The organism is Oxalobacteraceae bacterium OTU3CINTB1 (assembly GCA_024123955.1).
Taxonomy (GTDB): Bacteria; Pseudomonadota; Gammaproteobacteria; order Burkholderiales; family Burkholderiaceae_D; genus Rugamonas.
In genome coordinates, this window is record CP099652.1 from 4,376,349 (window position 1) to 4,434,019 (window position 57,671).

Sequence of the window (57,671 nt, forward strand, 5' to 3'; positions counted from 1 at the left end):
GAGCAGCCGGCGATCCCGCTGGTCCAGCCGCATATCTTGCTGGGCGCGGCGCACGTGCTGGAAGTGGCGTTCGTGTTCCGCGATCTGGATGGCGAGTTCGATCCGTTCCGCTCCTTCACGGCGGCCAACCTGCCCGGACGCAAAGAGGTATCCGATGCGATGGCCGGCTACTGGACCCATTTCGCCCGCCATGGGGAGCCTGGCGGCGCCGCTCTGCCGGAGTGGCGCCGCTGGAGCGCCGACGCGGCGCAACCGCGCCTGATGGTGTTCGACACCAGCAAGGATGGCGGCACGCGCATGGTGGCGCATGACCGCAGCGTGGCCGCGCTGAAAACCTCGCTGGCCCAGGATCCGTCGATGCAAAACGATCCGCGCGAGCGCAGCGAACTCTATGGCCGCATGTTCCTGTGGTCGATTTTCGGCGGGCGGGAGGCGCAGCCGGTGTTGACGGCCTTCGCCCGCAAGCACGGTTATACGGGACAGGCGGAAACGTTGAAGCCGACCTACTGGCCTTAGCATCACCATAAAACGCGTAGGGCGGATTAGGCGGAACGCCGTAATCCGCCATTTTTGAGCCGCCGACGGCGCATGCATGGCGGATTACGCTTCGCTAATCCGCCCTACGTGGATCCGTTGTACGCATGTGAGATCGATCCCAGCAGATTACGCCCAATGCTGCGGTGCAATATTATTTTTGTAGTTATGTCATGTCCCGATTGAATAAGGACGGTTCCTTATGCTACTCTTTCAGCACAAATACCGGCCCAGGCCCGGAAAATGGGGCCTGTCGAGGCGGCATGGAGCAACGCAACGGGGTTTTGTGCAGCGCGACAAGCAGGCATACCAGTGTTTCTTTGAAGCGAGGTTCCACATGGCTGAGTCAAGTTCATTCGCACGCGATGGTCACTACATAGTCTGTACGCCGGTGAAGTCCGAGGATGGGAAGTACAGGCCGCGTTTCCGCATTTATCGCGGCACCACGTCGGCCTGCGAAATGGTCCACGAGCAGACATTCCCGTCGGAGGAATTCGGTTCGCCCCCGGACGCCAACCGCTACGCGGCCCAACTGGCCACCTACTGGCTCGATCAATGGCCGATCAAGGGCTCGTACATTCGCGCCACCGATGGACGGACGTTTTCGTATCTGGGGACGTACAGCGTCGGTCACGGCGCCGACTGGAACGCGCGCGTCTATTGCGACGGCGATTTGAAGGGTACGCCGAGCGGCGTCTTCGTCTACAACTTTTTCCGCCACGAGAACATCACGCACGCGGCAGAAAACATGATCGTCGAATCGATCAACCACGGCATCGGCATCAGGGATTGACGCCGACGCCGCCCAGGCAAGCGCTTAGAACTTTGCGCGCACGCCGAACACGACGTTACGGCCCGGCAGCGGCGAGATATCCTTCAACACCGACGTCGAGACGCGGATCTCGTCATTGGTCAGATTTTTCGCCAGCAGGAACCACGTCAAATCGTACGCGCCGACTTTCTGCGTGTACGACACATTGGCGTTGACTTGGTTGTAACCAGGCGTATCGGTGCTCTCGAAGCTCGCCAGGCGGTCCTGCGACTGCGCGTGCACCAGCGACAGGCCCGCGCGCCATTGTCCCATCTTGTAGCCGGTGCTCGCGCCGATCCGGTTGGCCGGTTGCAGCGGCAGGCTGCCGCCCCGATCCAGCTTGCCACGCGTGGTATCGGCAAACACGCGGCCAGACCAGCCGGCGCCGTGCGGGTTGTATTCCAGTTCCGCCTCGGCGCCCTGGATGGTGGCATCTTCCTGCAGGAAGATGCGCTGGCGCAGTTCGTCGCCCGGATTGCCCTCTTCGTCCACCAGCTGGCCGGTGATCTGGCCGTAAATGAAATCGCTCACCTTGTTGCGGTACACGTTGGCCTTCCAGCGCACCAGGCCAGTGGTCTTCTGCAGCGACAGCTCGATGTTGCGCGAGGTCTCCTTCTTGAAATCGGCGTTACCGATATCGAAGGTGACGGTGGCGTCGTGCGGACCGGCCGAGTACAGTTCTTCGGTCGCCGGTGCGCGCTGCGCGTACGACAATGTCGCGCCCAGGCCATAGCCCGGCACGAACGGCCACATGCCGCCGACCGACGCCGACTTCAGATCGAACGAGCGATCGACGCCGGTGACCGGCTTGCGCTTGACGCGCTCCACGCGGGCGCCGGCGTTCACGCGCACCACGCCCACTTCGGTCTCCTCGACGAGGAAGGCGGCGGTCGACGTCGAATGCGTGACCGGCACGGTATCGGCGCCGCCTTCGGCGCTCAGCGCCGAGAAGTGCGTGTTTTCGGTCTGCACGCCGAAGGTTCCATGCCAGCCGGCGACCGGTTTGTGCGCCAATTCGGCGCGCGTTTCCAGCGAACGGTTTTTGAAGATCACCTCCGGCTGGTTCTCGTCGTTGAGCTCCGCGTGTTCGTAGTCGGTGTAGCCGGCCTTGAACTTGAACGATTCGAATCCCGGCAGCGGTGCCTTCACCAGGCTGTCGAAGTCGTAGCGGGTCTGCTTCTGATCGATCTTCGACCCCTCGTCGCTTGGGATGCCATACAGGTTGGTCAGGTGCGACACCGACGCGCCGACGAAGCCCCAGCTGTCGACATACGACGAGCCGACACCGGCGTTGCGCTGGCGGGTGTCGGAATGCGGCAAGCGGCCGGACGCGGAATCGGGATCGTTCAGCACGCGGTTGCCGGGGATTTTATAGTCGCCGGTGTTGCGCGCGTTGCCGTCCACGTGCCACGCCATCTTGCCCACCGAGCCGTCCAACGTGCCGGATGCATTGCGGCCGTCGTCGACCGTGCTGCCGCGCGCCTCCAGTTGACCGGTGAGCTTCGGTTCCAGCACGGTCGGAATGCGTTCGTTGACGACGTTTACCAAGCCGCCGATGGCGCCCGATCCATACAGCAGCGCAGCCGGGCCGCGCAGGATCTCGATCTGCTGCGCCACCGCACCCTCGCCGGCCACCGCGTGGTCGTTCGACAGGCCTGACACGTCGGAGACGGCCATGCCGTTCTCCAGCATCTTGACGCGCGCGCCTTCCAGGCCGCGAATGATCGGACGCGAGGCGCCGGCGCCGAAGGCCGATGCCGACACGCCCAGTTCCTGCGACAGCGTCTCGCCGAGCGAGCTGCCTACCTTGTCGCGCAATTCGTCGCCCGACAGCACTTTGGCCGGGGTCAGGATCTGGTCGCTGTCGGAATCGCCGAAGGGCGTGGCGGTGACGATCACGCGCGGGACGGCGGCGTCGGTGGATTTGGTGGCGGTGGATTGCGCGTGCGCCAGGGTGGACAAGGCGGACAGGATCGCGCTGGCCAGCAGCGTGCGTGGGATATTCATGGGTAAACCTCTAGCTAAAAAACATGACAGGTCGCACCGTGGATAGCCGAAGCCGGACCACGGTGACGCAAAATTCAGGACGGATTTCGGGTGTCAGGCCAGAGGGGGAGCGCGCGACTGGAAGACGCAAACGGTGCGTTCGCAGGCGGTAAGGGTGGCCGGCGTGGCGATCACGCCGCTGCCGATGGCGACGACGGCGACCGTCACCGGCGCCGATGTCAGCGCGGCCGACACATGGGCGACGGTGACGCATTCGGCGCACACCTTGTGCACCGCGATGCGTTTGCGGGTTTCGGCCTGCTCTTCGCTGGTGAACGCGGTGTCCGACTGCGTTACGTCGATCCAGTGCGAATAGACGTGCGCCGCCCCGATCTGCTGCGTGAAGAGCAGCAGAAACGCGAGAAACACATGAATGATCGAACGGCGATGCATCGGTCGGAGTTGGCCGGTGAGGTAACGAAGGCATTATTCTAACCGCAACGCACAAAAAAAGGGGCTTGGCTCAAAGCAAGGGGTGTCAGTCCTACATGCAAGCCGCTTGCACGCCGACAGCTTCCGAGCTCATCAGTAGATAAGATGAGTCGTACTCATCTATAAGGAAAAACCCATGAAAAAGCTCCCCGCGCCGGCCAAATTCGCCTTGGCAATGATCCTCACCGCAGCCGCCGTCAGCGGCTGCAAGAAGCAGGACGCCGATCCGGTGACGCCCGAAACGAAGATCGGCGCCACGCCGGACGCCGGCAACATCACCCCACCGGTACCGGGCAACCAAATGCCGCCGCCGGCCGCGCCAGCCCCCGCTCCCATCCCGATGCCGGAAGCGAACACCCCGGCATCACACTGATCCTGGAGAGGCCGCAACCAAGGTAGCAACGAACTACGCGGCCTCCGCCTGCTTCAAGCCCGCCACGATACCGGCCGCAACAACCACATCATCCTGCTTCCTGCGCGACAAATTGCTGCGCTGGTTCTCCGGCGCCGCACTCAGCACCTTATAAACGATATGCCGCGGCACGCCATGGCTCATGGCGTACTCTGCTGCGGGCTGCAAACCTTCCTGCGGAAGGAGCTCCAGCGCCTCGTCCATGATGGCTGCGGTGGCGGTGGGTTTTCGGCGGTCTGATAAGGGCATTTTTCAATTCCACTAAAATATTTAACAGAATTCAGTTTACTCTTGTCAACGTCATCCGTATGTTCGCCAGTTCACCCCGCCACCTGCGCAAGGCTGAGTCGTATGGCGATCGACTTGGCCGCCGGCACCATGCTCTCCAGCGCATGATGCTCCAGCGCCATCAAAGGGTTGCATTCGGGAAAATATCCGGCCACGCATCCCGCCGGAACGTTATACGCCACCAGCCGCAGCCCTGACACGCTGCGGGCGATACCGTCGCCGGTCACCGCGCTGGCATCGACCAGATCGCCCTCCGTCAACCCCAGCCGCGCGATATCCGCCTCGTTGATCAGCAGTACCCGCCTGCCGCCCTGGATACCGCGAAAACTGTCGTTCTCGTTATAGATCGTCGTATTGAACTGGCTGTCGCTGCGCACCGTGAACAACCGCAGCACGTCGCCCCGCGGCAGCAGCTGGTCGGGATCGGCGTCCAGCACCGTCGGCGCGATGAAGTTGGCGCGCCCGTTCGGCGTCTTCCACTTGCGCTCGGCGGCCGGCACCGGCCGGCGGAACCCGCCCGGCGTCCACATGCGCGCATTGAAGTCGTGGAAAATCTCCGGATACGTCACGGCGATGGCGTCGCGGATGGTGGCGTAGTCGGCCACCCAGCCATCCCAATCGACCGCCGGATTCGCCGGCAAGGCCGCCTTCGCCAGCCCGGCGATGATCGCCGGTTCCGAGCGCAACAGATCACCGGCCGGGTCCGCCCTGCCCTTCGAGCCGTGCATGCAACCGGTGCTGTCCTCCACCGACACCGCCTGCTCGCCGCCGGCTTGCCGGTCCACCTCCAGCCGGCCAAGGCAGGGCAAAATGTACGACACGGCCCCATGCACCAGATGGCTGCGATTCAGCTTGGTTGCCACCTGCACGGTCAGCCGCAGCCGCGACCAGGCCGCCTCCACGCGCGCGGTATCTGGCACGGCCCGCACGAAGTTGCCTCCCAGCCCGATAAACGCCCGCACCGAGCCATCGAGCACGCCCTCGCAGGCCTCGACCGTATTCAGGCCCTTGCCGCGCGGCGGCTCAAAGCCGTATTGCTTCGCCAATTGATCAAGCGGCGCCAGGTCAGGCTTCTCCGTGATGCCCACCGTACGTTGCCCCTGAACATTGGAATGGCCGCGCACCGGACAAATGCCGGCACCCGGCTTGCCGATATTGCCGCGCAAAAGCAGTAAATTCGACAGCATTTCCACATTCTGCACGCCCAGCCGGTGCTGCGTCAGGCCCATGCCGAACACGCCGATCACCTTGCTCGCGCTGGCATACACGGCCGCCACCTCCTCCAGGTCGCGACGGGCCAGGCCCGAGTGGCGCTCGATCTCGCTCCAGCTTTCCTCACGCGCGCGTTCGACCAGCGACTCCAGCCCGGCCGTATGCTCGGCGATAAATTCGGTATCGAGCACACGCGGCGTGCCCACCGCAAGCGCCGCATCGTCGGCCGCGATCAGCGCCTTGCACAAGCCCAGCATGGCCGCGCTGTCGCCGCCGGCCCGCACCTGCAAATAGCGCGTGCTGATGGTGGTCTCGGCGCCGGTCAGCATTTCGGCCGGCGACTGCGGATTGGCGAAGTGCAGCAGTCCTGTCTCGCGCAGCGGATTGAACGTGATGACGGGAACGCCCCGGCGGCGCGCCTCCTGCAATTGGTGCAGCATCCTCGGGCTGTTGGTGCCGACGTTCTGCCCGAAGAACAGGATGCAGTCGGTCTGCTCGAAATCCTCCAGCGACACGGTGCCGATCGGCACGCCGATGGTCTTGGGCAGCGCCACCGAGGTGCTCTCGTGGCACATATTGGAGCTGTCGGGCAGATTATTGCAGCCGTAGAGACGCGCCAGAAGCTGGTACATATACGACGCCTCCAGCGAGGCGCGGCCGGAACAATAGAACACCGTGCTTTTCGGCTCCAGCGCCTTCAGTTCGCGCCCGATCTCGGCGAACGCGCTGTCCCAGTCGACCGGCACATACCGGTCGCTGGCGGCGTCCCAACGCAAAGGTGTCGTCAGCCGCCCCACCGCCTCCAGCTGATGGTCGCTCCAGCCCAGCAGCTCGCCGACCGTGTGCTCCTCGAAGAAGCCGGCGTCACAGCGCTTGCCCGTCACTTCCCACGCGGTGGCCTTGGCGCCGCTTTCGCAAAACTCGAAGGGATGGGGATTGGCCGGCTTGGCCCAGGCGCAGCTGACGCAGGCCACGCCGTCGGTCTTATTCAGGTGGATCAGCAGCTTGCTGCCCTCGAACGGCACATGCTCGGTGAGCAACGCCGTGGCGACCTTCTTCACCGACCCCCACCCGCCAGCGGGATGGGGATAGGGTTCGGGCGTGGTGGATTTCATGGACGATCCTTGATAAAAGTATCGGTCCATTCTAGGTGCCGGGGCGGCCGGCCTCTGTATGTCAGCGCACGAAGCTGCGACATCGAGGCCGGCGTTCCGGGTCAACTTAGAACATGTAGGTAAGGCTGAACCGCAAAGTCCGACCAAACAACGGCCTGGCCACGCCACGGTTGCGCGAGCCGTCCGGCGACAACAGGTCGCTGAAGAGCGGATCGCCTTCCGTGAACGACAGTTGGTTGGTCAGGTTGGCCACATGCAGGTGCGCGCTCAAACGCTCGGTGATCTGGTACTGCGCGCCCGCGTTGATGATGTGATACGACGGGAACAAGGTCACGTTGCTGTCGGACGCCTCGGAGAAGCGCGATCCGTAGTGCTGGTACTGCGCGTACACGCTGACCGGAATGTCGGTCAGCGGCTTGAGGTCGAACGACGGCATGAAGTTGAACATCACCTTGGGCAGGCGGCGCGGCCGGCGTCCGTCCTCGCTGACCTGCACGTAATGGTAGCCGGTGATGACACCCTGCGCGTCCTTGTCCTCTTGCGTGGTCGTGTAGTTGGCGCCTTTGACCTTCGGATTTTGCATCACCATATTGCCCTTCAACTCCAGCCCCTGGATGGCAGCCGGGCGCCAGGACAATTCGACTTCCGCGCCGACGTTCTGGATACCACGCTGATAAAGCTGCGCCACGTCCGGGCAGGAGTTGATCTGCGTGACGCCGCCGGCGCTGGTGCACTGCGACGACTGGATGTCCTTGTAGATGTTGACCGCGCTGCGCGGCGAGAACTTGTTGTAGAACGCCGCCACCGACGCGCCGAATCCACGCGTCAGGTATCTGAAGCCCATTTCGTACTGGCGGATATGTTCCACCGCGCTGACCTCCACCGTCCTGCCATTGACGACGGTGGCCGTCGCCGTGGTCAGGTTGTTGATGTCCTCGAGACTGGGCAGGCGGAAGGAGTCGGACGCCAGCCCATACACGGCAAAGGCTTTGCTGAAGCTGTAGTTACCGCCCAATGACCAGCCGAAGCCGTGATACGTCTTGTTCAAGGTCTGCGGCGCGCCCGGCATGCTCACTTCATTGTCCGCCGTCGTATCCTGGGTCGAACCGACAACCACATTGGCCGGCGTCAGATCGGTGATGACGTTGCGGTCGCGCCGCGCGCCGTCCGCCTTCAGGTTTTGCCAGCGCACGCCGGCATCGATCTTCAGCTTGTTGCCCATGGTTTCCCAGTGGTCGAGCAGATAGGCGGCGTTGCCGTCACCCCGGATGTCGCTGACAAAACCGCCCCATCCCGGCAGGATCGCCCCGCCCTGCGTCAGGCTCGGGCCGACTTGGTTGCCCTGCGCGTCCACCGCGATCAGATCGACCGGACGGGATTGATTAGAGACGTCGCTGACCAATAGCGCCTGCTGGAAGTTGGGCTTGTAGCTGTAACGGCTTTTGTACACGCCGACGGTCAGGTCATGCGCGCCTTTGAGTTCGAAGGACTTCTGTGTTTTCAGGTCGAGCGAGGTGCTGGAGGCGTCGACGTCGGCGACGAATGGGATCATGAAATTCAGGTTCGCCGATGCCGGCACCGCGGTACCGTCGTTCAGATAGCGCCCGGCCACGCCGGTGGCCTTGGCGTAGCGCCTGATGAAATCCTCGCGACTGATATTGGCGAAGGCGCCGCAAGCCTGGCTGCTCGGCACGTTGAAGAATCCAATCAGCTTGGCATTATTCAAATTGCAGCCCAGCGCCGCGCCGTGGGCCGGCGAGATCACGTCGTTCTGATAACGGGCGTTGAGGAAGTTGGTCGACGTCGCCGTATCGTTACCCGTGAAAACAGCATTGAAGCCATTGCTGCCGGTGGTGTGCCGCAGTCCGGCCGACAGCTTCCAGCCATCCTTCAACTCGTGCGAACCGCTCAGCGTAAAGATCTTGAAATCCGGATGGATGCCGTCGGCCTGGTCGATTGTGCGCGTGCCGTACTCGCCGATCATGTTGAACCTGCGGTTGTACTGGGAGGCCGTGGTACCGTGCGCGAAGTCGATGCCCAGCGGCTCGATGGTGTCCTGGTTGATCTTGGTCGGATTGGCCGGCGTGCCGGGGTTGGCAAAGCGAGGCACCGAAATCGGCAGGTTCTGATAGAACGCGGTGCGGTCGTTGATCACCAGCGCGTCGCCGCGCAAGGTGGTCTTGCGGTCGTCGCTGGTGTAAACCAGATTGCCGCGTACCTGGCCGCCACGGTCGGCGGTGTAGCCGGTGTCGCGCACGCCGTCGCTGCGGCGATAGAAACCGCCGACGGCGCCGGTCAGGTTGGGGCTCAGCGGGCCGGAGACAAAGGCGTCCTGGCGGATGAAGCCATAGTCGGCGTACTCGATCTTGTAGCCGCCCGCGAGTCTGTCGCCGCCGGTGCGGGTGACGTGGTTGACGGTCGCGCCCAGGCCATTCGAATACAGGATGCCGCCAGGGCCGCCCTTGACCAGTTCCACGCTTTCGGTCATCAAGTCGTCGCGTATGAAGATGTCGTTGTTCATGAACGGCGCCTCTGGCTCTTCAAACGCCGGCAAACCGTCGATCAGTTGCGGCGCGAAGCGGTAGCCGCCGGTGACCGGCAGGCCGCGCACTGTGATGTTGTTACTGGCTTCGCCGGCGCTGCCGCCTTCCGAGTAGATGCCGGGGAAGTTCGCCAGCATGTCGGCGGTGCTCATCGGCGCCAGGCGCTGGATCTCCTCCGCCGTCAGCGTGTTGATCGAGAACGTCGCGTTTTTCTTGGTGGTCGATTTGGTCACGCCGGTGACGATGACGACCGCCGACGGGTCGGCGCCATTGGCGTCCGCGTTCTGCTGCCCGCTGACGGCGGCGGTGGGAGTGGCTGCGGCCGTGCTGTTTTGCTGCGCGAACACCAGCGCCGGCGCCAGGCAGATCGCCAGTGCCGCCGAACGAGCGATGTAACGGTTATAACGATTGATTGGGTAAGTCATTTCGCATCTCCTTTTATGATTATCAGCCGCGCTGCGACGGCCTGTCCAAGTTTTAGCTGTCCAACGTTGTCATTGCAGTGAAAGGGACTTTATCGGTGGTCGCGCACCTCCTCCAGCCGTGGCATGTCGGCGCCGCGCCGGGAACAGGTGATGGCGGCGGCGCTGCCCGCGAAGGCCATCGCCGCTTGCAGCGCCGGCAGGTCCAGTTGCTTCAATGCGGTGCGCGTCAGCAGGCTCTGTTCACCCAGATGGGACAGCAGCGCCGCCTGGAAGGTGTCGCCGGCGCCGACGGTATCGACCACGTCGATCTTCACGGCCGGCAGTTCCAGCGCCAGCGCCGGCGTCGCGGCCAGCACGCCGTCGCCGCCGCGCGTGACCACCACCAGCGCCACGCCGGCATACAGCGCCATGTCGATGAAGGCGCGCGGCGACAGGCCGGGATACAGGTGGCCGATATCCTCGTCGCTGATCTTCAACAGGTCCGTCAGCGGCAGCATCCACGCGATGGCGTCGGTCCAGACCTGGCGGTCCGGCTGGATCGTCAGCCGCACGTTGGGATCGAAGGCGATCAGGCTGCGGCCGTGCTGGCGCGTGACCAGGGCGCGCAACGTCGATGCGACCGGTTCGACGGCCATGCAGTAGGAGCCAACGTGAATCACCGACGCTTCTAGCGGCACGCGCTCCAGGTCCGCCACGGTCACGGACCGGTCGGCGGTCTGGCTGCCGTACAAGGTGTAGGCCGGCACGCCATTGGCGTCGACATCGATGGTGACCAGCGCAGTCGCCGCCTCCGGCCTTGGCGCACAAGAGGTGTCGACGCCTTCGCGCGCCAGCGTATCGGCCAGCTTGCGGCCGAACAGGTCAGCCGACAGCCCGCCGAAGAACATCGGCCGCTGGCCCAGCCGCGCCAAACCGATCGCCAGGTTGAAGGGCGAACCGCCCACCCGCGCCGACAGCGCGAAACCGGTTTCGGTGTCGCCATCGGAAAACACATCGAACAAAGCCTCGCCACACACGATGATCATGCCGCCTCCACTGTGCCGGCCACGCCGGCCGTTATGTTGTTTGAAATGCGCGGCTCGATGCGCAAGCCACCCTGGTCGAAAACGTGCACCCTGCCCGCAACGGGACTGACGCGCCACGCCGCGTTGGCGGCCGGCGGCTCGCCCTTGACCACCACCATCAACGGCTTGGCCAGGCCGGACACGGCCAGATGGACATACGACTCGGCGCCCAGTCTCTCGACCAGGATTACCTCGCCCTGAATCGCGCCACGAGGGTCTGCCACCAGATGCTCCGGCCGAATGCCGACGGTCACGGCGCCCGCCGGCGCATCGGCCGGCGCCGGCCAGTCCAGGCCCGCGCCGCCGATCCGCAAACGTCCATCCGCATCGAGGGAACCGGCCACCAGATTCATCTTCGGGCTGCCGATAAAGCCGGCGACGAACACGTTGGCCGGATGGTCGTACAGATACATCGGCGCGCCGATCTGCTGCACGCCAGCCGGCCCCAGGACGACGATGCGGTCGGCCAGGGTCATCGCTTCGACCTGGTCGTGCGTCACATACACCATGGTGGCGGCCAACTGCTTGTGCAGGCGGGCGATCTCCACCCGCATGTCGGCGCGCAGCGCGGCGTCCAGATTGGACAGCGGCTCGTCGAACAGAAACGCGCGCGGCTTGCGCACGATGGCGCGGCCGATGGCGACGCGCTGCCGCTGGCCGCCAGACAGCTGCGGCGGACGCCGTTCGAGCAGGTGCTCCATTTGCAGCATCTTTGCCACCGCGTGCACTGCGACCTTGATCTCCGCCTTGGGCACGCGCGCCAGGCGCAGGCCGAAGGCGATGTTCTCGAACACGCTCATGTGGGCGTATAGCGCATAGCTCTGGAACACCATCGACAACCCGCGTTTGGCGGGCGGCGTGTCGTTGACCATCACGCCGTCGATGCGGATCTCGCCGGCGCTGATTTCCTCCAGCCCCGCGATCATGCGCAGCAACGTCGATTTGCCGCAGCCCGAAGGACCGACCAGCACGACGAATTCACCGTCTTCTATCGTGAAGTCGACGCCGCGCAGAATGTACTGCGACTCTTTACCGGGGTAAGTCTTGCCCACCCCTTGCAATGCGATTGTTGCCATCTCAGTTTCCTTTCAACGCGGCGCCCATCGCCCACACCTTGAGCGAGACGACGCGGTCGCCGGGCGCAGCCAGCAACGCCAGTCCGTCCGCGTCCTCGCGGCTTGGATAAGCGCGGCTGGTCAGGCTCTTGCGTTCATTAACGTAGGCCTCGACCATCGAGCGGTCCAGGAAAACGCGCATGCGCAGGTTCTCCGAGCCCAGGTCGAAGGCGCCGCCTTGCACCCCGTACGACTTGCCGATGGTGGACAGGGTGCGGTCGATTTCCAGACGGCGCGCGGCGCCGTCGACGTACAAATCGGTCGCCTCGGCCCGGCCGGGCGCCACCCGCACGCTCAGACCGCGCTTCGCGGCCTGCGACGATGGCGCGAGCTCGAGTTCGATCTCAATTCCATCGCCGCGCAGCGCCGTCAGCGCCTTGGCCGCGTCGTCCACGCCGACATCGCGCAAATCCAGCAATTGCCGGCCGCGCAGGCTGCCCAACTCACCGATGGGAGCCAGCCGCAGATCGCCATCGACACCCAGCGACAGCGCGATTGGCAAGCCTCCGTTGTGCGCCCAGCCGGCGTCCCATTCGTCCTTCAGCGTGCGTTCGCCCTGCGCGATTGAAAAGACAATCGAGCGGCCGGTCTTGGGGTCGACAAACCCGCTTGGCCCGGAGAAGTGTCCCTGGCCGACATCGAACACGCGCGGCGCGTCGCTATCGGGCTTGAAACGCGCGGCGGCGGCGTCGAATACGCCGATCCAGTAGTAGGCCTGGCCTCGCACATCGTTCAGGAACACGTGCCGCTCGCGGCCATCGGCGCCTTTACCGATCGGCAGCAGCACCGGCAGTTCCCAGGTTTTTTCCAGGTCGGGGAAAGGCTTGGCATCTATCGAGAACAGCGGACCGCGCGGCTTCCAGTTGACCAAGTCCGCCGATTCGTACACCAGCGCCGTGCCACTACGGCCCGGCAGCGCCGAGCCGACCAGCTGGAACCAGTGCTGGCGGTCGCCGTCGCGGAACACGAACGGATCGCGGAACTCGCCGAATTTCCCCATGCCCTGCTGTTGCAAGGTGACGGCTGTTGGATATTTCTTCCAGCAGGCCAGGTCCGGGTCGCGCACATCGCAAGGCGTTGCCATGCCGGTGCGCTGGCTGGGACGCGCCTTGTCGTTACCGGCGGTGAAGAACAATACCGGCGTGCCGTCGGCAGCGTGGGTGGCGCTGCCGGACCAGATGCCATCGGTCGCCAGGCCGTCGTCTTCCGGCGCCAGCGCGATGGGCAGCTCGCGCCAATGCACCATGTCCGCGCTGACCCAGTGCCCCCAATGAATCTGATGCCAGAACGGGCCGAACGGATTCTTTTGGAAGAACAGGTGGTACTGGCCCTGATAGTAAAACGGCGCGTGCGGCTCGTTCATCCAGCCGGCAGCGGGCATCACGTGATACTGCGGGCGGTGACGGTCGCCGTCGAAGGTATTCGCCGGGACATTCATATCGGCCTGCGACAGCGCCGGCGCCTTGCCCGCGCGCGGCGCCAGATCGGCGGTGACGATGCGCGCCACCGCCACTGCATCGGAAGGACCGGCGTCGATACGCACCTCGTCCATCAAACCAAGGAAGGTATTGAGCTTGAAAACGCCGCCGACCTGCTCCGGCTGCGAGTAGCGGCCGATTGTCAGCGGCAGTTCCGGCATGGCGAACCGTCCCGACGGAGGCATCGCCTTCTCGGCCACCGGTTCACCGTTCAAAAAGAGGACCACCCGCCGCGTGGCCGGATTGTAGCTGGCCGCCACGTGCGACCAGGTGTCGCGCGGCAGCTTGCGATCGGCGACGCGCACATCGGCGATGGTTCCGCCCAGGCCCATCTTGATGCCCCAGGTGCCGAAGCGGTAGACGCCAAACGAAAAACCCTGTCTGGCCTCCGCATCGAACTGACTGACGAACGCCGAATAGTGGCCGCCATCGCCCCATTCAAAGGCGTGGGGCGCCACCCAGGCGCTCAGTGTGAAGCCACCTTGCAACGCGGCGCTGGTCAGCGGCGGCGCGGTGACGTCGGTCGAATAGCCGTCGAACAGCAGGCAGCCTTGATGGATGCAGCTGGCGGCAGGGCGCCACAACGGCGACGAGTCGGGCTTGAAGCGCGCGCGGTTGAACACATAGTTGACCTGGTCGCGGCGTCCGGACACCTGCTCGACGGTCTGGCTGCCGCCCTGCTCGTCCAGCCCCCACCGGGCCAGCGGCGGCGCGGCGTCGGCCGCCACGGCCTGCGTGGCCGCCAGTACGAGACTGGCGACGGCGTAGCGATAATTCATATTGTCTCCTCCAGCTTTCTCATTTTTACAACCGGCTGTCTATCGTTGTCATTTCTGTGCCAAAGAACCGTCGATCACATACAGGCCGTTCTCCAACCGCAGCGGAATCGGATCGCAAATCTGGCCGACGAACTGACCGTCCGCGCCGCTGTCTTCGAACGCCATCAGGCAGTCGTCGCCTGTCACCGGATCGTGCAGGATTTTGCCGGCGTAGCGGCGGCACGGAATATCGCCATCGAGGAAGCCCGGTGCGGGTTGCCATGGTCCCAGCGGATTGTCCGCCACCAGATAATGGGTGCCGGAGACGCCGCCCTTGTACTGCGCGCGCATATCTTCGGTCCAATGCGCGGCGATGTTACAGAACACGCAGTACCAGCGGCCATCGCGCTCGAACACCTGCGGCACCTCCAGCTGGCCATAATGGCCGCCGGCGTAGACCGGCTCCGTCGCCGTCCAGTTCACGAGATCCGGCGACACGGCGTGGCCAATCGCGCCGCGCGCATACAGCGGACCGTCGTTGCGGCGCGCCGTGTAGAACATGTGATACTGGCCGTCGATTTTATCGGCCAGCACCCAAGGGTCACGCAAGGCGCGGTCGTGCCAGCGCCCTTCCTCGTATTCCTCGTAAAAGCGCTCGTCCAGATCCAGCGCCAGGCCGGTGCCGACGCGCTCCCAAGGACCGTCGAGGCTATCCGAGGTGGCGTGGCCGATACGCTGGCGCATACCGCTTTCGGCGCGGCAGGTGCCGGTGTAGAACAAGTGGTAGCACCCTTCGGCCTTGATCACGGAACCGGTCCAGGTGGTGAAATCGTCCCACGCCGGCGAGGCCGATGGGCCAAACGCCGTACCCAGCGAAGTCCAGTTGCGCAGATCCTGCGACACCGCGTGGCCGATCGAGACGTTCCAGTGGCGCAGGTCCGGGTTGCCGATCGATCGATTGGCCTGCAGGAAGAACAGGTGCTGCTCGCCCGCTTCCTCGAAGTGCCAGAAGTCCCAGATGAATTTATCGTTCAGTTTAAGTGTCATGTGTAGTCCAAAGTTAGCCCGCGTTAGCCCAAGTTATCCTTTAATGCCGGTCCCGGCGACCGAGGCGACGAACTGCCGCTGGAATGCCAGGAACACCGCGAGCACGGGTAAAGTAATCACCGATGCGTAGGCCATGATCTGCCCCCACGAATTGGTGCGTCCGAAGAATTGCTGTATGCCCGGCTGCACGGGCCGGAACGCCTCGCCCTGTATCACCATGATCGGCCACAGATACTGGTTCCAGGCGGAGATGAACAGCACGATGGCGGCGGTTGCGATCACCGGACCGCTATTGGGCATGATGATCCTGGCGTACACGGTCCAAGGCCCGGCACCGTCCATCTTCGCCGCCTCATCCAGCTCCGGCGGGATATCGCGGAAGAACTGGTAAAACAGGAAGACGCAAAAGGCGTTCGCGAGGAACGGGATCACCTGCACGTGCAGGCTGTTGAACCAGCCGGTGTGCATCACCAGTTGGCCATGCTCGATGGCCGGCCAGGGCAGCTTGGCCACCAGCGACAGCAGCGGAATGGCGATCACCTCGAACGGCACGATCACCATCGCGACCACCAGCGCCAGCACCAGATTGCGTCCGCGCCAGCGCATGCGCGCGATCGAAAACGCCAGCATGCTGTTGATGATGATGCCGCCGACGACCACCAGCGCAGCGATCAACGTGGAGTTCAGCAGGAAGGACGGCAGGTCGCTCTTTTCGAACACCGACGTGTAGTTCCGCATCGACCACTCGGCCGACGGCAGATAGGCGGACAATTTGTTCAAATCGGCGAAGATCGCGTTGTCGCTCTTGAAGGAAGATACGAACATGAACAGCAGCGGCGCGATGAAGACGATGCCGATCGCGCTCATGCCGATGAACAGCGCGATATCGCGCAAGGTCCGGCTCATTTTTACATTCATTTCGCGTCTCCCTTCGACACCAGCATCCGCTGCAACGCCGACAGCGCCAGCACGATAACAAAGAACACCAGTGTGATCGTCGAGCCGTAGCCCACATCCTGCTCCTTGAAGCCGCTGCGCACCGCGTGGTAGACCACCGTGGTCGTCGAATCGAGCGGGCCACCGGAGGTCATTACATCGACTTGCGTGAACAGGCCGAACGCCAGCAAGGTGGTCGACACCAGCACGAAGATGATGGTGTTGCGCAGACCCGGCAACGTGACATGCACAAACCGCTGCCACGCGTTGGCACCCATCAGCGTGGCCGCCTCGTACAACTCGTGGGAGATCGACTGCAGGCCGGCCAGGAACACCAGCATCTGGAAACCGGCGCCCTGCCAGGCCGACATCAAAGCGATGGCGGGCAAGGCATAGCGGCTGTCGCCCAGCCAGTCCGGTCCCGCGTTGGGGTCATGCAGCAGGCCGCGCAGCAGTTCATTGAGCATGCCGCGATCCGTATTGAGCATGAACGCCCACACGATGGACGCCACCACCATCGACGTCACCACCGGTGCGAAGTACACGGTGCGGAAAAATACCCGTCCACGGATCTTCTGGTTGACCAGGATCGCCAGGCCGAGCGCCACCCCGCACTGCAACGGCAGCACCAGCGCCGCGAACAGGAAGGTGTTGATCAGCGACCGGTAGAACAAGGGATCGGTGGCCGCCAGTACGACGCGCGATTCGCCGATATCGATCTGGAACGCGGGGCGATAGCCCTCCAGCGCCGGCTTGTCCTTGCGGACCTGCCGCCACGTTGGATAGCGTACGCCCTCCTCGTCACGGACGGCGGCGCCCTGCGCGTCGCGCACCGGCTCGACGACGGCGACATTCAGCGCCAGCAGGCGCCGGTAATTATCGAGTCCCACGTACCTGGTCGGCTCGGGCGACATCAACCGGTGATTGGTCATCGTCGCGCCGGCGGCGAGCAGCATCGGCAGCACCACGAACAGCACGAACAACAGCAGTGCCGGCGAGGCGAAGGCTGCCACCGCGAACGGATTTTCGCGGCCAAGTCTGGTTTTCATAAGCCGCCCCCCGTTTTGCGCGCGGCGAACCCGTAGCCGTTGTTGCGCGAGATGTTATGTTCCATCGCCTCCACCGCCTCATCGAACGCCTCGGTGGCGTCCTTGCCGCTGCGGATGTCGGCCATCGCTTTTTCGAACGCCGACGACATGGCCGGATACGCCGGGCTGGCCGGCCGCGACACCGCATAACGCTTGGCAAACTCGAAGTAGATGCGCCAGTCGCCGCCCGGACGATAATGTTCGGTGAGCGCCGCCCCCTCCGCGCTCACCGGCACCAGCCCGGTGTCGCGCGACGCGGCGGCGATTTCCGCCGGCGAGATCAGGTGCGCCAGGAACGCCGCCGCGCCGTCGGGCTGGCGGCAGCTGCGCGTGATGCCCCACTGCCAGGAAGCCGCGCCGATCTTGGGGCCATGGCCGAAATCCGGCGGCGGCATCACCACCAGATCGTCGCCGAATTGTTCGCTGTATTCGCGCGCCTTCCACGAGCCGGTGTAATGGAACAGCGAGCGGCCTTGTTCGAAAGCCTTGTCGTCCGCCGGGATCCGCTCGACCAGCTTGTCCTTGAACAGGCGCCCGTAATAGCGGCCGACGGCGACCGCCGCATCGCTGTTCAACACACCATCGACGCGCACATAACCGTCGCGGTCTATCAGGTCGGTGCCGGCGCTTTGCAGCCATGGCGAAAACGCGTAGCTGTACCACTCGCCCTTGAAGCGGCCGTTCAAATCCAGCGGAAAGCGATAGCGTCCGCTCTTCTTCACCTTCGCCAGCACGTCGTGGAACTCGGCCGCCGTGTAGGGCTGCTCCATCGTCGCCACGCGCACACCCAGGGCGCCCAGCTGCGAGCGGCGTGAAAACAGCGCCAGCGCCACGTCGAACTGGCCCACGCTATACAGCTGGCCCTTGTAGGTTCCGCGTCCGCCTTCGAGCAGCTTGGCCACGGCGTCTGCCGGCAGCAGCGCATCGAGCGCGCGCACATGCCCGGCCCAGGCGAAGTTCGGCACGGTCGGCTGGTCCATGGCGATGATGCACGGCAGTTGACCGACCAGCGAGGCGGCGGTGATCGACTCGGTGTACGAACCTTGGGGTATCGACTCCACAACCACCTTCCACTTTTGCTGCGAACGATTAAAGCGCTCCACGGCCGCCCTGCCCGATGCCATCTCGGCGTCGCCGGTATCGTGGCGCCACAGCTTGATTTGCACCGGCCCGGCCAGCACCGGCAGCGCCGTCGTGAACATCATCGCCGCCAACAACCCGCGCCTCATCGCTTGGCCTTCATTGCCTGCATGGCCTTGACCGCGCTGGCCGATGGCGCGGCGACGGTGCCGCGCATCACCGGCACGCACGGCACGCGGATGGTCGCGGCCGGCGCCGACGCCTGCTCCAGCACATGGCGGCCGGACAGCTCGCCGATTTCGCGGTACGGCAGCGCGACGGTGGTCAGGCCGGGGTCCAGCGCTTCGGAGATCAGTCGGAAATCATCGAAGCCGACAATCGACACGTCTGCCGGCACGCGCAAACCGCGCCGCTGCAAAATGAAAATGACGCGCATGGCCATCTTGTCGTTACCGCACAGGATGGCGGTGGGCCGGTTGTCGCTGGCGAAGAGGCGGTCGACGGCATCGGCAAGGTGCGAAAACTCGTCCGCGTCGCCCGCCTCCGCGCCATGGATCAGCCAATCCGGATCCGGCGTGACGCCGTGCTCGCGCATCGCGCGCTCGAAGCCGCGCAGGCGCAATTCGGTCGCCACCATGCCGGGTATCAGTTGGAGGAAGGCGATCTCGCGGTGGCCGGCCTGCAGCACGATTTGCGCGGCCGCGTAGCCGCCGCCCTCGTCATCCGGCACCACCTGCGTGTAGCGGCCCGGCGCCTCGAAGCAGTTGGCCAGCGCCGTCGGCGTGCTGCCCAGCAGCGATTCGACAGTGACCTCGCGGTGAAACGGCGTGGCGAACAGGATCGCCTCGACCCGCCGCTCGCGCATGTCGGCCACCAGGCGGTGGGCGACATCGGCATGGCCGCCGGTCTCTCCGATCAGCATCACCTTGCCAAGCTGCTCGCATACCAGCTGTATGCCCTTGATGATCTCGGACGAATCCGGCGTCGTCGTCAGCTTTTCGGCGATGACGGCGACCAGCCCTGTCGGACGCCCACGCAGCATGCGCGCGGCAGCCGAGGGCGTGAATTCGAGGCTGCGCATGGCCTGCTCGATACGGGTGCGGGTCTTTTCCGACACCTCGGTCCCGCCGTTGAGCACCCGCGAGACGGTCTTGATGGACACACCGGCCTTCTCCGCCACATCGTGAATCGTTGCCACACAGTCTCCTTGATTATTTGCCGCAGCGCTGGAGTCTTGCCGTCTGCCGCAAAATGTCCAACGTTGTCATTTTTTTTGCAAATGATATGGATTCCGGAGATTGCAGTCAACAAAAATATTGAGAAGCACCCGATCAGTGCAAATCGCCGGGTGGAGGTTGCCCTCCGCCCAGCTTGCTTTTTCTTTAACGTAATGGATTAAATAGCCAGGGTGAGTTCGGATAAAATCCGCCCATGTCGATCGGGAGGCTCCATGAATAACACTATTTCTTCGTTTCTGACGTCGCCTTGGGCGAAGTGGGGATTCGTGCTGGGCTTCGCCCTTGGCGGATTTTTCGACGGCATCCTGCTGCATCAAGTGCTTCAGTGGCACCACTTCCTCAGCCTGGTGGAAGGTATGGACGACCTGCGCCTGCAAATCTTGTGGGACGGCTATTTCCACGTGTTGATGTACGTCATCGCCGTTGTTGGACTGTGGGGCCTGTGGCGCTCCAGAAACTCTACGACTGGAGAATGGGGCAGCGTACTGATCGGTTCTGTATTACTCGGGTTTGGGGTCTGGAACTGGGTGGATATCGTGTTGGCGCACTGGATCATGGGTATCCACCGGGTACGGCTCGACAGAGACCCCTTGATGTGGGATCTCATCTGGCTCGCTGCCTTCGGCGTGCTACCGATGATCGCGGCATGGTGGGTCTACCGAACCAACGCCGCGCGCCTGCGCAACTCTGCGGTAGCGGTGATGCTGCTGACAGCTGGCGCGGCCGGCGCTGGCACCTGGGCGTTGCAGCCAGCGCCTGACGGCCAATTTACCACTGTTGTGTTTGGCTATGGCGCCGAGCCCCGTGACGTCTTCGCCGCCTTAAAGGCAACCGACGCCCGGCTGGTATGGACCGACCGGGAGATGGCTGTGGTGGTGGTAGCCGTCGCTCCGGAACATAAACACCAGTTTTATCGGCATGGTGCGGCCCTCGTTGGGGGCACTGTTGGCGCCGTCGGCTGCGTCAACTGGACCAGGGTTCAAGCAAAAATCTGATCGCATCATGCACCGGATCCAGGTGCAACCGATCTATGAGGGCGACTCGGGCGGATAGATAATTTGCAGCCCCTCGACACTGGCGAACGGCGTCAGCTTGTGCGGACGCCGGCCGCGCGCATCGATGATGTCGTCGACGCGCACGCCGCGCAGCAGCAACGCGTCGGCCACGAGCGAGCGGTGGCAGCGCCACGGCACGGCCTCCGCGCACATCAGCGCGCAGGGCTTGCTGCGGGCGATGTCAATCACGGTATCGACGTTGACCGCGAACTCATCGGTCTGCATATAGTCGGCGTACCCGCGAAACGACAGGTTGCGCCAGCCGGCGTTCGGTGAATCGGCGCGCGGACGGCGCAGGCCGCCAAGGCCGGCCAGGTAGCGGTATTCGATGCCAGCGTCGGCAAGCGATGCCGCCAACTGCTCCTGGCCGAACTGCGGATTGTGGCGCGATTTGGGAATGGTCCGGATGTCGATCAGGCAGCCAACCCCGTTCTGCCACAACAGTCCGATAAAGTCTTCGATGGTACGGTTGGAATGGCCGATTGTGAAGACGAGCTCAGGTGTCATACGCCTCTTTCGCGGTAAGCCGGGCGTACATTCTGGCATGGACTTAGGCCGCGAAGCGCACCGCTCGCCCCACGATTCCGCCCAGCGCTTCGTCGCTGTCGGAATCCCGCACGATCACACACAGGGGGCGCCGGTCGCTTAATCCCGATACCCGCTGATTGAATTCATCCAACCCTCTCCCGATAGCCTCTTCGAACTATACAACAAAAGCAAGTGAGGATTTTCTCGGGCGCAACCTGGCATTCTTTCGATTTCCATCGGTCGCCCACTTTGTAGATTTCCGCCTACTCGCAGAGTGGTGTTACGCCGATAGGCCAGCGCGCCAGCCAAGCTTACTATTAGCTATTCATCCAACTTTCAGGAGACAACAATGAGCAACGACAATCACCAGCAATCGGTCGGCGGCAGCGGCGCCACGGACGGCCTGAGCGGCACAGAAAACCCCGGCACCGAGGGCGCCGATAGCGGCCAGGGCGTCAATAAGGGTGCCGAAAAAACTGCTGGCAAAGGCCGGCACGGCCACGGCGGCCAACATTCCGGCGGCATGGGCGGCGAACACGGCGGCGACCTGCACGACGTCGGCCTCGCTCAAAGCGGCATGACCGGCGGCAGCGGCAGTGGCGGCAACACCACCAAAAAAGGGGACAAAAAAAACCAGCCGACTCCATAAGGAAGGCGGCTGGCCTCGGACGAGCGCAACACCCCTAAGGTTTGCTGTTCAACTCCACCTCGGCGCTGCCGAGCCCTTCGCTGGTGGCGGTGACGACGATCTTGCCGCCCTGCCCGCCCTTGGTACGCACGATCGCCAGCGCCAAGCCATTAAAGGCCGGCCGCTCCGGCGATTGAAACGACACGTGGCTGGTCGCGTCGCCATTGTCGGTGGCGACCAGCTCTGCCGGACCGCTGACGGTGAACTTGACCTTGTTGTGCGAGCGCGGCACCGCCAGCCCGTCCTTGTCGGCGATCGTCAGCGTCACGAACGACAAGTCCTTGCCGTCCGCGCTCAACGCGCTGCGGTCGGCGGCCAACTTGAGCTTGGCCGCCGCGCCGGTGGTGCGCACAGTATCCTCCGCCCACGGCTTGCCCTGCTTGTACACCACCGCCCGCAACGTGCCCGGCTTGTACACCACATCGTCCCAGCGCAGACGATAGTCGCGCGGGCCGCGCTTCTTGCGGCCCAGCGACTGGCCATCGAGGAACAACTCCGCCTCGTCGCCCGACGTGTACAGATGCACCGGCGTCACCTGCCCCACCCGCTCCGGCCAGTTCCAGTGTGGCAGCAAATGCGCCATCGGCAGTTCCGGGCGCCAGCGCGCTTGGTACAAATAGAACCGGTCCTTCTTGAAACCGGCGAGGTCGACGATGCCGAAGTACGAACTACGCGACGGCATCTTGATCTTGCGAAGCTCGGCCAGCTCCCTGGCGGCTGCCTGCTGCTGCGCCGGATCGGTGAAGTTGAACACATTGGTGGCGTCGTCGTTGTACGGTGTCGGCTCGCCCAGATAATCGAAACCGGTCCAGACGAACTCGCCGGCGACGAAGGGGTTGTTATCGATCCCGGCGAATTCCACGTCCGGCGACCACGCCCAGGGCGGCGCCGTCAAATCGTAGCTGCTGACCTGGAAGTTGAACGCGCCCTTGGTCTTGTCATCGCTGACGGGGAAGAAGTATTCGCCACGCGAACTGACGGTGGACGAGGTCTCGCTGCCGTACAGCGGCAGGTACGGCGCGCTCTGATGCAGACGGCCATACTCGGCCGGCTTGTAGTTGTAGCCGAACACGTCGATGGCGGTCTGGAAGCCGTCATAGCCGGAATTGACCTTGTTGAAGCCAGCCGTGGTCGGACGCGAACGGTCCTCGCTGCGGACGATGTCGGCCAGGTGGACGGCGACTTTCCAACCTTCCGGCTGGCCCTGCTCCATGATCTCGTTGCCGATGCTCCAGGCGATCACGCTCGGATGGTTGCGGTCGCGCTGGACCATCGCGCGCAGGTCTTTTTCGTGCCACGCCTCGAACAGGGTGGCATAGTCGTTCTTCGTCTTGGGAATGCGCCAGGCGTCGAACGCTTCGACGATGATCAGCATGCCCATGCGGTCGGCCAGCTCCAGCAGCTCGGGCGCCGGCGGATTGTGCGTGGTGCGGATGGCGTTGACGCCCATCTCCTGCAGAATTTCGAACTGGCGCTCCAGCGCGCGCACGTTCAGCGCCGCGCCGAGCGCACCGAGATCGTGGTGCTGGCTGACGCCTTGCAGCATCACGCGCTCGCCGTTGAGCAGGAAACCGCGCGCCGCGTCGAAGGCGATGGTGCGCACGCCGAACGGCGTCTCGACCACGTCGACCACCTGGTCTTTCGCCGTCACCGTGGTGACCGCGACATAGCGCTTGGGCGCGCGCAGGCTCCACAATTGAGGATTTGCCAGTTGCAGCGACTGCGTCACGATCGCCTGCTTGCCGGCCACGATCTTGGCGCTGGCCGATGCGGCGGTCTGCGCCAGCGCGGCGCCAGTGCGGCGGCCGGCCGCGTCCAGCGCGTAGACGGCGGTGCTGACCTTGGCCTCGGCGTCGGCGCCCTGGTTGTCCAGGGTCGCGCGGATCTCGACGGTGGCGGCATCGGCGGAAACGGTCGGCGTCAGCACGAAGATGCCGTTGTTGGCCACGTGCAGCGGCGTCGTCTTGACCAGCCAGACGTTGCGGTAAATGCCGCCGCCCGGATACCAGCGCGACGAATCTTCCGGATTATCGATGCGCACCGCCAGCACGTTTTGCGCGCCCGGCTTCAGATACGGCGTGAGCTCCAGGCGGAACGACGAGTAGCCGTAAGGCCAGCCGCCGACCTTCTGCCCGTTGAGAAACACGGTCGCGTGCGACATCGCGCCGTCGATATCGATGAAGACGCGGCGCCCGGCGTCACTGGCCGGGGCAGCGAAGTGCTTGCGGTACCACGCCACGCCCCACCACGGCAGCTTGCCGGTCTCGCCCTCGTACTCCTGCTTGAACGGGCCTTCGATACCGAAGTCGTGCGGCAGATCGAGTTTGCGCCAGCGGCTGTCGTCGAACGCCGCGTCGCTCACGGTGCCCGGTGGCTCGCCCTTGATAAAGCGCCAGTCGGCATTGAAGGAAATCCGTTCGCGCACGGCACGCTCGTCCGCGTGGGCGGGAGCGTTCAGGCTGAAGGCGACGACGGCGAGCATCAACAGGGAGCGTAAATATCTCATAGGGTCCGTTTAAAAGAGTCGATGGATAAAAGCGTGGTGCCGGGGTGGGGTAAAACTGAGTTATTTGTTCAGCAGCGTGAGCGACAACTCCCAGTCCGCGCGCCAGGCATACAGAAAATCGTGCGTGGCGAAGGCCTTCTTCAGGCGCGGAACCGGGACGCGGTACACCTCGTTCAAGCCCAGCGCCAGTGTGACGGGATTCCACAGCGTGTTGTGCTTGTTCTTCTTGCCCTTGCCGCCGCTGCCTTTGACGCGAGCGCCATCGTCGCCGAAGATGCCGATGCCGTCGTCGAGCGATTGCGCCAGATCGAGCCTGGCCAGGCCGTCGAAGGCGGCCAGGATCTCATCGCGGCCGATGCCGTCCTGCGACTCCTTCACGCCTTCGGTCTTGGCCGGTGGCTGCGGTTGCGCCTCGCGCTTGAGCCGCGCGGCCAGCTGCTCCAGATCCTTCTTTTGGAAGCGCAGCTCGTGCAGCGCGCGCCGGAAACCGGGCGGCGGCAGCCTGGCGACGATCTTGTAGGCATCCTTGGTGATGGTGATCAGCACGTCCTCGCTGCCGGCGGCCAGGCGCGCGGTGTCACCCTCGAAGAAGATCGGCGCCGCGTAGCCGCCGTTGGCGTCGCCGAACAGCTCCGGGTAGGCGGCATCGTAGTCGAGCCAGACATAGGGCGTGACGCCGCTCCCGATCAGGCGCGCCAGGGTCCACGGGGCGTCGGCCACGCCCTGCAGGGCTAGCCACTCGCAGGCTTGTTCGGTGGTGGCGCGGAAGGGTAAGGTCGGAGCGATGGACGTCATGGAATTGGTCTGGCGCCATGTTTGGCTTAACGGAAACGTTTGAATTATAGAGCAGCCAAAGAAACATTCATCGTTTTACTGCCTCAGCGCCGACCCGAGCCGTCGGCATCGACTGAACAAAAGCGATGCCAGAACGTCTACGAACAAGGCGAACCTTCGCCTGTACCGTAATCAAATAGCAATGTGCCACCCGGCTTGTTTATCCAACCCTTCTCGATCGCCTGACTCACTTTATGCACCAACCAGAAATGCCTCGCACCCAACCGACCCCGATCGCACGCGCCCTCCAGGCTGGCCTGGCCGGCCTGTTCTTCTCCGGCGCCGCTGGCGCGGCCGAAACGCCGCCGCCCCCGCAACCCGACAGCGCCCTGCCGACCGTCTACGTGACCGGCGCACAGGAGACGGCCACCGGCGTGGTGGCCGGCTACGCGGCCCGGCGCAGCGCCAGCGGCACCAAGACCGACACCCCGATCATCGAAACGCCGCAGTCGATCACCATCATCGGCGCCGAGCAGATCGAAACGCTCGGCGCCCGCACCATCGCCGAGGCGCTCGGCTACGCGGTCGGCGGCACCCTGCGCCCGGAACGCACGGGCGACGAGATCACGCTGCGCGGCTTCCAGCTGCTGTCGACCTTCCGCGACGGCACCAATTACCAGGTCAACCGCTTCGACGGCCAGCAGGAGGTCTACGGCCTCGAACGCATCGAGGTGCTCAAGGGCGCCTCGTCTATCCTGTACGGTATGTCCTCGCCCGGCGGCGTGCTCAACACCGTGAGCAAGCGGCCGACCGCCGACACGCTGCGCGAACTCAACGTCGAAGCCGGCTCCTTCGACCGCAAGCAGGTCTCGGGCGACTTCGGCGGCAAGCTCAGCGAGGACGGCGCGTGGACCTACCGCCTCACCGGCCTGCAGCGCGACAGCGGCGCTTTCATCGACTACATGCGCGACGACCGCACCTACCTGGCCCCGGCGCTCACATGGCGCCCCGACGCCGCCACGAGCGTGACCTTGCTGTCCGAATACCAGCGCGACCGCGGCAACTACGGCGCCGACGACCTGCCCGCCGCGGGCACCTTGCGCCCGAACGTGCACGGCACGATCCCGCGCGAGCGCTTCACCGGGGAACCGGACTACGACCACTTCCGCATCAAGCGCTACTCGGCCGGCTACCTCGTCGACCACGCGTTCACCGACAACCTCAAGCTGCGCCACAGCCTGCGCAAATACCATATGGACCAGGACTGGGCCTCGATCGGCACGGCCGCCGACTACGAGGCCGACCAGCGCACCATCAAGCGCTTCGCCGAAGACCGCGACGAGCACACCAACCGCCTGAACTCGGACACCTCGCTGCAATACGACTGGCGCGCTGCCGGCATCGCGCACAAAACCCTGGTCGGCCTGGACTACACCGAAACCAAGCGCACCAGCGAGCGCTTCGACCGCGCCGTCGGCACGATCGACCTGTACGCGCCGGTGTACGGCGGCGCGCTCGGTCCGGCCGTCTACTCGTATGGGTTCCGCACCCGCGACAAGCAGATGGGCCTGTACTTCCAGGACCAGATGACGTTCGACGCCAAATGGGTGCTGCTGCTGGGCGGGCGCCAGGACTGGGTGCGCCAGACCGAATGCGACTTCCGCAATCCGTCGCTGTGCTCGGCCGAGCATGAAAAGAGTGACGCCCTCACCGGCCGCGCCGGGCTGGTCTACCTGGCCGACAACGGCCTGGCGCCGTTCGTCGGCTTCAGCCAGTCGTTCGCGCCCACCAGCGGCACCGACCGCAACGGCAGCCGCTTCAAGCCGACCGAGGGCGAGCAGTTCGAAGCGGGCGTGCGCTACCAGCCCTCCAGCGGCGCGCTGATGCTGTCGGCGGCTACCTACCAGCTCACCCAGGGCAACGTGCTGAGCCAGGACCCGCTGGACCGCCGCTACGCGCGGCAGCAGGGCGAGGTGCGCTCGCGTGGTGTCGAGCTCGAGGCGCGCGGACGGATCGGGCGCAACGCCCAGGTGCTTGCCGCCTATACGTACACGGACGCGCGCGTGACCAAGGCCAGCCCGTTGTTCCCCGAGCAGGTCGGCGACCGCACCAACGGCGTGCCGTACAACCAGTTCTCGCTGTGGGGGGATTACAGCTTCGGCGATTTCGGCGTGCCCGGCCTGAAGATCGGCGCCGGCGCCCGCTACATGGGCGAGACCACCAGCACCTACACCGACGTGGTGGCGCCGGCCTACACCGTCATCGACGCCATGGCCAGCTACAGCACCGGCCCGTGGCGCCTGGCGCTCAATGTCGGCAACCTGGCCGACAAGCACTTCTACACCAGCTGCCCGTTCGCCTGCTTCTATGGTGAATCGCGCAATGTGAAGGCATCGCTCAGCTATCGCTGGTAAGGCGCTAAAACGACGCCGCGCCTAGCCGATGTCGGCCAGCTCACGGCAGCAGGCGATGGCGTTGCTGGCGTCGCGCAACATGAAGTTGACCAGGGTGGCCGAGCAGCCGATCTCCTGGGCGATGTCGCGCTGGGTCAGGCCGCCCAGGCGCGACAGTTCGAACACCTGGCGCGTGCGCGACGGCAGGCCGCACAGGATGCGGTCGATGGCGTCGATCACCTGCATGCCGTGCAGCTGGTGGTCGGGAATGCTGCCGCCGGAGAGCTGCGGCAATTCGCCGTCGTCCGGATAGATGCGGTACGACGACTCGACCGCCTGGCGCCGGCAATGGTCGAGCGCCATGTTGCGCACCACCTGGCAGCAATAGCAAAACGGCTTGAGGATCTCGCGCACGCCCGTCATCTCGACCACCTTGAGGTAGGCGTCCTGGATGACCTCGTCGGCCGTGTGCGGGGTGCCGACGATCTTTTGCGCGATGCGGCGCAACTGCGCCCGATGCTCGATAAAGATGTCCCCCAGGACTGTTTGCTGCAATTCCACCGACATCCCCGCCTCCGCATGAGTTGATCAGCATGTTTATCTTTAAGGTAATTGCTGAATGCGAATCATTATCATTTATTTTTAATAAAGTGTCCACGTATCTTCTTACCTGGTTGCCAACTTGGGTGCGAATGCAACGCATTACTCATCTTCGTGAGTAATCACGGAATCGCATACCGGACATGTCCTTTTTGAATTTCTTTGCTTTAACCTAGCCTGCTGAGCTGGTCTTTCCCACGCTGAAAGGTGAAATCATGATGCCCTTAAAAGTTCCCGCCCTCTTCTTCACGCTGGCCCTGGCCAGTTGCGCGCAGGTCGGCGCCGTCGTCACGTCCCCCGGCAAGCAGATCGAACTGCTCAACCGGGGCGCGGTGGCCATCCAGGCGCCGGGCGGCGTGTTCGTCAGCTGGCGCCTGCTGGCCACCGACGCGGCCGGCGTGGCGTTCAACGTCTATCGCGGCAGCACCAAGCTCAATAGCACACCGCTCACCCAACTCAACTACACCGACGCGGGCGGCACCGCCGCGAGCGCGTACTCGGTGCGCGCGGTCGTCAACGGCGCCGAGCAAAGCGGTTTCGGCGCCGGCGCCACCTGGTCTTCCCCGTACAAGACGGTGCCGGTGCAGCGTCCGGCAGGCGGCACCTCGAGCGACGGCGTGGCCTACACCTACGACATCAACGACGGCACCCCGGCCGACCTCGACGGCGACGGCGCCTACGAAATCATCGTCAAGTGGCAGCCGACCAACGCCAAGGACAATTCGCAGTCCGGCTACACCGGCAACACCTTGGTGGACGCCTATAAACTCGACGGCACACGCCTGTGGCGCATCGATCTGGGGCGCAATATCCGCGCCGGCGCCCATTACACGACCATGGTGGCCTACGACTTCGACGGCGACGGCAAGGCCGAGGTCATGATGAAGACGGCCGACGCCACCGTCGACGGCACCGGCGCGGTGATCGGCTCGGCTTCGGCCGACCACCGCAACAGTGCCGGCTACATCCTGACGGGGCCGGAGTTCCTGACCGTGTTCAACGGCCAGACCGGCAAGGCGATGAAGACCACCAACTACCTGCCGGCGCGCGGCACCGTCTCGAGCTGGGGCGACAACTACGGCAACCGGGTCGACCGCTTCCTCGGCGGCGTGGCCAACCTGGACGGCGCGCGCCCGAGCGCGGTGTTTTCGCGCGGCTACTACACGCGCGCCGTGATCGCCGCCTGGGACTGGCGCGACGGCGCGCTGACCAGCCGCTGGGTGTTCGACACCGACGTCGCCGGCAGCGCCGCGCGCGGCCAGGGCGCGCACTGGTTCGGCGTGGCCGACGTCAACAGCGACGGCAAGGACGACATCGTCTACGGCGCGGCCACCATCGACAGCTACGGACAGTTGCTGTACACGACGGGGCTGTGCCACGGCGACGCTTTACACGTGGGAAAATTCAATCCGAACCTGGCAGGCTTGCAGGTGTACATGGTGCACGAGACGCCGAGCTGCTACGGCGCCAGCGGCACCGGCATGCATAACGCGGCCACCGGCGCGCTGCTGTGGGGCACCAGCGGCGAAGGCGTGGACGTGGGGCGCGGCGTGTGCATGGATATCGATCCGGCGCATCCGGGCGAGGAGTGCTGGGGCAGTCGCGGCGGCCTGCGCAGCGCGACGGGGGTGCAAATCGGCGCCAACCGGCCGAGCCAGATGAACTTCGCGGCGTGGTGGGATGGGGATTTGCTGCGCGAGGCGCTGGATGGCACGCAGATCAGCAAGTGGAATCCAGCGACCAGCAGTTCGAGCGTGCTGGTGAACGCGGGCGATGCGGGCGCCGCGTCCAACAACAGCACCAAGGCGACGCCGGTGTTGAGCGCCGATTTGCTTGGCGATTGGCGCGAGGAGGTAGTGTGGCGGAATAGCGCCAACACGGCGTTGCTGATTTACAGCACCACCGCGCCGACCGCCACGCGCTTGCCGACGTTGATGCACAACCCGCAGTACCGGGCGCAGGTGGCGGCGCAGAACGCGGGATATAACCAGCCGCCGCATCCGAGCTTCTATCTGGGCGCGGGAATGGGGACGTTTGTGCAGGAGCCGGTGCACACGCCGTAAGCGCGCTCGTCTAGAGCGGCACGCTGAGCAGGCCGTCGCGCAGCAGGCTCGGCGTCAGGCCGGTCCAGCGCTTGAACGAGCGGCGGAAATTGGTGGCGTCGTGGAAGCCGAGGTATTGCGCCACCGCTTCGTTGTCGTAGCCGCGCGCCTGGAACAGGTGGATCGCGACATGCGCGCGCACCTGGTCCAGCTCGGCCTGGAAGTGGCTGCCGTGGCGCGCCAGATGGCGCTTCATCGTGGCCGCGCTGACGCCGAACGCGGCCGCGCTCAACTCCAGCGTGGGGCCGAGGCGGATATGGGCCAGCAAGTGGTCGTACAGCGCCGACAACAGGCTCGGCGCCAGCGCCAGCTTGTCGGCGCCCGCCTCCGCCGCCGCGCCGTTCAGCGCCACCGACGCCGCCATCGCGTTGCCGCGCGGCCAGGGCCGGTCGAGCCACGCCGGGTTGATCAACATCGCGTCCAGATGGCAGTTGAAGCGCAGGTCGCCGCCCAGGTGCACCTCGTGCTGTTCGACGTGCGCCGGCGCGCTGCGGTTCAGGCAGTAGCGCCACGGCAGGCGCTCGCCGGCCAGCCAGCGGCACATTGCCGTCACCGCCGTCATGTGCATTTCCACCAGCGCCGGCAACTGGCTGGGCGCGCCGAAGCTGTCGGTCCAGTACAGCACGGCAAGGCCACCCTCCTCGCGCAGGCGCGGCGTCAACAACGGACACAAACGCACCGCGCCGGCGCACAGAATGTCCAGCGCCTGCCGCAGATTCTGCGCCTGCAGCAAGGCGTGGCTGAACGCGCCGAAGTGGCCCGGCAGCATCTGCTGGCCCAGCATGAAGCTGGTGTCGGGGCTGTCCAGTTCGCGCATGACGTTCGCCAGCAATTGCAGGTATTGCGCCGGGCTGAGCGCGACGTCGGCGTCGGGCATGTCCCAGCCGCGCAGGCCGGTGCCGCGCAAGGCTTTGTCGCCCTGCTCGTCGAGCTCGCGGCTGCGGGCGTAGTCCAGTATCAGCGCCGGCTGGTGCTGCGCCGGGATGAAACTGTCGCCGATTTGCCGGTAGGCGATCACGCTGTCGCCGTCGCGACCAGGGTGGACGGGACGGCCGCCGCGATGGTCGTCGAGGCCGCCGGTATAGCCGCCGCCGGTTGCGACACCGCCCGGCTCAGCTCGGCCAGCAGCACGTCCGGCGCCGCGTCCGCGTTCGAGCACGCGTGGCGCAGGCTGATGCCGACCCGGCCGCCTTTGGCGTGGTGGCGCATCTGGCCGACCATGGCCGCCAGATGCGCAGCCAGCGACGCGGCCTCTTGCACGCTGGTGTCGGGCAGCAGCAGCGCGAAACGGTCGCCGGCATAGCGGCATAGCAAGTCGTCGTTGCGCAGGTTGAGCAACAGCATGTGGCCAACGGCCTGCAACACGCGGTCGCCCTCGGGCTGGCCGAATTCGCGGTTGATCAGGTGGAAGCCGTCAATGTCCAGCAGCACCAGCGCGCACGGCTGGCCCGGGCGCCGCGCCTGCTCGTGGCGGATCTGGCGCCGCAGATAGTCGGCATTGGCCAGCTGGGTGATACGGTCGAAGGCACGGTGATCGCGGAACAGCCGTTCGCGCTTTTGCAGATGGTCGTTGAGCCGGAACTGCTCATGACGCCAGTAATACATGCCGATGGTGACCACCAGCATGCCGACCGGCACCATGCCCTCAAGCCAATGATCCCACCTTGCCGTCTTGCTGATGGCGAAAAATTCGTCCAAGCAATCGGCGAAGGAGCCGATCATGATCAGCGCCAGGCCGCCGGCCAGCAGGCGCGTGACCAGGCCGCCGGGGCGGCTGCTCAAGGTAAACAACACCCAGCTGCCGGCCATGACGGCGGTGCCGCCTTCGCTGACAATGTCGGTCCATTTCCAGTGTTCGAAAGATTTTGCCACACCGAGGCTGGCGTACAGGAACAGGCAGGCCAGCAGGGCCAGGCCGGCCGCGATCAGGGTGGAACGGTGTAGTTGCAACATGGGCGGGCTCATCATGACGGCGTCGGTAGTGCGGCGGCAGCATAGAGGAGATTTATGACAACGCCATGACATCGCGCCATCGCGGCGGGCAAGACTCATCGACGCCACAACAGGTGCAAACGGCTCACAGGTGGTGGGCAACCCCGCGCCACTCCGTGCAGTGTTCCCCCTCCTCGCCTCCTGCGCGCGCTGCGGCTCAGGCAGCCTGTTTGCCGGGTCAATCCAGCTCATTGCGCCCGGATTTGGCCTCTCCAACGCGCCTTTGGGCGTCCAACGCGGCAAGGTGTCATGCAATTGACACATTGACTACTTAGAATCCGCCCGTCTTCCAACTAATATGACGGCACATAATGAAAACCACACAGTACAAAACGTCCAAACAGCCCGCGCAGCAAGGTCATGGTTGCCGCCTCTCCGTACTCAGCCTTGGCGTGCTGGCCATGCTGGCCGCCCAATCGCATGCCAGTGCGCAAACCAACACGGCTAACGAGGGCGCCGCCGCCAGCGTAGCCGCCAGCGCCAACAGCGTGGTGATCTCGGGCCAGCGCTCCAGCCTGCGCAATGCGATCGCCGCCCAGGAACAAGCCGACAACATCGTCAGCGTCATCAGCAGCGACGACATCGGCGGCCTGCCGGACAAGAACGCGGCCGAAGCGCTGGCGCGCCTCCCGGGCCTGTCGGTGCAGCGCGACCAGGGCGAGGGCCGCTATGTCAGCGTGCGCGGTCTCGGCCCGGACCTGAATTCGGTCACCATCAACGGCGCGCTGGTGCCGTCGCCCGAATCGGGCCGCCGCGCGGTGGCGCTGGACGTGCTGCCGGCCGGCCTGATCCGCTCGCTGTCGGTCAGCAAGACCCTGACGCCGGACCAGGACGCCAATTCCCTGGGCGGCACCGTCGAAGTCAAAACGCTGTCGGCCTTCGACCTGCCGGGCAAGCTGCTGTCGGCCACCGTCGGCGCCAGCCGCGACCAGAACATCGGCAAGACCAGCCCCAACGGCAGCATCCTGTTCGCCGACCGCTTCCTGGACGGCAAGCTGGGCGTGGCCGGCGGCATCAGCTACGAAAAGCGTGAATTCGGTTCCGACAACGTCGAAACCGGCGGCGCCTGGGAAGACGGCAAGCTGACCGGCGTCGAACTGCGCGATTACCTGCCGACGCGCAAGCGCCGCGCCGCCGCGCTCAACCTCGACTACCACGCCGACAACCTGAGCAAATATTTCGTTCGCAGCTTCATCAGCGACTTTAGCGACGACGAAGTGCGCGACCGCCTGACCATCAGCAACATCGCCGGCGACGGCCTGGCCGAGGGACAAACCGCCAGCGCGCGCGGCGAACGCCGCCTGCGCCAGCGCAAGTACACCCAGACCATCAGCTCGGTCGTGCTAGGCACCGAACAGAAATGGAACGGCTGGAAGCTCGATCTGGCCGGCGGCATCAGCCGCGCCACCGACGAGGCGCCGGAATCGATCAACGACGCCCGCTTCCGTGGCAGCAAGGACTTCGCCGGCGTCGGTTTCACCGGCACCGACATCCCGCGCCTGACCGGTCCGGCCAGCCTGTACGACGCTGCCAACTACAAGCTGAACTCGATCGCGCTCAAGCAAGGCGACGCCACCGACAAGGAACACCACATTCGCTTCGACCTCAGCCACAAGTTCGAGCTGGGCGAAGGCAGTTCGACGCTCAAGTTCGGCGCCAAGGCCGCCCGCCGCGAAAAATCCAACGACACCGAGGCGTGGTCGTACAGCAGCAAGCAGATCGGCGGCGCCAGCACCGCGCTGGCCGACTACGTCACCGGCAACGACCTCGATTACAAGCTGGGCCGCATCGGCAAGGCCATCGACCCGGCTGCGATCCGCCGCCTGGTGGCCGGCCTCAAGCGCGCCGACGCCCGCCTGCTGGTCGACTCGACCGTCGACGACTACCACATGCACGAGGACATCGACGCCGCCTACGTGCAAAACAGCGTCGACATCGACGCCTGGCACCTGCTGGCCGGCGTGCGCGCCGAGCACACCAGGTTCGACGCGGCCGGCTCGCGCGTCACCGAGGAAGAGGAAAGCTTCGATCCGGTCAACCGCCGGCGCTCGTACACCAACTGGCTGCCGTCGCTGCAGGCGCGTTACGACCTCGACGCCAAGACCAGCGTGCGTGCGGCCTGGACCCACTCGGTGGTGCGTGCCAACTTCAGCCAGCTCGCGCCGGGCGTGAGCCTGGCCAGCGACACCGAGGCCACCATCGGCAACCCGGATCTGGCGCCGCTGAAGTCCACCAACCTCGACCTGGGCATCGAGCGCGTGCTGGGCGACGACGGCAGCATGTCGGCCTATGTGTTCCACAAGGACATCAAGAACTTCACCTACACCACCAACCTGGCCGGCAGCGGCCAGTGGGCCGACTATAGCTCGGCGGTGTCCTACGCCAACGGCGACAAGGCCACCGTCAAGGGCATCGAACTGGCCTACACCCAGCCGCTGCGCATGCTGCCGGCGCCGTTTAATCGCCTGATCGTCGGCGCCAACGGCAGCCTGACCCGCTCGGACGCCAACATCGCCCGCTACGACATCGACGCCGGCCGCACGCGCTCGCGCAGCATCGACATGCCGGGCCAGTCGGACCGCGTGCTGAACCTGATGCTGGGCTACGAGCAAGGTCCGCTGAGCACGCGCCTGGCGCTGAACTACAAGTCGAAGTACCTGCTGGAAATGGGCGACGACATCCTCGACGCCGGCCAGGACCGCATCGTCGACGCCCAGAAACAAGTCGACTTCTCGTTGTCGTACCAGCTCAGCAAGCAGGTGCAGCTGAACGTCGAAGCAGCCAACCTGAACAACGAGAAATACTACGTTTATCTGGGCAGCAAGGCCCAAAACGCGCAATACGAACAATACGGCCGCACCTATAAAGTCAGCCTCAAAGTGAGCATGTTCTGATAATGAAAACCACGATCTTCAACGCAATTCTCTTCGGCGCGCTGGTCTCGTGCGGCGTGCTGACACAGACGGCGCACGCGGCAGCAGCGAGCTCGGCGGCCGCGGCGGCTCAGGCGGCGCGCGCGGGCGCCCTGCCCGGCCTCGCCGCCAAGGCCAGCGAACTTGCCGCCCTGCCCGACGGCGACTGGCTGGCCATCGACAAGCAGGGCCTGCGGCTGCTCGACGCCGCCGGCAAAGAGCGCGCCCATCTGAGCGTGCGCGCCAAGCAGCTCGACCTGCGATCACAAACGCAAGGTGGCGGCGTGCTGGCCGTGGTGCTCGACGCCAACGCCGAACATGTGCTGCCGGTCCTGGTCGACATCAAGGCCGGCACCCTGACCGCGCAAACGCCGTTCCCGGCGCCGCCGTTCGGCATCGAATCGTCGTGCCTGTACCGCGACGCCCAGCATATCGACCATCTGTTCATGATCGGCAAGGATGGCCAGGCCGAACAATGGCTGATGCACGGCGACCAGCGCCTACTGGTGCGCAGGCTGGCCTTGCCGCCGCACGTCAAGCATTGCCGCGCCGACGACGCCGCGCACCAGTTACTGGTCAATGAAGAAAAAATGGGCGTGTGGGCCTATGACGCGGACGCCGAGGGCGGACCGAGCCGCAAGCTGGTCCAGCGCGGCGACAGCTTCAAGAAAGGGCAAGTGCGGGTGATTCCGTGGCAGGCCGCAACGCCGGCGGTGCCGGGCGCCAAAGCCATCATCGAGCCGCGCGCGCAGACCGAGCCGGTGGCCCGCCAGGGCGACGCCGCCGACGACCCGGCCATCTGGCGCAACCCGGCCGACCCGGCCGGCGCGCGCATCCTCGGCACCAACAAGAAACAAGGCCTGCTGGTGTACGACCTGAGCGGCAAGCAGTTGCAGCTGCTGGAAGTGGGCCGCCTGAACAACGTCGACGTGCGCCAAGGCGTCACCGTCGGCGGACGAAAGCTTGACGTCGCCGTCGCCACCCAGCGCGACGACAACAGCGTGATGCTGTTCGCCATCGACGCCGCCGGCAAGGTCACGCCGGCCGGTGCCTTCGCCACCGGGCTGGAGGACATCTACGGCATGTGCCTGTACCGCCCGGCGGACGGCGGCCTGGAAGCGTTCATCAACGACAAGGATGGCAGCTTCCTGCAATACCGCATCGAAGCGGGCGCCGACGGCAAAGGCATGTCGGGCAAGCTGCTGCGCCGCTTCAAGGTCGCCAGCCAGCCCGAGGGCTGCGTCGTCGACGACCGCAACGAGCGCCTGTTCCTCGGCGAGGAAAAGCGCGGCGTCTGGACCGTCTCCGCGCGCGGCGACGCCCCGGCCAAGCTCAGCATGATCATGCCGGTCGGCCCGCAACTGGTGGCCGACGTCGAAGGCATGGGCCTGTACCACGGCGACAAGGACGACTACCTGGTCGTCTCCAGCCAGGGTGACAACAGCTATCTGGTGCTCGACGCCAACGCGCCGTACCGCGTGCGCGGCAGCTTCCGGGTCGGCTACAACCTTGCCGCCGGCATCGACGGCACGTCGGAGACGGACGGACTGGAAGTCAGCTCGGCCAACTTCGGCGGCCCGTACGCCAAGGGCATGCTGGTCATCCAGGACGGCTACAAGCGCCTGCCGGACGGCCCGCAAAACTTCAAGTACGTCGCGTGGGAAGACGTCGCCAAGGCGCTGAAGCTGGACTGATCGATCACGCCACCGCGCAGCAGCGTATCGCGGGCGTCGAAATTGAGCGCCAGCGGCGCGCGTCGCCGGACTTGTCGCTGCGCCCAGCTTCCGGTATGGCAGTTATGTCATGTTCATGGCATAATATTGGGCTGTGCTGCTCCGATGGTGAAATTGGTAGACACTGGAGACTTAAAATCTCCCGCCGCAAGGCGTGCCGGTTCGATTCCGGCTCGGAGCACCAGCCCCCATTTTAGCGATATATCATAAAACGCCGTAAATCCTTGAAAATCAAGGTTTTATGGCGTTTTTTGCTTTGCCCCATATCCAACTTGTGCCCTAAGAAATGCACAAGCGTGGGCATCGTATGGAGTGCCAAATCCGGGCCGATTCTGACCATCAAAACAGCTGTGAGAACAGCCAGAACAGTGAACCCGACAGAAGGATCGCTACTGGTAAGGTCAGTACCCAGGCCAGAGCTAAGTTGCGAACCGTCGACCATTGCAAGCCCGAGCGATTTGCCGCCATCGTGCCGGCCACGCCGGACGACAGCACGTGCGTGGTCGATACTGGCAGGCCGTAAATATCAGCCGCGCCAATAGTCAGCATCGCCACTAATTCCGCTGACGCCCCCTGAGCGTAGGTTAAGTGCGACTTGCCAATCTTCTCACCGACGGTGACGACAATGCGTTTCCACCCCACCATTGTCCCCAGCCCCAGTGCGATCGCCACTGCGACCTTCACCCACAGCGGAATGAACTTGGTCGCATCGTCCAACTCATTGCGGAACGCCTTGACGTTGGCGCTGGTGTCGGCGTCGAACGGCACCGCCTTGCTCTTATCGAGTAGGCGCAGCGCCTCTGCGGCCAGGTACATGTCGTTCCGCACGTTGCCCACGGTCTCCGCCGGCACCTTGGCGAGCGAACCGTACTGTTTCACCGACTGGCCGATTTCGCCCGTCAGGGCGGCCAGCGCAGGCACCACGGCAGTCTTCAATTCCTTGGTGCGGATATAGTCGGACAGCACCGCGCGCGGATTCGCGACCGGCAAGGACGCCGGTGCGGCGTATTGCCGCAGCGATTGCTGGGTGACTTGGCTCACTGCGACGAATTGCGTCACTTGTTCCGCCGGCATGGCGCGGTTCAGCGCATATGCCATAGGCACGGTGCCAACCAAAATCAGCATGATCAAACCCATGCCTTTTTGCCCGTCGTTGGACCCGTGTGCAAACGACACGCCGGTGCAGGTCAAGATGAGCAGCGCACGGATGTACCATGGCGGCGGCGTGGTACCCTTCGGGGCTTCGTAGAGTTCGCGACGCTTGACCACAGCGCGCAGCGCCAGCAGCAGCAAGGCGGCGCAGCCAAAGCCGACAAGCGGTGACAGCAGCAACGAGTAGCCGACCTTGGTGGCTTGGGCCCAGTCGACACCACTGGTGCCATCACGCCCGTGCATCATCGCATTGGCAATACCAACGCCGAGGATGGAGCCGATCATGGTGTGCGACGACGATGCCGGAAGCCCAAGCGCCCAGGTTCCCAGATTCCAAACGATGGCGGCGATCAGCAGCGCAAACACCATGGCAAATCCCGAGCTCGAACCAACCTGCAGGATGAGTTCCACCGGCAGCAGGGAGATGATACCGAAGGCGACTGCGCCACTAGAGGTCAACACGCCAAGGAAATTGAAGAAACCCGACCAAACCACAGCGGTATTGGCCGGCATGGAATTGGTATAGATCACGGTAGCTACCGCGTTGGCGGTGTCGTGGAAACCATTGACGAATTCAAAACCAAGAGCGATCAACAGCGCGACGCCGAGTAGGATGTAGGGCATCCAATTGGTCGATACCGGACCGGCCTCTGTGACATCGGCGCGTAGGCTGTAAGCACTGAACGCCAAGCCGAAGGCCAGCAGCACGGCGAATATGGCCGCAGTGAGGGGCGTATTTTTGCTGTCCGCGGGACTCGGGCGGCTTGCTTGCGCAACAGTGTTCATGTTGTTCAGTTCCGATAAAGAAAAGGTAACTGAATTTACTGCGCGATTGTGACCGGTGTGTGACGTCCGTGCCGAACGGACTCGACGCCTACCCAAGTGACTGGGCGCCGCCTGCGTGAGTGGCATGGCGGCACCGCCGATGCCGGCCAAGACCCCAGTTAAGCGATGTCGGTAAACTGAGGCTGAACAACTAATTTTCGCCTTGTGCAAAAATCGTTACATGCCGCGTCGCAGACTTCCTGACCTGAGCCGGTATACAGACAGCCGATCATGCATAAGGACTTGCACACTCCCGCCGCTTCCACCTGATCGCTCCGCCCCGGCGCAGAATTAACGCCGAAAACATTGAAAAGCATATCGCTCACCTTCAGCGAGCGCTCAGCCGTGAATCCTGGGAAATTCATATCAACCTCCTTCAACAGTCGAAAAACGCAAACCGCTTCGGCATTGGAAAATTTATTACATCATCACCGGAGCTTGGACGACGTGACACACTTCCATGCAAGTATTAAAGCAATCGTCACCGCCGCCTCTTGCCGCGCAATAACTAGCGCAAAGCGATTTGCACTGTCTTCCGGCCAATGAGACTTGTGACTCCCGCGCGGGAAGAGAAAGGCGACCGGCCATGTGAGATGGGGAATCGGCGGGACGCAGGGCGCGCTCCGCTGTAAAGCCTGGTGTTTTCATTCTGCTCTCCATTCGATGTTATAGGGGCAAAGCCAAAGAATTGCACGCGTATTTCAGTCGCAGATAAGACGTCCATGCGTCGAGCAAAGGCGGGATCACACCTCGCCTGTTTCCGGAGGCGTGTCGCAATGCGTGGATTACTTCGTCCGCACTGCTGTCTGGAAGCGCAGAACGTAACAGCGCTGCCGCTGCGGTTACAAATACCGCGGCCACACTGGTACCGGCAATCTGTGGGGCACCGTCACTATCCGTGACAATGCCCGGTGCACCAAGGCCATTCCTGCCGACCGAGCGTCCGATATTTGAAAACGACAAAAGGGACTTGCCACCGTTGTAGGCGACAACGGGAATGACCCAGGGATGAGCGGTGACCGGCGAGGTAGCAAGTTCCCCGCCATTTCCGCTTGCAGCGACCACGATCACCCCGCGCGAACAAGCGAAATTCAGCACATCGTTCAACGCAAGCGCGGCCTGCCTGCTGACGTTGTTGACCGCCAAGCTCAAATTGATGACGGAAGCGCCCGCCTCTACTGTACTCACCATTGCCGATGCCAGTGTCATGGCGTCCGAGACTGGCAGGCTCGACGCCTGTGTCGATGCGAAAATCGGATGAACCAGCAAAGTGCACGCTGGGCAAGCGCCATCCAGCTGTCCAAATAGTGTCGCCGCCAGCAAAGTCGCATGTCTGCACCCCGCGTCAGAAGGATCGCTGCATATGATATCCGCGCCACCGACGTTTCGAATGTGGGCGTCCTTCAGCCTGCTGTCACTGAGATCGACCGCACCATCGATCAGGCCTATGCTAACCTCGCCTCGGCCACGCGTCACCTCTGCCAGCTTGCTGATTCCGACTGTCTGTAATGGATTCATAGTATTAACCGCAATCTCGTCGATAAGCGATGCAACAGTCCAGAAAGCGTTTGGCGCAACACCTTTGCAATCCGCTGCAATAGTCCAGCGGATCGAAATCATCCTGGCTTTGCGTACGTAATGCCGCCGTTACCTCGGCAACAGCTTCAGAGCGCAAAAGTGGGCTGGAATATCTCGTCTTCATTGCCGAAAGAGCCAATTCTGCGCCGAAGCCTGGCAATGAAGAAACTACTACACGACGTGTTTTCATAGGTCACCATCCAAAATATGAGACGGGTCTCACGACTACTCAGAAAATTGGGGCTGAACAGCCAAGCCATGAAACCTTCTGCAAGCATAGGCGCAGGTCTCAGCGCAGTTTGCGCTGCTTCCGCCTGCTTTGTAGCAAGAAATCAAACATGCGGTGATACATCCTAGAAACGCCGGCTCCACTTGATCGCTCTGCCGCGCCGCGAAATTAGCGCCTGAAATATTAGAAAGGCTGTTGCGTAACTGCAGCGAGCACTCCGCCGTGAATCCTGGGAAATTCATATCAAGCTCCTTTAACGGTCAAAATAGGGGGACAGCTTGGTAATCAAAAACGGAAATTGTTCAGTCACATCGACGCGGATGAAATAACGCTCAGACACATCGGTGATGCGGTGGGTATAGGTCAATATGACATCGACGATGCGGCGCATACCATTAAGCCGGGATTGCCTGGACTCTACCGCCGTCAGCGAAAGATTGTTCTGATGGGCCAGAATTGTCTGGTTGTACAGTTGCGGGTAGCGTACCGCCAGATAATTAATGGCCCTGTGTTCATCGGAGGTGCCCGCGTTGTCTGCCAGTTGGAGGATACGGTCAAGCAACTCCGACGAAGTGCGTGCAAACAGTTCTTCATCCATGCCGTCCGTGAGCGGCAGCGAGGCAAAGAGAGTCTCCCGATCGAACACATAAATCTGATCGACTGTCACCATCGGTAGAGAAAGTCCATTGCACAGGCCTGCTGGCGCGATCCCTCCACGCGTGCCGATCACGATATCGAGATCCAGCGGGGTGGGCGCCGGACGCACCGCGTCCACGAAGAGCTCGTAATCGGAAATGTCCCTGGGCAGCAGCAGATAGGTTTCCAGGCCTTCGATGGAAAATACCCAGCACAGTTGCCTGACGAGATAGCGGTTGCGGCGCTGCGACAACGCCGCGTGCAATGCCTCGCGGTCGGTTTGGCCGGCCGTGTCTGTCCGTCCTATGGCCTGCGCGAATTCTTTCTCCACGGAGCGCGAGGGAAAGCGCCAGCCAATCTGCCCCAAGGCATAGACAAATTGCTGTGCCGCCGCCGCGTCACTGCTGGGGGAGGGGTTTCCGCTGCACCCGCATCCCGCAGCCAATGCCACCGTCCCCCCCGCTCCCGATTCAGCAGTGCGTGAGGTGTCCGACTGCATCTCCAACGAGTTTGCTAACGTCATACTGCGATCCTCCATTGATGATAGGAAATGAATACGCCATAACATCCTGCTGTGCGCACGGTGGTAAGACTGCGCAGACCCGACGCCTACTCTTGAGCCGGGTTGATTAAGTCAATGAAGTATCTCTGAAAATGGCGCCCGGTCCCATACCGCGTATGCGGTATCGCGGTGGTCGCCAACCAAAACGATGGCGAGGCCAACACGCACACCATGGGAGCCGAAAAAGAGGTTGAAGATGAAAAAGCTGCGCTCATTCTTGTTGTCGCACTCAGCCTCATCCTTGCACGCCAACTTCACTCGACGTCGTGGCACCATGCATAAATGCTGCGGCGTTGCGCGTCGAACTTCGCAGGCGAGGTGATCTTGATGGAGTCGTGGGGCGCGGCTTTGATGTTATCCGCCGAGCAATGGACAATGCGGGTGGCGCGCCCTTCGGCATCTGCCTCGACGACGATGGCGACGTGGCCGTAGTCCTCCCCGCTGCCCAGTTTGGGGTAGACCACCAGCGCGCCCGGCAGGGCCCGGTCGATCCGGCGGAAGCGACGCTGCGGTCCTTGGGCGTCGGTCCAGATGCTGTCCGTGTTGATCCAGGCGTCGCCGCCGGGTCCGGGAAGGACGCGCGCGAAGCCCAGCGCCCAGCAAACAAAGCCGCTGCAGTCGCATGCCTCGCGCACCAGCGCCGGGTCGCGTACGTCGATCCCCATCGCCTGGGCCAAGGGCGCCAGCGCCTGCTGGTGGGCGCGGTCCAGGCCGTCCCACTCGCGCGCGACGTGGACCGGATTCGATGGCAGCGGCGCATCCGGATCGCGTCCACCCTGCCCTATCCAATAAAGGATAGCCTTGCCGGCGGCGGCGGAGGCGCGGGCAAGCACTTGGTCTGTGGTTGTCATGAAAAACTCCCAAAAAGCGATCACTGTGCACGCGCGAGGTCGCCCTGGCAATCGCGTGAACACGTCATCGACGCGGCCACAAAGTTATACTAGAATCAATTTATGGCGCTTCCGCACCCACCTCCCGTGCCGACATCCGTGCTGATCGTCGAGGACGAACCCGAACTGCTGCACCGTTTCTCGGCGGCGCTGCTGGCCGAGGAGCGCCTGCACCTGATCGCCGCGGTATCGAACGGGGCTGACGCGCTGGCTGTGCTCGCGAGCACCACGCCGGACGTCGTGCTGCTCGACCTCGGCTTACCCGACGTCGATGGCATCGTGGTCATCCGCCACGTGATGCGCCATTGCCCCGACTGCGATGTGCTGGTGGTGACGATGTTCGGCGACGATGAACACGTCTTCGCCGCGCTCGAGGCCGGCGCGACGGGCTACCTGTTGAAGGATGTCGGCCCCGAGCGCATCGCCGCGAGCATCCACGAGCTGCGCGGCGGCGGCGCGCCGATCTCGCCGAGCATCGCTCGCCGCGTCCTGGCCCGCATGCGGGCGACGGCGCCAGCCGGGGAGGCGGCGCCGGCGACGATCCTGACGCCGCGCGAAATCGAACTGCTCAAGCTGACAGCCAAGGGACTGAGCTTCGACAAGGTCGGCGAACTGCTGGGGATCTCGCCACACACGGTGGTCGCCCACGTCAAAAAAATCTACCGCAAGCTGGCCGTGCACTCGCGCACCGAAGCCGTCTACGAAGCCACGCAACTGGGGCTGCTATGAGGTGGTGGCGGCTGTGCGCCGCCGTGCTGGCGTGCGCGGTCGCCGCACTGCCGTGGCTGACGCTGGAACCGGCGCCGACCGACGCCGTCATCGAGATCAGGCGGGCGATGATGGTCGAATCGGCCGCCACGGCGCCACCGCCGGAGACGGCGGCCTGGCGGGAGACGACGCTGCCGCTATCGCGCGGTCAACCGTCCCGCGGCGCCTGGTTGCGTATGCGCTTCGACGTCTCCCACCCGCCTGCGGATTTCTGGGGCGTCCTGCTGCCCTACCTGTATGGCGGCGGCCAAGTCTGGCTCGACGGCCGCCTGGTCGGCGACATGCCCGTCAGCAGCGCGGCCTTGCATGTGCGCTGGGAGCGGCCGGCCCTGATCGTCCTGCCGCGCGCCTATCTGGGCGCCGGAGGCCACGAACTGGCGATCCACGCCAGCCCGGTGGCCGGCGAAACGGCCATGAACGTTGCGCCGCCCCGCGTCGGGCCGCTGGCGCAGCTGCGCCCCCAATTCGACCGGCGCTATTTTTGGATGCACACGATGCCGGAGTTGACCGTCGGCGGCTGCCTGGTCGTCGCGATGCTTATGCTGCTGATCTGGTGGCGCTTGCCCGAAGAGGTGCTGTACGGCTGGTTCGGCATCGCAGCCTTGATGTGGGGCATCCGCACCCTGACCTTCGTGATCGAGGCGGTGCCGCCGGAGCGCTGGCAGTGGTGGCGTCTGCTCTATCTGGCGAGCACGGGCGGCTTCATCGTGGTGCTGGCGCTGTTCGCCGGCCGCCTCGGCGGCATGAACAGCCGCTGGACCGAACGCGCGCTGCTCGCCTACTGGGCCATCGGCCCCGCCTGGCGGCTGGCGAGCGGCATCGACAGCGACGAGTTAGTCAACCGGCTGTGGACCGCCGGCCTGATCCCGATCGCGATCGCGATCGTGGTCATGTCCGTCGCCACCGCCAGGCGCCAACGCACGCCGCTGTCGTTCTTATTGCCCGCCGCGCTAGCCGTGGCCACGCTGACCGGCATCCACGATTATCTGATGGTGTGGAAGCCGCGCTTGCTGGCCCAGTTCGCACCGGGCTGGGTGGGACAACGCTATTTCCTGCTGCACTACGGAGCCGACCTCGTGCTGGTGGCGATGGGCGTGCTGCTGTGCGCGCGCTTCGTGCTCAGCGTGCGCGCGCTGCGCGAGCTCAACGAGACGCTCGAATCGCGCGTCGCCGACCGCGAGCGGGCGCTGACGGTCAACTTCGAGAGGATGGCCGAGTTGGAGAGGCAAAACGCGGCGGCCGTCGAGCGCAAGCTGATCATGCGCGAGATCCACGACGGCCTCGGCTCCAAACTGTTTACGTCGCTGTCGCGCGTCGAGCGCGGCGCCATGGACGCCACCGAGATGGCCTCATCGTTGCGGGCCTGCATCGCGGACATGCGTCTCGCGCTCGAAGCGCTGGCGCCCGACGACCATGGCCTGCAGGTCGCGTTCGGCGACTTCATGTTCCGTTGGGCTGCCGAGCTGGAAGCGATCGGGGTGCGGTACGCATGGACCGTCGAGCTCCCCGACGATACATTGCAACTGGGGCCGCACGCCACGCTCCAGGTGTTGCGCACGGCGCAGGAAGCGCTCACCAATGTCGCCAAGCACGCCGACGCGCGCAGGGTCGAGCTGTCGCTGGTGGCCCGCGATGGCCGGCTCGTGCTGAGCGTCGCCGACGACGGCGTCGGCCTTGCGCGCAGGCCCGAGTCCGGCGGACGGGGCTTGCCCAATATGGCCGCGCGCGCCCAGCAGCTCGGCGGCACGCTGCGCGTCGAACCCGGCCCCGAGCGGGGCACCGTCGTCACGCTGACGCTGGAGTTGGAACGGGTCGGTCGCCCGCGCATGGCGTGAGCGGGGATATAACGTCGCGTTGAGGCACTTAATCGAAAAGCCCTGGAGACAACGGCGCCGCCAGCGCCGCTCCCTGATTGCGCGAATTTCCAACCGCCGTCGACACCTGATACCACGCGAACCTGTCGGCGCCCAGCGCCACCGAGCGCGCAAGCTCTGCCGCCTGTTCACCGGATAGCTCCGGGTCCATCCAGGTGGCCGCGTCGCTCGCGGAGAACACCACCGGGCGCCGGTCGTGCACGTCGATCATGCCGCCTTCCGCATCGTCGGTCACGATGGCGAAGCCGGAAGCGTTACGGTCCTCCGAACCCGCACCCCACGCGGTCAGGGCCGCCATGTAGAGCATTTCGCCGTCGGCCCGATGAATATGCCAGGGCTGCTTGTTCGGCTTCTCGCCGGTCCATTCATACCAACCATTGGCCGGCACGATGATGCGGCCCGTGCCGAGCAGGCGCCCCCAGTACCTGCCCGCGATCTTGTCCAGCCGCGCGTTGGGCGTTGGCCGGACCGTCGCCGGGGAACCGGCCGCCTTGTACATCCACCAGCGGTCGTCAATGACCAGCGCCCCGCCCTCCGCCCGCAAGATCGGCCGCACCGTCCCCGGCGCCGCATTAAACAACAGTTCCGCGCGGCTGCGGCGCAGGACCTCGCCGGCCCAACTAAAATCGTTGAGCACCCTATCGATGTCGTTTTGGTCGAGGCGTCCGCACATAGGACTATCATAACCGATCCAAAATGCAATATACTGTATAAAAGCACAGTATATTACGGGGTGGCAAATTGAAGGTTTGGGTTCAGCGCCGACTGGATGGCGGCGCGGCGCTGGATCGGCCGGTGCCGATCGCGCCGCCGCATGAGCCGTTGGAGTTGCTGGTGATGCGGATCACCGACCAGGGCCAGCGCAAGCCGACCAAGGTCGCGCGCCTGCTCGCGCCCGACGGCCCGGCGCGCATTGTCGACGAGCTGGTGATGCCGAAGCTGGTCTGGTTCAAGGGCATGCAGTTCGTACTCAGCGGCGCGCAGCAACGACGCCATGCGCACGGGCTGAAAGGCTATGGCCAGTCATGGCTGTGCCAACTGGAGCTGCCGGCGGTCGTCAACGCCTTCAGGGTTGTGCCACTGTACCGCTACGGCGAGCAGATCGCACGGCGCGAGCTGACCGACCGGCATATCAGGACCTTGAGCGGCGGGCTGCTGGTGACCAGCATCGTGGAACCAGCGCTAGGCCGGGCGACGGTGCGTGCGGAGGTCGGACCGGCGGCCTCCGCCACGGCTTGCGGACGCGGCGCGCTGCTCGACGCCAATCTCGAATGGATGTCGGCGGACGGCTTTGAACTGTCCGGCTTTGAACAAGTACCGGCCCACGCGCAGCGGCCCGCGGTCACGCTGCAGCAAGGCTGGCTGTGCAAGCCGGATTGGGATTTGCTGGCATTGCTCGATCCAGCCCGCAACTATCGGGACCGCCGTGACGAGCGATAAATTGCAAGACCGACCCACAAACAATGGAGGGATATGATCGAATCGAGAAGAGTGGACAAACTGACGGCGGGACGGGTGGACGTCGCGATCGTGTTCAGGGAAATGCTGGGCGCGGACGATGCGGCCGCTTACATGGAAGCGAACGGCATACCCGCGCATGTCGCCGAGCGCGTGCTGCGTGGCAAGGCAAAAACCGGGACGCGTGATGGCGCCCACCACCCAAACACGAACCTGCACGAAGCTTGACCGGTCTCAACCGACAGCCGGGGTCGCGTGCCGCCGGCCTCCGGATGAGCCTATATTGGCCCTCACTGATCCGGGTTTTTCTTCACTACGTCGCGCCAGTGTCCTACCCCCATCAGCTTATCGAAACGAAGCTTCGTCAAAGGGGGAATACGATCATGAGCACGCCGTTCGTCAATGAAGAATTCACTTTCACCAATCCGGACGGCAGCGCCGTCCAAGTCAGGGGCTGGGGCAACCAGTACCACGCGAGGTTCGAAACCCTCGACGGCTACACCGTGGTCCAGGACCCCGACACCGGCTTCTACCAATACGCGACGCTGGCCGACGACGGGCACGCGCTGGTGCCGACCGGGCACACCGCCGGCGAGGTCGACCCGCAGAGCCTGGACCTGCGGCCCCATCTCCAATTGCCGCCGGAGCGCGCCCGCCAGCAAGCGCAGCGCTCGCCGCTGCGGCAGGGAGCGCCAAGCCGCTGGCAGATCCGGCGCGCGGAAAAAAAGACCCGGCGCCGCGCGATGATGCCCAGCGCCGCCGGAGAACTGCCGCAAGCGCAAGGAACGATCACCGTCGGCAACTTCGTCGGGCTGTGCATCCTGATCCGGTTTCCCGACGTGGCCGACACCATCCCGGTGGCCGCCATCAACAGCTTCTGCAATCAGGCCGGCTACACCGGCTACGGCAACAATGGCTCGGTGCGCGACTATTTCTTCGACAATTCCAAGGGCAAACTCACCTACACCAACGTGGTGACGCAGTACTACACCGCCGCGCACAATCGCGCCTACTACACGGATCCGGCGATCGCCTACGGCACCCGCGCCAAGGAACTGATCGTCGAGGCGCTGACATGGCTGAAGGCGCAAGGGTTCAATTTCGGCCAGCTCACCAGCGACGGCAGCGGCTACGTCAATGCGCTGAACGTGTTTTACGCCGGCCCCACCGTCAACAACTGGTCCCAGGGGCTATGGCCGCATTCCTGGAATCTCGCCGCCCCGTTCGACGCCGGCGGCGGCAAGAAAATGTTCGACTACCAGATCACCGACATCGGCAGCGAACTGACCTTGCGCACTTTCTGCCACGAGAACGGACACATGGTCTGCGACTACCCCGACCTCTACGACTACGACAGCGGCGCCGGCGCCTCGGCCGGCCTGGGTCACTTCTGCCTCATGTGCTACGGCGGCAACGACAAGAATCCGGTGCAAATCTGCGCCTACCTGAAGAACGAGTCAGGTTGGGCCACCAAGGCCGTGGCGATCATGCCGGGCATCACCGCGACGCTGTCGGCCGCCAACAACGACTTCTACATCTATGCCAAAAGCGCGACGGAATACATGATCATGGAGAACCGGCAAAAGACCGGCCGCGACACCTTCCTGCCCGATGCCGGCCTGGCCATCTTCCATGTCGATGAAAACGGCAACAACAGCAACGAGCAACGCACGCCCGCCCAGCACTACGAGTGTTCGCTGGTGCAAGCGGACAACCGCTTCGACCTGGAAAAGAACGCCAACGCGGGCGACGCCGACGACCTGTTCGGCGCGCCGACCAGGACCGAGTTTTCGGATACCACCAACCCCAGCAGCAAATGGTGGGACGGCAGCAATTCGGGGCTAAGGATCAACGCCGTTTCGGCCTCGGGCGCGGTCATGACGTTCAACGCCCCGGCCACCATCAACTGGGAAAACAGCAAGGCGGTGCTGTCCACCTACACCAGTCCGCATTCGATGAACGCCTGGGCGTATGTGCAGGACCTCGGCTGGCGCAAGGTGCAGCCGCTGACGCCGGACGGCGTGACCAACATGTTTGTCTTGCTGGCCGAAGCCCAGGCGTACAACAGGAAAGTGAACGTGTATGCCGACACGTCGCTGATTTACCAGGCTTATTGTGTGTAACCGTCGATCTTCCCTAAGGAGCAATATCATGGCTTACGTAAACTTCTCCAACCTCAGCGTGGTGCAAACCTACACCAGTCCACATTCGATGAACGCATGGGGATTGCTGTCGACGCAGCCTTACAGAAAGGTGCAGCCGATCAGCGTCGACGGCGCCACCAACATGTTCGTGATCCTGTGCACGGCCAGGGCCAGCGGCCGAACGGTGTCCGGGTCGTACGACAATGCGACCGGGTTGTTGTACACGCTCTATCTGAATTGACCGGGAAGAATTGTCATGGCTCCCTCTTCCATCACGATCAAGCTCGACTTCGGCGCCGGCGCCAATGCCGGCAACCACAGCATGTCCCTGGACGGCGGCGTTCCGACGCCGTTTTCCAGCGCCGCCCACAGCCACGGGCCAGCGGAATCGGCGGCGCCGGCGCCGTCCCTCGGCCTCGCCCCCGCCGGCAGCACGGTATGGGCCCATGACGTCTCGCAGCAAGAAGACGTCCCCACGCCAGTGGACAACGCTGCCCACGCCATCGGTGTCGACGGCGGTCCGGCGCCCGATCCACAGATGGCAAGCCCGGCGTCCGCCGATCTGCCGGCGCCGGAACCGTCGCAAGACGATGACGGCGCAGGTGTACAACACTAGGCACCATCAACGCCCGGGCGGACAAGCGCCGCCCGGCCCCCTCACCGTGCCACGCCATGTTCTTGCTGGCATACGCGATTACAAATCTGTCATCCAAGCGTCATGTTCCTGTCAGTGCGCGCTCCTTAAACTGGTCCTGTCTTCACTCAACAACCCAAAGGACCTATCATGTTTAAGACACTGCGTACCCTGATCATTTGCACCACCATCGTCGGCGCCGGCCTGGCACAGGCGGCTCCCGCGACACCCGCCAACTACGGCAGCGCTGCCGGCAACGGTTTCGCCGACCGCGCGATCACGATCACGCCCGGCATCAAATGGGTGAACGTCAACAATGGCGATACCGTGGCGTTCACCGTCAATGGCAAAACCTTCACCTGGCATTTCGAGACCCTGCACGCGGAAGATCAATTCGGCCTGGAGAAGATCGCGCCCGAAGGCGTGGACGTGGGAATGGTGACCGTCTACGTCGGCAGCAATCCGCTCTATCGCGGCTGATGTGACGCCGAATTACTTCGTCAGCACCAGCGAGAAAAACAGCCGCGTCGGGCCGTTCGCCATCTTGAAGAAGATCTTGTTGCGGCCCTTCCTGAAACGCACCGTGCGCTTGGCCTCGGTCATATTGTAATCGCGACCATGGGTGTTGGGAACGTCGTACAGCGCGGGCCAGAACGCCTGTTTGTTGATGTTTCCGCCAGCCCAGACCTGCACGTCGTTGAGCCAGATCTGGGCGTCGTCGTCGGCGCCTATCCACATCGTCAATTCCTGGTCGCGGTCCATCATCACTTCGGTATAGCCGTAATACACCGCGTCTTCGTCGGGGTCCGGCGGCACCAGCGGATAGCTGGCGGCGTGCACATAGCGCCACTTCAACTGCCGGTTTTCCTTGCCCGCATAGACGGCATCGAGGACCACGCCCTGCTCGGGCGGATAGCGATGGTTGGAAAACAGCCCGCGGCCATGCTTGCCCTCGAAAGGGCCGATCACATACCAGCTATTGATGTAGACCCGGTTGGAAAATTCGCCACCCCGGCCCAGCACGCGGCCGGCGCCCTTGATCATCGAACGCGCATCGACCGGCGGAATATTGCCGCCGCCCGGATTGAAAATCGCCTCGCCGGCGCCGGTGTAGTTCCGCGCGGCGCCCGTCGGCAGCGCCGCATCGCGTTTGATGAAGGCAGCGATGCGCTGCTCGATGCCGTTCCCGCCGATTCCGGGCGTGGCGTCGGCGCGGCCTTCGCCACCCTGTGCATCGTCGCCGCCACCACCGCCAATGCCCGTTCCCGGCTTGCTGTCGGTGCCGTTGGCCTGAACGGCGCCAACCTGCCCGCGCTTGACGGCCACGCCGTCACGCTGGCGCGCCAGATCCTGCTGGCGCTGCGCCAGCGCGGCGCGCGCCTTTGTCTCGAGCTCCTGGATTTCCGCCGCCAATTGTCCGGGCGTGGCGCCCGGCGGCGGCGCGCCGTTCGGCGGTGGCGTGGCGCGCGACGGTGGTGTGGCGTCAGGCGGCGGCGCCGCGCTGTCGGCCGGCGGTGACGCCAGCCGCTCCCGCGCCTTTTGCACCGGTATCTTCTCGATTCTCGCCAACTCGGTGGCTTTGAGCGCTTTCTCCACCTCCGCGATGGCGGCCGACAGCTCCCTAGCTTCCGCAAGCAGTTGCTCCGGGGGTTTCGGCAGCGACGTCGCACGGAAGTCCGGCTCGTCCACGGCGCCAGCGCCATCGCGCGGCGGCGCGCCGGGACGGCTTTGATCCAGCAAGTCCTTGATCTTCTCCATGTCCATCACGCGTTTTTCGATCCTGGACTGCCTTGCCACGGCAGCGCTGACGCTCTCCCGCTCGCGCTGCTGCGCCATCTCCACCCGATAGACGCCGAAGTAATAGAGCAGCTGGATCAGCAGCGCGTGCACCGCCAGCGAGACCAGCACGAAGCCATACCGCCGCACGCCCTCGCGGCGGGCCCTCGGCTCCCATTCATCGAGTCGGCCGAACATCATCGCGCGCCACGGGTGTGCATGGAGATGTTGGTGAGCCGCTCGAACTGGCACAGATCGAGCACGTGCACGATGTCCTGGTATTTTGCCAGCTGGTCGCCATCGATGCGTATGCGGCGACCTGGATCGCGGGCGCCCTCCATTTTCAACCGTCCGTGCAGCGCCTGGGTCGACACCGGCTCGCCATCGAGGAAGAACTTGCCGTCCTTGTCGACGCCGATCACCAGCGGCGCCGGGCCGGCCTCGTCGCGCTCCAGGCTGACCTGGGAAATCGGCAGGGTGACCGGCAACTCCTTCTGCGGCTTGTGCGCGTCCGGCTGCTTGAACGACGTCGCCACCATGAAGAACATCAGCAGAAAAAAGATACAGTCGATCAGCGCGATCAGGCCGATTTCCGGCTGCTCGTCCTCGCCCAGGTTAATGCGCATGCGACACCACGTGCAGGTTTTGCGGCGCGGGGTCGCCGTGCAGGAACCATTCGTCGATCAAGCTGTTGATCTTTTTTTCCAGCGCCAGGCCGAAGAAGGCCTGCCGGTTCTTGAGGAAATGGTGCATGCCCAGCGCCGGCAGCGCCACGCACAAGCCGGCGGCGGTATTGATCAACGCTTTCGAGATGCCGCCGGCCAGCAGCGCGGGGTTGCCCATGCCTTCAGAGAACGCGATCACATGGAAGGCGTCGATCATGCCGACCACGGTGCCGAGCAAGCCGACGATGGGCGCCACCGTGGCGACGATCGCCAGCGCATACGCCTTTTGCTGATGGTGCCGCAACTCCATCGACGCGATGTCGCCGGCGCCGCTGTTGACGACGGCGTATCCATGCTGGCGGTGCGCGACCATATAGGCGATCACGCGAGCCAGGGTGCTATCGTCTTCGGCGAGCAGCTGTTGCAGCCTGGTGAAATCCTGCGCGGCCCACAGCGGCTTGACCCTTTCCACCAGCCCGTCCGGCACGATGGCGCGGGCGCGGAAGTGCATGAGCCGCTCGATCGAGACGGCCAGGAACAGGATCGACAAACCGAGCGTGACGACGATGGCCGCGCCGCCCTCGGCCGCCTGTTCGACGATATTGATCTCGGCGGCGTGGGCAGCGTTGTGGAGGACGAGCATGGCGACGAGTGCGAGGGAGAGATTTTTGTTCATGCCCTGAACATAGCAAGGTCCGGGCCATGCCTGTATCGCCGCCTTTATGCGCATTTGCCGCGATTGTCCGACGGCCGGTTGACCATTACCGCACACCGACTGTCCGAAAATGAACACCGCGACGAATGCGAGCATTTCCGGGGCGACCGAGTCCTGCCTGCAGGCAACCGTGCTTCGCCTGCAAGCGGATTTGGCTATATTTTAGACATGGGAAAAATCTACATCGGCATCTCCGGCTGGCGCTACCAAGGCTGGCGCGGCGTGTTTTATCCGGAAGGGCTGGCGCAGGCGCGCGAGCTCGAATTCGCCTCGCGCGCGCTGCCGACGATCGAATTGAACGGTTCCTTCTACTCGCTGCAGCGCCCGTCCAGCTACACCGCATGGTACGAGGCCACGCCGCCGGGCTTCGTCTTCAGCCACAAGGGCAACCGCTACCTGACGCACATCCTGCGCCTGGGCGACGGCATCGACAAGGCGGTGGCCAACGTCATGGCCTCCGGCGTGTTCGCGCTGCGCGAAAAACTGGGTCCGTTCCTGTGGCAGCTGCCGCCCAACTTCCGCTTCGACGCCGAGCGGCTGGAGCAGTTTTTCAGCCTGCTGCCGCGCGACCTGGAACAGGCGCAGCGCCTGGCGCGCCGGCACGAGCCGCGCATGAACGGCAAGGTCGCGTTGGACATCGACGCCAATCACAAGCTGCGTCACGCGATCGAGATTCGCCACGACAGCTTCGTCGATCCCGCTTTCGTCGCGCTGCTGCGCAAATACAAGGTGGCCCTGGTGGTGGCCGACACCGCCGGAAAATTCCCCTACTACGAGGATGTGACGTCGGACTTCATGTATCTGCGCCTGCACGGCGCCGAGGAACTTTACGCCAGCGGCTACGACGACGAGGCGCTGGAGCGCTGGGCCGCGCGCATCCGCGCCTGGAGCACCGGCGGGCAACCGGACGACGCCAAACTGATATCGGACAAGCCGCCGCCGGCACGCGCCAAGCGCGACGTCTACTGCTACTTCGACAACGACATCAAAGTGCGGGCGCCGTTCGACGCGCGCAGCCTGATCGAAAAATTGGAATTGGCCGGCGGCCTGGCGTCATTTGGCTGACGGCGGCGGCAGGCGGTCACGCGGCACCGGCGGCACGCGGTACTTGGCCATGCCCGATTTTTGCGAGCGGTAGATGCCGCAACGGCCGGAGAACAGATAAGCCACCACGCATGCCATCGCGGCGAAGGGACCGATCTGCGGGCCAAACAGCTCGATCGCCATGATGGTCGACGCCAGCGGCGTATTGGCCGCCCCGGCGAACACCGCGACAAAGCCCAGCGCCGCCAGCAAAGGGAAAGGCAGATGCAGCAAAGGCGCAAGCGCGTTGCCGAGCGTGGCGCCGATGAAGAACAGCGGCGTCACCTCCCCGCCTTTGAATCCGCTGCCCAGCGAAGCGACCGTGAAAGCGAACTTGCCGAAGAAATCCCACGGCGCCAGCGGCTGCTGGAACGCCTCGACGATCACCGGAATCCCCAGGCCGATGTAGCGCGTGCCGAAAAACCAGGCGGCGACGGCGACGACCGCGCCGCCGATCATCGGCCGCAGCGGCGCATACGCGATAAGACGCTTCATAAAAGCCGACGCCGCGTGCGTGGACCTGGCGAAGGCCATGCCGGCCAGGCCGAACACGACGCCCGCCGCCAGCACGGCGGCAACGCTGGCAAAGCCGACCGCCACCACCGTATTCATCGGATAGTGCGTGTGATGGACGCCCCAGGCCATGCCCACCTGGTCGGCCGCCACGGCGGCGACGATGCACGGAAAGATGGCGTCGTAACGCAGGCGGCCGACGGCCAGCACCTCCATGCCGAAGATGGCGCCGGCCAGCGGCGTGCCGAAGACGGAGGCGAAACCGGCGCTGATGCCGGCCATGAGCACGATGCGGCGATCGGCGTGGCGCAGGCGCAGCGCGTAGGTCAACTGATCGGCCAGCGCCCCGCCCATCTGCACGGCCGTGCCCTCGCGGCCCACCGAAGCGCCGAACAGGTGCGATACGACGGTGCCGACCAAGACCAATGGCGCCATGCGCAGCGGGACGACTTTCTGCGGATCGTGGATCTCGTCGATCAGCAGGTTGTTACCGGCTTCCACGCTGCTACCCGTTTTCAGATACAGCCAGCCGACGGCGAAGCCGGCCAGCGGCAGCAGCCAGATGATCCACGCGTGCGCCTCGCGCCATCGGGTCGCGTAGTCCAGTGCAAAAAGGAAGAAAGCCGAAGCGGTGCCACTGAGCGCGGCGATCACGCCGGCGATACAGGTCCACTTGGCGACGTACGCCAGCAAAGCCGTTTGTTCGGGATAAAGAGAGAATTTCATGCAGCCAGCGGCAACTCCGGGGTCAGGTCCACCAATTCTACACGAGCACATCGCTGCCGCCGAGGGTACGCGGAACCTTCGCTCCCCGTACCCTCCCGTATCAATGGTGATGCTTGGCGTCGCGCTTGACGTTCATCGTCTCCGTCGGCTTGGACGGCGGCACGCCCGGTGCGCGTGGCGCCGGCGGCACTTCGCCGGTCCACTCGTAAGCCACCGTGCCCTTCGGATGCCGGTACCAGCCAGGGTCCTTGTAATCGTCGCGCGCCAGCCCCTCGCGGACTTTGACCGTGGTGAACATGCCGCCCATCTCCAGTCCGCCGAAAGGTCCGTCCCCGCTCATCATCGGCAGGGTGTTCTCCGGCAGCGGCATCTGCATGTCGCCCATCGAACCACCCTTGTCGCCCATGACCATATAGCCCGGCACCAGCTTGTTGATTTTCTCGGCGACGCCGGTGTGATCGACGCCAATCATGGTCGGCACGTTGTGACCCATCGCGTTCATCGTATGGTGCGATTTGTGGCAATGGAAGGCCCAGTCGCCCGGCGCGTCGGCGACGAATTCAATGGCCCGCATCTGGCCGACGGCGACGTCGGTGGTCACCTCCGGCCAACGCGCCGACGGCCGCACCCAGCCGCCGTCCGTCCCCGTCACTTCGAAAGTGTGACCGTGCAGGTGGATCGGATGGTTGGTCATCGTCAGGTTGCCGGCGCGGATGCGCACCCGGTCGTTCTTGCGCACCACCATCGGATCGATGCCGGGGAAGGCGCGGCTGTTGAACGTCCACAGATTAAAGTCGAGCATCGTGTTGATCTTCGGCGTGTAGCTGCCAGGTTCGATGTCGTAGGCGCTCAGCAGGAAGACGAAGTCGCGTTCCACCGCGTGCTGCTTCGGGTCCTTCGGGTGCGTGATCCAGAAGCCCATCATCCCCATCGCCATCTGCGCCATCTCGTCGGCATGCGGGTGGTACATGAAGGTGCCGGCGTGGCGCGCGACGAATTCGTAGACGAAGGTCTTACCCGGCTGGATGCCGGGCTGCGTCAAACCGGTGATGCCGTCCATGCCGTTCGGCAGAAGCTGGCCGTGCCAGTGCACGCTGGTGTGCTCGGGCAGTTTATTGGTGACGAAGATGCGCACGCGGTCGCCCTCCACCACTTCGATCGTCGGGCCGGGACTCTGTCCGTTGTAGCCCCACAGGTTGGCCGTCATGCCGGGCGCCAGTTCGCGCACCACCGGTTCGGCCACCAGGTGGAACTCCTTGACGCCGTCCTTCATCCGCCACGGCAAAGTCCAGCCATTAAGCGTGACGACGGGATTGTACGGGCGGCCGTTGGGCGGCACCAGCGGCGGCGCGGTGGCGGCCGACGATTGCACCGGCGCCTCCGGCAGCGAGGCCGCGCCGGCCTTGGTGACCATGCCGGCGCCAATGAGGGCTGCGCCGCTGAGGAATGATCTGCGGGTGGTCATGGGGTTACTCCTTTGTTGGTTGACTGACGGTCGCCGAGGCGGCCACCCAATGCGGCTTCGAGATTGGCTTGCGCGGTCCAGTAGTCCTTGAGCGCGCCGATGTAGCCGTTGACGGCGGCCGATTGTTCGCGGGCGTCGGCCAGCAGTTCGAATACGCTCATCAGCATGCCGTTGTAGCGCAACAGGGTTTCGTCGGCCAGCTTTTTACGCAGCGGGACCACATGATCACGATAGTGGCGCGCCAGCTCGTAGGAGGCGCGATAGTCGGCGTAGCTTTCGCGCGCCTCGCTGCGGGCGTTGATGGCCGCTTGCGCCAGCAGATTGACCGATTGCATATAGGTCGCCTCGGCCCGCGCCACCCGCGTCGAGCCCCACTCGAACAATGGAATCTCCAGCGACAGCTCATAGCCGCGCGCGTTCGTCCGGCCTTCGCTATTACTGACCACACCCAGATCGAGCACGTTGATGAAGCGCGTGGTCTTGGTCAGACCAAGGGTCGATGCCGTGTGCGCCGTATCGAGTTTGGCGGCCTGGATGTCCAATCGCTCGTTGACGGCGATCTGCTCGATGTCGCCCAATTCCTGCGGCGCGGCGGGCAGCTCGGGCAAATGGTCCGGCAGCTTGTACGCGGTCTGCGCGCCGCTCAGTCCCATCAGGCGGGTCAGCTTTTCGCGCGCGGCGACGGCCGCCTTGCGCGCGGCGCTGACGTCGGCCACCGTTTGCGCGTGGTAGGCCTGTTCGCGCGCCACGTCCATCGCGCTCCAGTTGCCGGCCTTGCGCATGCGGTCGGCCAGTTCGGCGCTGGCCTGCGCCGATTCCTCCACCTGCACGGCGTATTCGGCGCTCTGGTTGGCGGCCACCGCCTCCACCCACGCGCGGCGGGTGTCGGCGGCGACCTTCAGCGCCTCGTTCGAAACCAGCAGTTTGGTCTGCTCGTAGCGGCGCCCTTCGATGCGGCCGGCCAGCGGCGCCATGATCAAGCTGAGAAGATTGAAGGTCAGCGTGCGTTCGATACTGACCTCACCGCCGCCGTGGCTACGTTTAAAATCGAACACGGGATTTTGCAAGCGCCC

49 protein-coding genes and 1 tRNA gene (2 of these 50 cut by a window edge) are annotated in these 57,671 nt (G+C 64.3%); 19 read left to right on the forward strand and 31 right to left on the reverse strand.

Translation table 11 applies throughout. The features are described from left to right. A protein-coding gene (locus NHH73_18870) for a carboxylesterase family protein (GenBank protein ID USX29658.1) crosses the window boundary here: on the forward strand, positions 1-516 show its 3' portion. 1,311 nt of this gene lie to the left of the window's left edge; 516 of the gene's 1,827 nt are visible here — the last part of the coding sequence; its start codon lies off the left edge, out of view; the stop codon is at positions 514-516. Positions 517-925: 409 nt separating this feature from the next. After that, positions 926-1,327, forward strand: a complete 402-nt coding sequence (locus tag NHH73_18875) for a hypothetical protein (protein USX24672.1) — start codon at positions 926-928, stop codon at positions 1,325-1,327. Between the two features lie 24 nt (positions 1,328-1,351). On the opposite strand, the gene NHH73_18880 is transcribed toward NHH73_18875, so the two are convergent. Together NHH73_18880 and NHH73_18885 are read right to left on the reverse strand one after the other, a co-directional pair. Further along, positions 1,352-3,352: a TonB-dependent receptor gene (locus NHH73_18880; protein USX24673.1), complete on the reverse strand. Its 2,001-nt coding sequence runs from the start codon at positions 3,350-3,352 to the stop codon at positions 1,352-1,354. A gap of 93 nt (positions 3,353-3,445) precedes the next feature. Beyond that, the gene (locus NHH73_18885; GenBank protein ID USX24674.1) at positions 3,446-3,760 is read right to left on the reverse strand and encodes a hypothetical protein; all 315 of its coding nucleotides are present in this window, start codon (positions 3,758-3,760) and stop codon (positions 3,446-3,448) included. A 199-nt stretch (positions 3,761-3,959) separates the two neighbouring features. On the opposite strand from NHH73_18885, the gene NHH73_18890 reads away from it, so the two are divergent. After that, positions 3,960-4,196: a hypothetical protein gene (locus NHH73_18890; protein USX24675.1), complete on the forward strand. Its 237-nt coding sequence runs from the start codon at positions 3,960-3,962 to the stop codon at positions 4,194-4,196. A 33-nt stretch (positions 4,197-4,229) separates the two neighbouring features. On the opposite strand, the gene NHH73_18895 is transcribed toward NHH73_18890, so the two are convergent. From NHH73_18895 to NHH73_18945, 11 genes are all read right to left on the reverse strand, one after another. Further along, the gene (locus tag NHH73_18895; protein ID USX24676.1) at positions 4,230-4,484 is read right to left on the reverse strand and encodes a hypothetical protein; all 255 of its coding nucleotides are present in this window, start codon (positions 4,482-4,484) and stop codon (positions 4,230-4,232) included. Positions 4,485-4,555: 71 nt separating this feature from the next. Then, positions 4,556-6,850 carry an FdhF/YdeP family oxidoreductase gene (locus tag NHH73_18900; protein ID USX24677.1) on the reverse strand — a complete coding sequence of 765 codons (2,295 nt, stop codon included), beginning with the start codon at positions 6,848-6,850 and terminating at the stop codon, positions 4,556-4,558. A 106-nt stretch (positions 6,851-6,956) separates the two neighbouring features. Further along, positions 6,957-9,818 (reverse strand): TonB-dependent receptor, encoded by a 2,862-nt coding sequence (locus tag NHH73_18905; GenBank protein USX24678.1) that lies wholly within the window; start codon positions 9,816-9,818, stop codon positions 6,957-6,959. Positions 9,819-9,907: 89 nt separating this feature from the next. Further along, the gene (locus NHH73_18910) at positions 9,908-10,843 is read right to left on the reverse strand and encodes a carbohydrate kinase (GenBank protein ID USX24679.1); all 936 of its coding nucleotides are present in this window, start codon (positions 10,841-10,843) and stop codon (positions 9,908-9,910) included. Further along, complete coding sequence (gene ugpC, locus NHH73_18915) at positions 10,840-11,958, reverse strand: sn-glycerol-3-phosphate ABC transporter ATP-binding protein UgpC (protein ID USX24680.1); 1,119 nt, start codon at positions 11,956-11,958, stop codon at positions 10,840-10,842. The genes NHH73_18910 and ugpC overlap by 4 nt, the downstream gene beginning before the upstream one ends. Position 11,959: 1 nt before the next feature. Beyond that, the gene (locus tag NHH73_18920) at positions 11,960-14,254 is read right to left on the reverse strand and encodes a GH32 C-terminal domain-containing protein (GenBank protein ID USX24681.1); all 2,295 of its coding nucleotides are present in this window, start codon (positions 14,252-14,254) and stop codon (positions 11,960-11,962) included. Between the two features lie 48 nt (positions 14,255-14,302). Beyond that, positions 14,303-15,280 (reverse strand): family 43 glycosylhydrolase, encoded by a 978-nt coding sequence (locus NHH73_18925; protein ID USX24682.1) that lies wholly within the window; start codon positions 15,278-15,280, stop codon positions 14,303-14,305. 33 nt (positions 15,281-15,313) lie between these two features. Next, positions 15,314-16,198 carry a carbohydrate ABC transporter permease gene (locus NHH73_18930; GenBank protein USX24683.1) on the reverse strand — a complete coding sequence of 295 codons (885 nt, stop codon included), beginning with the start codon at positions 16,196-16,198 and terminating at the stop codon, positions 15,314-15,316. Next, positions 16,195-17,265 carry a sugar ABC transporter permease gene (locus NHH73_18935; GenBank protein USX24684.1) on the reverse strand — a complete coding sequence of 357 codons (1,071 nt, stop codon included), beginning with the start codon at positions 17,263-17,265 and terminating at the stop codon, positions 16,195-16,197. The genes NHH73_18930 and NHH73_18935 overlap by 4 nt, the downstream gene beginning before the upstream one ends. Beyond that, the gene (locus NHH73_18940; GenBank protein ID USX24685.1) at positions 17,262-18,533 is read right to left on the reverse strand and encodes an extracellular solute-binding protein; all 1,272 of its coding nucleotides are present in this window, start codon (positions 18,531-18,533) and stop codon (positions 17,262-17,264) included. Before NHH73_18940 ends, NHH73_18935 begins: the two co-directional genes overlap by 4 nt. Continuing rightward, entirely contained in the window at positions 18,530-19,582 is a 1,053-nt protein-coding gene (locus NHH73_18945) for a LacI family DNA-binding transcriptional regulator (GenBank protein USX24686.1), read from the reverse strand. The genes NHH73_18940 and NHH73_18945 overlap by 4 nt, the downstream gene beginning before the upstream one ends. Positions 19,583-19,834: 252 nt before the next feature. Between NHH73_18945 and NHH73_18950 the strand changes: the two genes are divergently transcribed. Continuing rightward, the gene (locus NHH73_18950; protein USX24687.1) at positions 19,835-20,617 is read left to right on the forward strand and encodes a DUF2243 domain-containing protein; all 783 of its coding nucleotides are present in this window, start codon (positions 19,835-19,837) and stop codon (positions 20,615-20,617) included. A 33-nt stretch (positions 20,618-20,650) separates the two neighbouring features. On the opposite strand, the gene NHH73_18955 is transcribed toward NHH73_18950, so the two are convergent. Further along, on the reverse strand, positions 20,651-21,184 hold the full coding sequence (locus NHH73_18955; protein USX24688.1) for a DUF488 domain-containing protein: 534 nt from the start codon (positions 21,182-21,184) through the stop codon (positions 20,651-20,653). 370 nt (positions 21,185-21,554) lie between these two features. On the opposite strand from NHH73_18955, the gene NHH73_18960 reads away from it, so the two are divergent. After that, positions 21,555-21,854, forward strand: coding sequence for a hypothetical protein (locus tag NHH73_18960; GenBank protein USX24689.1), 300 nt, complete (start codon positions 21,555-21,557; stop codon positions 21,852-21,854). A 34-nt stretch (positions 21,855-21,888) separates the two neighbouring features. Here the strand turns inward: NHH73_18960 and NHH73_18965 are convergent, their stop codons facing one another. After that, positions 21,889-24,399, reverse strand: a complete 2,511-nt coding sequence (locus tag NHH73_18965; protein USX24690.1) for a DUF4982 domain-containing protein — start codon at positions 24,397-24,399, stop codon at positions 21,889-21,891. 60 nt (positions 24,400-24,459) lie between these two features. Beyond that, a complete protein-coding gene (locus tag NHH73_18970) occupies positions 24,460-25,194 on the reverse strand; it encodes a hypothetical protein (protein USX24691.1) in 735 nt (244 codons plus the stop codon). Positions 25,195-25,442: 248 nt separating this feature from the next. Here NHH73_18970 and NHH73_18975 point away from each other — a divergent pair, with 248 nt between their 5' ends. After that, positions 25,443-27,587 (forward strand): TonB-dependent siderophore receptor, encoded by a 2,145-nt coding sequence (locus NHH73_18975; GenBank protein USX24692.1) that lies wholly within the window; start codon positions 25,443-25,445, stop codon positions 27,585-27,587. A gap of 21 nt (positions 27,588-27,608) precedes the next feature. On the opposite strand, the gene NHH73_18980 is transcribed toward NHH73_18975, so the two are convergent. After that, positions 27,609-28,133: a sigma-70 family RNA polymerase sigma factor gene (locus tag NHH73_18980; GenBank protein USX24693.1), complete on the reverse strand. Its 525-nt coding sequence runs from the start codon at positions 28,131-28,133 to the stop codon at positions 27,609-27,611. 248 nt (positions 28,134-28,381) lie between these two features. On the opposite strand from NHH73_18980, the gene NHH73_18985 reads away from it, so the two are divergent. Further along, a complete protein-coding gene (locus tag NHH73_18985; protein ID USX24694.1) occupies positions 28,382-30,229 on the forward strand; it encodes a rhamnogalacturonan lyase in 1,848 nt (615 codons plus the stop codon). Positions 30,230-30,239: 10 nt separating this feature from the next. On the opposite strand, the gene NHH73_18990 is transcribed toward NHH73_18985, so the two are convergent. Together NHH73_18990 and NHH73_18995 are read right to left on the reverse strand one after the other, a co-directional pair. Continuing rightward, positions 30,240-31,286, reverse strand: coding sequence for an AraC family transcriptional regulator (locus tag NHH73_18990; GenBank protein USX24695.1), 1,047 nt, complete (start codon positions 31,284-31,286; stop codon positions 30,240-30,242). Then, positions 31,283-32,221: a GGDEF domain-containing protein gene (locus NHH73_18995; GenBank protein ID USX24696.1), complete on the reverse strand. Its 939-nt coding sequence runs from the start codon at positions 32,219-32,221 to the stop codon at positions 31,283-31,285. The genes NHH73_18990 and NHH73_18995 overlap by 4 nt, the downstream gene beginning before the upstream one ends. A gap of 350 nt (positions 32,222-32,571) precedes the next feature. On the opposite strand from NHH73_18995, the gene NHH73_19000 reads away from it, so the two are divergent. From NHH73_19000 to NHH73_19010, 3 genes are all read left to right on the forward strand, one after another. Next, complete coding sequence (locus NHH73_19000) at positions 32,572-35,154, forward strand: TonB-dependent receptor (GenBank protein USX24697.1); 2,583 nt, start codon at positions 32,572-32,574, stop codon at positions 35,152-35,154. Positions 35,155-35,156: 2 nt separating this feature from the next. Next, positions 35,157-36,866 (forward strand): phytase, encoded by a 1,710-nt coding sequence (locus tag NHH73_19005; protein ID USX24698.1) that lies wholly within the window; start codon positions 35,157-35,159, stop codon positions 36,864-36,866. 138 nt (positions 36,867-37,004) lie between these two features. Then, positions 37,005-37,089, forward strand: a tRNA-Leu gene (locus NHH73_19010). 155 nt (positions 37,090-37,244) lie between these two features. On the opposite strand, the gene NHH73_19015 is transcribed toward NHH73_19010, so the two are convergent. From NHH73_19015 to NHH73_19035, 5 genes are all read right to left on the reverse strand, one after another. Then, positions 37,245-38,843: an inorganic phosphate transporter gene (locus NHH73_19015; protein USX24699.1), complete on the reverse strand. Its 1,599-nt coding sequence runs from the start codon at positions 38,841-38,843 to the stop codon at positions 37,245-37,247. A 158-nt stretch (positions 38,844-39,001) separates the two neighbouring features. Beyond that, on the reverse strand, positions 39,002-39,247 hold the full coding sequence (locus NHH73_19020) for a hypothetical protein (GenBank protein USX24700.1): 246 nt from the start codon (positions 39,245-39,247) through the stop codon (positions 39,002-39,004). Between the two features lie 301 nt (positions 39,248-39,548). Continuing rightward, positions 39,549-40,502, reverse strand: coding sequence for a S8 family serine peptidase (locus tag NHH73_19025; GenBank protein USX24701.1), 954 nt, complete (start codon positions 40,500-40,502; stop codon positions 39,549-39,551). Positions 40,503-40,942: 440 nt separating this feature from the next. Continuing rightward, complete coding sequence (locus tag NHH73_19030; protein USX24702.1) at positions 40,943-41,848, reverse strand: hypothetical protein; 906 nt, start codon at positions 41,846-41,848, stop codon at positions 40,943-40,945. A gap of 293 nt (positions 41,849-42,141) precedes the next feature. Further along, positions 42,142-42,738, reverse strand: coding sequence for a CHAP domain-containing protein (locus tag NHH73_19035; GenBank protein USX24703.1), 597 nt, complete (start codon positions 42,736-42,738; stop codon positions 42,142-42,144). 102 nt (positions 42,739-42,840) lie between these two features. Here NHH73_19035 and NHH73_19040 point away from each other — a divergent pair, with 102 nt between their 5' ends. Beyond that, on the forward strand, positions 42,841-43,506 hold the full coding sequence (locus NHH73_19040) for a response regulator transcription factor (protein USX24704.1): 666 nt from the start codon (positions 42,841-42,843) through the stop codon (positions 43,504-43,506). Beyond that, positions 43,503-45,380 carry a hypothetical protein gene (locus tag NHH73_19045; GenBank protein USX24705.1) on the forward strand — a complete coding sequence of 626 codons (1,878 nt, stop codon included), beginning with the start codon at positions 43,503-43,505 and terminating at the stop codon, positions 45,378-45,380. The genes NHH73_19040 and NHH73_19045 overlap by 4 nt, the downstream gene beginning before the upstream one ends. A 28-nt stretch (positions 45,381-45,408) precedes the next feature. Here NHH73_19045 and NHH73_19050 read toward each other — a convergent pair whose 3' ends face one another. Then, entirely contained in the window at positions 45,409-46,092 is a 684-nt protein-coding gene (locus NHH73_19050) for an SOS response-associated peptidase (GenBank protein USX24706.1), read from the reverse strand. A gap of 68 nt (positions 46,093-46,160) precedes the next feature. Here NHH73_19050 and NHH73_19055 point away from each other — a divergent pair, with 68 nt between their 5' ends. The 6 genes from NHH73_19055 (at position 46,161) to NHH73_19080 (ending at position 50,135) form a co-directional block, all read left to right on the forward strand. Then, positions 46,161-46,859 (forward strand): hypothetical protein, encoded by a 699-nt coding sequence (locus NHH73_19055; protein USX24707.1) that lies wholly within the window; start codon positions 46,161-46,163, stop codon positions 46,857-46,859. A gap of 33 nt (positions 46,860-46,892) precedes the next feature. Further along, on the forward strand, positions 46,893-47,105 hold the full coding sequence (locus NHH73_19060) for a hypothetical protein (GenBank protein ID USX24708.1): 213 nt from the start codon (positions 46,893-46,895) through the stop codon (positions 47,103-47,105). A gap of 155 nt (positions 47,106-47,260) precedes the next feature. Further along, positions 47,261-49,000 carry a M6 family metalloprotease domain-containing protein gene (locus tag NHH73_19065; GenBank protein USX24709.1) on the forward strand — a complete coding sequence of 580 codons (1,740 nt, stop codon included), beginning with the start codon at positions 47,261-47,263 and terminating at the stop codon, positions 48,998-49,000. Positions 49,001-49,028: 28 nt separating this feature from the next. Beyond that, entirely contained in the window at positions 49,029-49,262 is a 234-nt protein-coding gene (locus NHH73_19070; protein ID USX24710.1) for a hypothetical protein, read from the forward strand. A gap of 15 nt (positions 49,263-49,277) precedes the next feature. Then, positions 49,278-49,637 (forward strand): hypothetical protein, encoded by a 360-nt coding sequence (locus NHH73_19075; GenBank protein ID USX24711.1) that lies wholly within the window; start codon positions 49,278-49,280, stop codon positions 49,635-49,637. Positions 49,638-49,805: 168 nt separating this feature from the next. Beyond that, positions 49,806-50,135, forward strand: coding sequence for a CzcE family metal-binding protein (locus tag NHH73_19080; protein USX24712.1), 330 nt, complete (start codon positions 49,806-49,808; stop codon positions 50,133-50,135). Positions 50,136-50,147: 12 nt separating this feature from the next. Here the strand turns inward: NHH73_19080 and NHH73_19085 are convergent, their stop codons facing one another. Genes NHH73_19085 through NHH73_19095 form a run of 3 tightly spaced genes read right to left on the reverse strand, consistent with a single transcriptional unit; the run spans position 50,148 to position 52,772 of the window. After that, on the reverse strand, positions 50,148-51,632 hold the full coding sequence (locus tag NHH73_19085; GenBank protein USX24713.1) for a hypothetical protein: 1,485 nt from the start codon (positions 51,630-51,632) through the stop codon (positions 50,148-50,150). Further along, entirely contained in the window at positions 51,629-52,057 is a 429-nt protein-coding gene (locus NHH73_19090) for a biopolymer transporter ExbD (GenBank protein ID USX24714.1), read from the reverse strand. The genes NHH73_19085 and NHH73_19090 overlap by 4 nt, the downstream gene beginning before the upstream one ends. Beyond that, a complete protein-coding gene (locus NHH73_19095) occupies positions 52,047-52,772 on the reverse strand; it encodes a MotA/TolQ/ExbB proton channel family protein (GenBank protein USX24715.1) in 726 nt (241 codons plus the stop codon). The genes NHH73_19090 and NHH73_19095 overlap by 11 nt, the downstream gene beginning before the upstream one ends. 207 nt (positions 52,773-52,979) lie before the next feature. On the opposite strand from NHH73_19095, the gene NHH73_19100 reads away from it, so the two are divergent. Next, positions 52,980-53,876, forward strand: a complete 897-nt coding sequence (locus NHH73_19100; GenBank protein USX24716.1) for a DUF72 domain-containing protein — start codon at positions 52,980-52,982, stop codon at positions 53,874-53,876. Here NHH73_19100 and NHH73_19105 read toward each other — a convergent pair. From NHH73_19105 to NHH73_19115, 3 genes are all read right to left on the reverse strand, one after another. Continuing rightward, positions 53,865-55,133 (reverse strand): voltage-gated chloride channel family protein, encoded by a 1,269-nt coding sequence (locus NHH73_19105; protein ID USX24717.1) that lies wholly within the window; start codon positions 55,131-55,133, stop codon positions 53,865-53,867. The genes NHH73_19100 and NHH73_19105 overlap by 12 nt on opposite strands. Positions 55,134-55,233: 100 nt before the next feature. Beyond that, the gene (locus NHH73_19110; protein ID USX24718.1) at positions 55,234-56,598 is read right to left on the reverse strand and encodes a copper oxidase; all 1,365 of its coding nucleotides are present in this window, start codon (positions 56,596-56,598) and stop codon (positions 55,234-55,236) included. Continuing rightward, positions 56,595-57,671: the 3' portion of a TolC family protein gene (locus NHH73_19115; protein ID USX24719.1), read on the reverse strand. The gene runs 315 nt beyond the window's last position; 1,077 of the gene's 1,392 nt are visible here — the last part of the coding sequence; its start codon lies beyond the right edge, outside the window — the gene reads right to left on this strand; the stop codon is at positions 56,595-56,597. Before NHH73_19115 ends, NHH73_19110 begins: the two co-directional genes overlap by 4 nt.

Bases quoted from the DNA above. Each gene is read 5' to 3' on its own strand.
- NHH73_18890 (USX24675.1), top strand. From the start codon at position 3,960: ATGAAAAAGCTCCCCGCGCCGGCCAAATTCGCCTTGGCAATGATCCTC.
- NHH73_18925 (USX24682.1), bottom strand. From the start codon at position 15,280: ATGACACTTAAACTGAACGATAAATTCATCTGGGACTTCTGGCACTTC.
- NHH73_18950 (USX24687.1), top strand. From the start codon at position 19,835: ATGAATAACACTATTTCTTCGTTTCTGACGTCGCCTTGGGCGAAGTGG.
- NHH73_18900 (USX24677.1), bottom strand. From the start codon at position 6,850: ATGAAATCCACCACGCCCGAACCCTATCCCCATCCCGCTGGCGGGTGG.
- NHH73_18980 (USX24693.1), bottom strand. From the start codon at position 28,133: ATGTCGGTGGAATTGCAGCAAACAGTCCTGGGGGACATCTTTATCGAG.
- NHH73_19045 (USX24705.1), top strand. From the start codon at position 43,503: ATGAGGTGGTGGCGGCTGTGCGCCGCCGTGCTGGCGTGCGCGGTCGCC.
- NHH73_18975 (USX24692.1), top strand. From the start codon at position 25,443: ATGCCTCGCACCCAACCGACCCCGATCGCACGCGCCCTCCAGGCTGGC.
- NHH73_19025 (USX24701.1), bottom strand. From the start codon at position 40,502: ATGATTTCGATCCGCTGGACTATTGCAGCGGATTGCAAAGGTGTTGCG.
- NHH73_18970 (USX24691.1), bottom strand. From the start codon at position 25,194: ATGACGTCCATCGCTCCGACCTTACCCTTCCGCGCCACCACCGAACAA.
- NHH73_18880 (USX24673.1), bottom strand. From the start codon at position 3,352: ATGAATATCCCACGCACGCTGCTGGCCAGCGCGATCCTGTCCGCCTTG.
- NHH73_19005 (USX24698.1), top strand. From the start codon at position 35,157: ATGAAAACCACGATCTTCAACGCAATTCTCTTCGGCGCGCTGGTCTCG.
- NHH73_18965 (USX24690.1), bottom strand. From the start codon at position 24,399: ATGAGATATTTACGCTCCCTGTTGATGCTCGCCGTCGTCGCCTTCAGC.
- NHH73_18995 (USX24696.1), bottom strand. From the start codon at position 32,221: ATGTTGCAACTACACCGTTCCACCCTGATCGCGGCCGGCCTGGCCCTG.
- NHH73_19105 (USX24717.1), bottom strand. From the start codon at position 55,133: ATGAAATTCTCTCTTTATCCCGAACAAACGGCTTTGCTGGCGTACGTC.
- NHH73_18985 (USX24694.1), top strand. From the start codon at position 28,382: ATGATGCCCTTAAAAGTTCCCGCCCTCTTCTTCACGCTGGCCCTGGCC.
- NHH73_19095 (USX24715.1), bottom strand. From the start codon at position 52,772: ATGAACAAAAATCTCTCCCTCGCACTCGTCGCCATGCTCGTCCTCCAC.
- NHH73_19000 (USX24697.1), top strand. From the start codon at position 32,572: ATGAAAACCACACAGTACAAAACGTCCAAACAGCCCGCGCAGCAAGGT.
- NHH73_19090 (USX24714.1), bottom strand. From the start codon at position 52,057: ATGCGCATTAACCTGGGCGAGGACGAGCAGCCGGAAATCGGCCTGATC.
- NHH73_19050 (USX24706.1), bottom strand. From the start codon at position 46,092: ATGTGCGGACGCCTCGACCAAAACGACATCGATAGGGTGCTCAACGAT.
- NHH73_18910 (USX24679.1), bottom strand. From the start codon at position 10,843: ATGATCATCGTGTGTGGCGAGGCTTTGTTCGATGTGTTTTCCGATGGC.
- NHH73_19075 (USX24711.1), top strand. From the start codon at position 49,278: ATGGCTCCCTCTTCCATCACGATCAAGCTCGACTTCGGCGCCGGCGCC.
- NHH73_19080 (USX24712.1), top strand. From the start codon at position 49,806: ATGTTTAAGACACTGCGTACCCTGATCATTTGCACCACCATCGTCGGC.
- NHH73_18905 (USX24678.1), bottom strand. From the start codon at position 9,818: ATGACTTACCCAATCAATCGTTATAACCGTTACATCGCTCGTTCGGCG.
- NHH73_18895 (USX24676.1), bottom strand. From the start codon at position 4,484: ATGCCCTTATCAGACCGCCGAAAACCCACCGCCACCGCAGCCATCATG.
- NHH73_19020 (USX24700.1), bottom strand. From the start codon at position 39,247: ATGAATTTCCCAGGATTCACGGCTGAGCGCTCGCTGAAGGTGAGCGAT.
- ugpC (USX24680.1), bottom strand. From the start codon at position 11,958: ATGGCAACAATCGCATTGCAAGGGGTGGGCAAGACTTACCCCGGTAAA.
- NHH73_19015 (USX24699.1), bottom strand. From the start codon at position 38,843: ATGAACACTGTTGCGCAAGCAAGCCGCCCGAGTCCCGCGGACAGCAAA.
- NHH73_18930 (USX24683.1), bottom strand. From the start codon at position 16,198: ATGAATGTAAAAATGAGCCGGACCTTGCGCGATATCGCGCTGTTCATC.
- NHH73_18955 (USX24688.1), bottom strand. From the start codon at position 21,184: ATGACACCTGAGCTCGTCTTCACAATCGGCCATTCCAACCGTACCATC.
- NHH73_18935 (USX24684.1), bottom strand. From the start codon at position 17,265: ATGAAAACCAGACTTGGCCGCGAAAATCCGTTCGCGGTGGCAGCCTTC.
- NHH73_19065 (USX24709.1), top strand. From the start codon at position 47,261: ATGAGCACGCCGTTCGTCAATGAAGAATTCACTTTCACCAATCCGGAC.
- NHH73_19040 (USX24704.1), top strand. From the start codon at position 42,841: ATGGCGCTTCCGCACCCACCTCCCGTGCCGACATCCGTGCTGATCGTC.
- NHH73_19085 (USX24713.1), bottom strand. From the start codon at position 51,632: ATGATGTTCGGCCGACTCGATGAATGGGAGCCGAGGGCCCGCCGCGAG.
- NHH73_19070 (USX24710.1), top strand. From the start codon at position 49,029: ATGGCTTACGTAAACTTCTCCAACCTCAGCGTGGTGCAAACCTACACC.
- NHH73_19110 (USX24718.1), bottom strand. From the start codon at position 56,598: ATGACCACCCGCAGATCATTCCTCAGCGGCGCAGCCCTCATTGGCGCC.
- NHH73_19035 (USX24703.1), bottom strand. From the start codon at position 42,738: ATGACAACCACAGACCAAGTGCTTGCCCGCGCCTCCGCCGCCGCCGGC.
- NHH73_18960 (USX24689.1), top strand. From the start codon at position 21,555: ATGAGCAACGACAATCACCAGCAATCGGTCGGCGGCAGCGGCGCCACG.
- NHH73_19030 (USX24702.1), bottom strand. From the start codon at position 41,848: ATGACGTTAGCAAACTCGTTGGAGATGCAGTCGGACACCTCACGCACT.
- NHH73_19060 (USX24708.1), top strand. From the start codon at position 46,893: ATGATCGAATCGAGAAGAGTGGACAAACTGACGGCGGGACGGGTGGAC.
- NHH73_18920 (USX24681.1), bottom strand. From the start codon at position 14,254: ATGAATTATCGCTACGCCGTCGCCAGTCTCGTACTGGCGGCCACGCAG.
- NHH73_18940 (USX24685.1), bottom strand. From the start codon at position 18,533: ATGAGGCGCGGGTTGTTGGCGGCGATGATGTTCACGACGGCGCTGCCG.
- NHH73_19100 (USX24716.1), top strand. From the start codon at position 52,980: ATGGGAAAAATCTACATCGGCATCTCCGGCTGGCGCTACCAAGGCTGG.